We start from the raw sequence: 49231 nt of genomic DNA on the forward strand, positions 1-49231 counted from the left end.
AGCTTAATTTGCTCAGGGCACTGCAATGTGAATACGGACAGGGATATTTTTTCTCTAAACCTGTAGACAGCAATACAGCAACCATGTTAGTCGCGAGTAAGCCAAAATGGTAATTAGTTTGTTGACCGTTGACTGTCAACCGTCAACCGTCAACTAACTTAAACCTTCGCTTCCAAAGACTTGAGAAACTCGGTATTTACTCCCGACTCCCGCGTCAGAGCAATTTTCCCAGTACGAGCAATTTCCTTGATGCCAAATCTATTGAGTACCTGGACGATCGCCACCATTTTACCTGGATCTCCGACTACTTCCAAAGTCAGGGTATCATCACCAATATCCACCACTCGCGCTCTAAAAATCTGAGCTAACTCAATTATTTCCGATCGCGTCCCGGTAGCAGCATTAACTTTCAACAACATCAATTCCCGTTCCACACAAGGAATTTCGGTTATATCTTGCACTTTGAGCACATTAATCAACTTGTACAGTTGCTTAGTCAACTGCTCAATAATTTGGTCATCTCCCGGTACCACCATCGTAATCCGAGACACTCCCACTTGCTCGGCCGGGCCAACGGCGAGACTTTCAATATTAAAACCCCGGCGGGCAAACAAACCAGCAATTCGGGTGAGGACACCCGCTTCATCTTCAACTAAAACCGAAAGAGTGTGTTTCATTTATCCAAAAAGACGCATTTCGTGCAATTCTACATATTATGTTGTACGGGGGGGTAAGAGCGTTCCCTGTCGGCACTCGCGACAACTGAAAATTTGTGTACGAACGTACACAATTCCTCGCTCGAATTAAAATTATTCAGGTCTTGTTCCTGACTGAAACTGGATTTTTGAGACCCATGGGTCTCAAAAATCCTTCAGAGAAAAACGCGATGTTGGAGTGAGGGCATTTGGCGGCGGACTTGTTCTAGTCGATCGCTACGCCTCTAATCGCTAATTCATTGGACGTTTGTGGAAAACGCATACATATACCCATCGTTGCGGTGGATTGATTCGCAGTATTTATGACGCACTGGACTTACCTTGCCTAGTGGCGTTCTCATCTCGAAAACTCCACTTTCTCTGACAGTCAACCTGCCGACGTGAGTACCTGCAAACTTCCCCGAAGGGAGAACTGCCCTCACCATATCGCCAGTCCCAAACCCAAAAAACGTCTTGCACCGCGTTCTGTGCCTCACCGGAAATCCATATTTATTAGTCGTAGACATCTGACGATTGCCCCATCCTTTAGCTGAAATTAGCAACGGCTTCTTAGCGTGAACTTGCAGCATTTCTACATTTCCTACGCAGGCGGCATCCAGCCAATGAGTTTTAGGTAGTTGCAGTCGAGTACGATTGAACTTTGTTCTACCTCCTGTTGAAACTTCTATTGGTGATCCTGTTTGTTTAAGTCGTTGAAATAATGCCCAACGGGTAGAATTTACCGCAGTTGCATCTTTCAAAGGTTGTGAGGCCTGCTTCAAAATACGGGACAATATCTCAGGCTTTTTGGATAAGAACTCCCGGATATCTTGATTGCCTTTCTTTTGGTTGCATCCATGACAGGCTATGGCGAGATTGGAAACTCTATCGCTTCCACCTTTTGATTTTGGGTGAATGTGTTCTACCTCAAAAGGTACGTTTTCCACCCCGCAGTAAGCGCACTTCCTCCCCCATTTCTCTAATAAGTATTCCCTGACTTCATAGCCCGCAAGTTCACCTTGCTGATACTCCTTGCCAGAAATTTCGGGATTCTGCATTGCCTGCGTGTCAAATTTAACCAATTCCTGCGATATGCCTGTAATTGGCACATATCGACGGACGCGGTTAACCCAAGTCATGATATTCTTCACCCTGGATTCTCTACTCGGTGGCAACCATCCGGGCGTTCTCTTGCGGTTCAGAAAGCGTGGTTTGCGGTAACGAGTTTTGCGGTTACGACGATTGCGACGAATGGCACGACGCGATTCTAAGTCGTTTTTAATTTGCTGCCCGCGATGGGTTAATTCCGCACCCCAGATAACTTGATCGCCCTGCACAATTGCTAGCCCAGTAGTCTTGGAACCTGGATCAATTTTTAATTGAGCAGGTTGCACTTGCGGGTCTGAAACTGCATATTTCAGGATGATCGTGAACGGGTAACGGCGATATACAGCCGCTTGTTGTAGGTTCAATAATCGTCTTGCCTGTCCTGGCGGTACTGGATCAAGCGGTTGTTTGTTGGTATCTAGAACGAACACAAAGTTAGACATAAAAGTCCTCTGATTACTCAGGTTATGTTTTCCTCGTCAATGTTAGCGAGGCTTGTCGTGCCGGAGACACTTCCTTAGCTAAATAAAGATGTTTAATCTCCGGCGACAGAGCTACAGGCTCGAAAGCACCCGTAGGTGTCGTGACCCTGCTAACGTAGCCTAATTAAAGGCTTAGACTGGCTACCTTGTTCACTTTTGTCCAGTGATTAGCGGATAGCGATTAATTTCGGCAATTTTGAGACCCATGGGTCTCAAAAATCCTTCAGAGAAAAACGCGATGTTGGAGTGAGGGCATTTGGCGGCGGACTTGTTCTAGTCGATCGGGATTAATTTCGGCGATCGCCACACCCGGTTCATCCCCGGCATCGGCCAAAACCACACCCCAAGGGTCGATAATCATCGCGTGACCGTGAGTTTGACGGCGGCCGTAGTGGTGTCCAGTCTGTGCCGGGGCGATCGTGTAACAAGTATTTTCGATCGCCCTAGCTTGTAACAAAACCTTCCAATGATCCTTGCCAGTATAAGCCGTAAAAGCCGCCGGCACAAACAAGACATCCGCCCCCTGCTGGGACAAATGCCTGTACAATTCCGGGAAGCGCACATCATAGCACACCGAAAGCCCCAGGGTCCCCAATTTCGGTGACACATAAATCGGCGGCAAATCTGCACCCGCCTTCACAGTGTTCGATTCCCGATAAGTAATGCCATCGGGCACATTCACATCAAACAAATGTACTTTTTCATACCTTGCCACCTCAGTACCGTTGGGATCGACTAGCAAGCAAGTATTGTATACCTTACCCCCCGTCGTCGGCACCGGAAATCCGCCGCCCAGAATCATTACCTGGAAACGCTGAGCCATAGTTTTGAGAAATTTTTCACTTTGTTGCCCGATGGCTTCGGAAGAAGCAATTTTTTCCTCTTCTTCTCCCATAAAGGAAAAATTTTCTGGTAAAGAAACTAACTCCGCACCCTGACGCACGGCTAGGTCGATTAATTCCTCTGCCTGGATCAAATTTTTTTCCAGGTCAGGCAAGCTAGTCATTTGAATTGCTGCGGCGAGATAAGACTTCATTGATATCAGTAGTCAGTAGTCAGTAGTTATTAGTCAGTAGTCAGTAGTTAGTAGTTATTAGTCAGTAGTCATTAGTCATTATAGAGGTGATCAAGAAAGTAAGGTATGCCCGATGCCCTGATTTTGAGAGTTTTGATATTTGAGCCTTGAAATAACTTGATAAATCACAGCTCAAAATTCAAAACTCTCAACTTTTTTTACCTAGGTTTGGGAACCTAAATTCGCTGAAACTTTAGCGCAGCGGATGGAAAAGCAAGTCAGGAAAAAAGCGATTGAACTCAATCAAAATTCCCGCCGTTACCACCATCCAAGCTGCTGCCAAGACTGGCGCGGTCGAAAGATACTTCAGAAAGTATTGCATAAATACTGCTCCTCGAAAGTTTAGACAACTTAAAAAAAAAAGCCAGAACTGATTTTAGATTGAGGATTTGATAATTGGCATTTGCTTTCCCAAGTAAAATCTCAAATCTAAAATCCCAAATTACTAGCGCGGCGAAACGGTAATTTCGTCGTCTTTAGCAAACATTTCACCACTGGTGATTTCCTTGAGAGCCGCCAGAGGCCACAAAAAGCCACCCAGCATAAATTTGACTGCCATTGGAACATCGATAATAATCTCTTTTTCCTCTGGACTGTCAGATTTCTTAGCTGCTTGCAGATAAGCACGGCCTACCCAACCAATCCAGCCAGCGATATACAAAAACAGCACGCTAGGAATCAAAAAGTCGCCGGCGTAGCTCAAATTGCCATCCACAATTAAGTGAGGATATCCTTCCGGGCCACACAAAGCTTCGGAATAACGGTCAAATCTGGCTTTGGCAGATGCCGGGTCGCCATTGGTAGAACGGGCATCTTGAGCCAGTTCCTTGAATGCGGGAGAGTCCTTGCACGGCACTAAATTGTAAGCCGAGGCAACAGGAGCAAAACTAATCCAAAGACTCACCACTAAAATCGCAGCAAACAATCGTCGCATGAAATTGTTTCCTTTTGTTACAAAACAATAAGTTTTTTTACAAGCATTTCAACTTGCCGATCGGTCATCAACATTACTGCCGTATTAACAGTTTAAGCTAGCAGTAGACAACCTATCAAATAAAATTACCAGTTAATGGCAACCGTTTTCGCGATCGAAACAAGTTGTGACGAAACTGCCGCAGCAATTGTTAAGAATCGTCAAGTTTGCAGCAATGTTGTAGCATCACAAATTAAAATCCACCAGCAGTTCGGCGGGGTGGTTCCAGAAGTGGCTTCGCGGAGTCACTTAGAAATGATCAATCAGGTAATTGTCCAGTGTCTTGCTGAAGCAAACCTCACTTGGTCAGAAATTGACGGGATTGCAGCGACTTGCGCCCCCGGTTTAGTGGGTGCATTGTTAGTCGGGCTGACGGCGGCCAAAACCTTGGCAATTGTCCACCAAAAACCCTTTTTAGGGGTACACCACCTGGAAGGGCACATTTATGCTTCTTACCTTACTGAACCAGACTTGCAGCCACCATTTTTGTGTCTGTTAGTTTCTGGGGGACACACTAGCTTAATTCACGTCAAAGATTGTGGAGTTTACGAAACCGTAGGACACACTCGCGATGACGCAGCGGGGGAAGCTTTTGATAAAGTCGCAAGACTATTGCAGCTAGGCTATCCGGGCGGGCCGCTAATTGACAAATTGGCAGCGGTGGGGAATCCTACAGCTTTTAAGTTGCCAGAAGGCAGAATTTCTCTACCAGAAGGTGGTTTTCATCCCTATGACAGTAGTTTTAGTGGCTTGAAAACTGCTGTTTTGCAATTAGTGCAGAAACTCAAGAAAGAAAATAATCATTTTGGTAGCGAGGGCATCTTGCCAGAATCTGTAATTAATGATATTGCGGCTAGTTTTCAAGAGAGTGTAGCTAAGAGTTTAACAAAAAGGACGATCGCCTGTGCAGTCAATCTGGGACTCAATACTATTGCGATCGGTGGCGGAGTCGCCGCTAACAGTGGATTGCGACAGCACTTACAAGCCGCAGCAGCTAAACACAATTTGCGAGTATTGTTTCCACCTTTAAAGTATTGTACTGATAATGCAGCAATGATCGCCTGTGCAGCGGCAGAACACTTGCAGCAGGGACACGCATCACCATTAACTTTAGGAGCACATTCGAGAATGGCGATTAGCGATGTGATGCAACTGTACAATTTGAATATTGATTAAGCTGACTTCAAAATAACACGAATATTTTGGCGATTCGTGAGGTTGGAGTAAGGTTTTTGAATCTCGACGCGCCTAGTCCAAGAAACCGGGTTTCTGCGTAGCGCGCTTAGTCCAAGAAACCGGGTTTCTACGACAATTTAGGCATCCTCACCGAGATTTGGGTAAGAAACCCGGTTTCTGAGTCCCACGATGCAAGAAACCGGGTTTCTGCGACAATTTAGGCATCATAACGAAGATTTGGGTAAGAAACCCGGTTTCTGAGTCCCACGATGCAAGAAACCGGGTTTCTGCGACAATTTAGGCATCATAACGAAGATTTGGGTAAGAAACCCGGTTTCTCAACGCCGCGCGATCGCGCCAAACACGGGCGGAAAACAGATAACCTTGCTAAAATACAAACTATATTTCCCTCCTTTAGCAGCAGGCTATGAATAATCCCTCTGACCCCAACTCTGACAGTAGCAGTCATTCTCCCTTGGATGACTTTATACAGTCTTTAAGTTCAGACTCCCATAGTTCAGACTCGCACCACCACAGCAACCATCACCCCTCAGATCCTCTTGATTTATCTCACCTTCACTTGAATTTGGGTGAGGTTCACCATCCCCATGATTTAAACCATGTTGGTGCTTTAGATGGGGTCGATCGTTCCCACCATTCATTAATGACTCCGGCGGTTGCTTTGGATGCTGCATATCGAGAGAGTTTGGCTGAGTTCAAAACGGATCTTTATTCAGAAAATTATGCCCAAGGTTTAGTCTCTAATTCAACTATATCGCATACTGATAATAACCATTCTCAGGATAGTTTTTCATCGGATAATCACTCGGAAAAATTTGTTGAATTTTCGGCAAAAAGTTCATCTACACATTCAGGGGCGATTACTAAAACTGATGACAATTCCATTGATTTTATTGACGATAAAATTTGGTTTCATAAATATGGTACAAGTCAAATTGGGACTGTAGATGGACAAAAATTTTATCGCGACGGTCATTATATCGGGCGTTTAGGTGCAGATATGAATGTGTATGATGCTGATGCACATAAAATTGGTTATGTCACCCCTTCTGGCAAAGCTTATACAACTGATGATCAGCTATTTGCTACAGGCGGAACTGCTCGTTGGGCTGCCGCGACTTTAGTTTTTAATACTTGTAGTCTTAGTTAATCCTAGAAACCCGGTTTCTTTAAGAAACCGGGTTTCTATTAACACAAATTCACATAATGCTGGTGGGTGAGATTGTTTCCAGTTATCAAAGTCTCTATCAGTCTATTGAGGGGAAACGCCCTAATGCGATTCCTTATTTGTTGTTGGATTTGGCGTTGAGTTTGAGTGGTTTGTCGGATAAATCTTGGGCGAAAAAGCAGGTTGAGTTTTCGATTAAAGCTTGGTTGAAGCTGAGAAATGGGGTTTCTGAAGAGAAACTGGGTTTGTTGAATTTGGAGAATTTATTGGAGGTGTTTAAATCGACTTTGACGGTGGCGGATATAGAATATGCGGAAAAGCTGACTGGGTGTTTGGCTGCGATCGGGGAAAGTCGTTATCGGGAGATGATTCTGGAGGAGATCAAGCGCAAAGAAGCAGAACGCCAACACAAATGCAAGCTAGAAAATGTATCAGTTGTTTGCACCCTCACCGGGCATTCTAACTTTGTTCATTCCCTAGCCATCAGCCCGGATGGGCAGACCCTTGTCAGTGGTAGTGCTGACAACACGATTAAGATTTGGCAGTTGAGTACAGGGCAGGAACTTCACACCCTGACTGGGCATTCTAAGGTGGTTTATTCCGTCGCCATCAGCCCGGATGGGCAGACACTTGTTAGTGGCAGTTCGGGCGGTACGATAAAGATTTGGCAGTTAAGTACGGGGCTGGAACTTCGCACCCTCACCGGGCATTCTGTGGAGGTTATGTGCCTAGCCATCAGCCCGGATGGGCAGACGCTTGTCAGTGGTTGTTTCGACACGATTAAGATTTGGGAGTTGAGTACGGGGCGAGAACTTCGCACCCTCACTGGGCATTCTGCACCGGTTAGTTCCGTTGCCATCAGCCCGGATGGACAAACCCTTGTCAGTGGCCGTTGGGACAACACGATTAAGATTTGGGAGTTGAGTACGGGGCTGGAACTTCGCACCCTCACTGGGCATTCTGCATCGGTTTTTTCCGTCGCCATCAGCCCGGATGGGCAGACGCTTGTCAGTGGCAATGATAACGGTACGATTAAGATTTGGGAGTTGAGTACGGGGCGGGAACTTCGCACCCTCACTGGGCATTCCTGGCGGGTTTATTCCGTCGCCATCAGCCCGGATGGGCAGACGCTTGTCAGTGGCAGTGGTGACAACACGATTAAGATTTGGCGGGTGGAGTGACTCAGAAACTTAGAAACCGGGTTTCTCTGATAATTTTTCCTAGAAAGAAACCGGGTTTCTGCGATAATTTTGGCATCCTCACCGAGATTTGGGTAAGAAACCCGGTTTCTGAGCCCCACGCGACTATATCTAGTTGTTAGAATAGAAAAACCTGAGCATGAAAATCGCAAATGTATGACAGCCAAAATACACATCAGCAACTTGGGTAATTCCTTAGCTTTGCCAATACCGGACTATATTGTAAAATTTTTCAATCTGAAAGCAGATGATTCAGTAATTTGCAGTATAGAAAATGGAAAAATGGTCATAGAACCTGTAAATCAGAAAGTTTCAAAATATACCCTAGATGAATTATTAGCAGGCGAAATAGAACCCAGCGAAGAAATCTCTTGGGGAAAACCAGAAGGAGAGGAATTTTGGTAAATTATATCCCCGAACGAGGTCATTTCATTCGCCTCAATTTCGATCCTCAAGCAGGGCACGAACAAATGGGTATTCGACCTGCACTGGTTGTGAGTAAAACTAAATTTAACCAAAAAATGGGGTTTGTGTTTGTCTGTCCAATTAGTACCACACAACGCAAAAATCCGTTTTATGTTCCCATTCCAGAAGGTGAATTGGTGACAGGTGTAATTATGACAGATCAACTGCGTTCTTTAGATTATCGATCAAGGCAAGCAAGTTTGATTGGTGAATGTCCAGAAGATTTAGTTAGGGAAGTATTGAAGCGAATTGAACCTATCTTGTTTGAAAATATGACCTCCTAGAAACCGGGTTTCTGCGATAATTTTGGCATCCTCACCGAAATGTGGGTAAGAAACCCGGTTTCTGAGGCCCCCACGCGCCTGATCCAAGAAACCGGGTTTCTACGATAATTTTGGCATCCTAACGAAGATTTGGATAAGAAACCCGGTTTCTGAACCCCACGCGATCGCAACCTCAGCTACTTTCAATATAACGCCGCAACACCGAATTAATTGTAGTTTTGTACTCGGCACTTTGCTCTCGAAACCATGCTATCACCTCAGCATCTAACTGAATCAAATTACGAGCTTGGGCGGCTGGTATTCTTAGCGTAGCATTCTCAAAAAATTCATCCGTCAAAGGTGGAATATCAGAGTAATCAATATCCTCATCATTCATCGCCTCTAACGCCGCCCAATTAGTACGAGAGATATTGCTCAAATCGTTGACGCTCATATCGGTTTGCCTTTCGTGCTGATATGATTCTAATTATATCATCCTGCCTTTCTGTCCAGACAACAACCGCGACTCCGTTTTGCAAAAACCCGATCCCAATCCAACGATCCTCCCCATAGTCAGTACGCCGATCGAGCTCAGTTAGCATAGGAAGATCGAACATCTCAGAAACATCTGCAAAATCAATCCGATGTTTGGCAATATTTTCCGCTCTCTTGGCTTCGTCCCATTCAAACTGCATGAAAAATAAATCAACTTTAAGTAGGATCTAAATTTATGATACGTTATTTTGCACTCACAGAAACCGGGTTTCTGCGATAATTTTGGCATCCTTACCGAGATTTTACGAAGAAACCCGGTTTCTGAGTCCCCGCGCGCCTGATCCAAGAAACCGGGTTTCTGCGACAATTTTGGTATCCTCACCGAGATTTTACGAAGAAACCCGGTTTCTGAGTTCTCGTGCGATCGCTGTTATCATAAAATCACTTCAAAGCAGAAGGGCACGACTATGCAAACCCAAGAAAAACCAGCAATCGCCAAGCAACCACCAACCGAAAAACGGTACTACACGCCGGAGGAATATCTCGCATTAGAAGAAAGTGCGATCGATAAAAGTGAATACCACGATGGAGAGATAGTACCAATGACAGGCGGAACCGCAAACCACAACAAAATCGCTGGGAACTTTTACAAAAAATTCCCCTCGACTGTGAATGGTCAAGATTACGAGACATTTATCAATGATGTGCGCCTGTGGATACCCCTAACTCGCCGCTACGTCTATCCCGATATCATGGTCATTCAAGGAGAACCAAAATATCAAGGAAGTAACAAAACAATTGTTACAAATTCTTTGATAATCGTCGAGGTTTTATCCAATTCAACCAAAGATTACGATCGCGGTGGCAAATTTCTCGCCTATCGCTCAATCCCGGAATTTCGAGAATACATTTTAATTGACCAATATAGCTATCATATCGAGCAATTTGCTAAAAACTCTAATGGCAAATGGGTATTAACAGAGTATGATTCAGAGGAATCGGTATTAACCTTGGAATCAGTAGAATTCCAAATGCCACTCAGAGAGATTTATGAACGAATTAATTTTGATGTTAAAGACGAAGAAGTGAACGAGTCAATAACTGAAATTCAAGCATAAAATCGAGTCCGCGTTTAGCATTACAATAATTCATGAAAATCCGCGACGCAAGTGAAAGCGACTTACCAGCAATAGTTCAAATATACAATGCAGCCATACCAGGGCGATCGGCTACAGCAGATTTAGAACCAATCTCCGTCGAAAGTCGCCTCCCCTGGTACAGACAACACTCCCCCGATTCCTTACCCATTTGGGTAATGGAATCAGAACAAACCATCATTGGCTGGCTTAGCTTGCAGCGTTTCTACGGACGCGCCGCCTATCAGCATACAGCAGAAGTTAGCATTTACATCACGCCCGATCGCCAATGCTGCGGAGTCGGGCAAAAATTATTACAACAAGCAATTTGGCGCTGTCCCGAATTAGGAATTAAAACCTTAATCGGCATAATTTTTGCCCACAATCAACCAAGCTTAAAATTGTTCAATAAATTTGGATTTCAGACTTGGGGACATCTACCACAAGTCGCCGAACTTGATGGAGTTGAAAGAGATGTAGTAATTATCGGTTTGCGTTTAAACAAACCATAAACTAGACCGAAAGAAACCGAAATGGACAGCCCGGAACACCGATCGAGTTTTGGCTGAATGCAAAATTTATTTAAGAGAATTGGAAACTCCCTAAATAATTTGCTATAATTATGAATAGCAGCACCCAAGTGGTATTGCTAACCCCACAGAAAAGGTTAGAGGAGTTAAGTCAAATGCCAAACAAACTCCAAGTTAAAACACAATCAGTCGGATATAGCGACTTTTACTGGAACCGCTTTAGTCCGAGAGTTGCTACTATCAGCAGCATCCGTAACGCCAATCACTGGGAGGGTGGATTTATCACTTATATTGCCTATCCCAGAAAAGTTGAAGCTATAGCAGCAATGAAATATTTACTGTTGCATCAACAAGTTACGGATGTAGATATGCGAAAAGCCAAACGGATGAAAGCAAAAGGTATTCGTTGGGAGCTAAAAATACGGGGTTTAGCTTTTAATCAAGTGCTGAAATTTGCCACTATGGACATAACTAGCGAGCTAGTTATACCCCCAGCATTTGAAACCGCTTCTACACGCAGGAAGTCCGCGCCACGCGAGAGTGAAGGATAATATCAATTCCGGTTGCATCAGCGAAATGACTGTTGACTGCTGAGTGTTTAAACAATACCGATTCCAGCGTCAACGATATCAGTACCTGGGAGTGCAAGCTAAAAATTGCCACTCCAAGGTACTGATATTAAATCGTAAAAATTGACTTGACGCAACCGCTCCAATTCCTCTATCCATTCTTGTTCAGCGAGGACTTGTTGGTGATATTCTACAGCTTCTTCACAATTACTCGCCACATTCGTATTTTCCCACATATTCAGTGCAATGCGACGGCGTTTCATGCTGATAATTTGCTCGATGCACGCCAGAGCCGACCGAATTACTAAAGGTGCGCGATAAACATTTTTTTCCGACAACTCATTTAGATGAAATAAATGGGAAATTTGATTGAGTTGATTGGGATATTCTATCAAACTATCTTGCAATTTTAATATTAACTCAGAAGGCGCTATTTGTAAATAGCTTTTATGCAATATTTCGGCATTCAAAATCTGATGCCACAAAAATCTATGGTGAGAAAGGCTAAACTGCACTTCTCTAGCTTCTATGGATTCTCTGACATCTTGCCGATATTCGGGACAATGCAAGTAAATCTGCAACAATTGCGCTTCTGCTTCTTCTAAAAGACTTCTGGCTACGGCGGAAAAAGTTTCTTGGGAGCGATTTTTGAGGCTGCTTGTAGTCTGACTTTTGTATTGTTTATTTGGCTTGAGTTTTTTTCTAATTAACAGTGGCATTGTCAAGGATTCATCTTGAATCAGCCTTTTACCCCAATCGCTAACTACTTGGTTGAGCAAGCTTTCTGCTAGCATTTTGGTCAATTTAAACTCTCCTTTGCTGAGAATTTCGGCGGATTTTTGGAGGTAATGTGCCAGTTGATTGTCATCAGTGATTTTTGTTAATAAATGCACAATCTTTTTAGTAATTTGTTGATAAACATCAGCTTGTTTTAAATCTTGGTTGACCAACATTTGTTCTAGTTGCCAGTCCAGCCATAAAGGAGCTGTTTTTAGCAATTGGCGATATTGTTCAGCAGAGTATGTTTTGAGGAATTCATCGGCATCTTTGCCGTCGGGAATGTTGAGAACTCTTAGTTGTACTTCTCCTTGATAGGCGAGTTTTTCTATTTCTCCAATCGCCCTTTCTGCTGCTTGAGTTCCGGCTTTATCGGCATCGAAATTGAGGATAATTTGTTTGGAGTCTGTGTAGCGCAATAACTGTCGTACTTGGTTTAAACTGAGTGCTGTACCGAGGGAGGCGACGGCGTTGCCAATGCCCGCTGCATGAAGGGCGATCGCATCAAAGTACCCCTCTACGACGACGGCGGCATCTGCTTTGCTAATGGCGATTTTAGCTGTATCTAGGGCAAATAAAGTTTTGCCTTTGTCGAATAGTTCTGTTTCGGGGGAATTGAGATATTTCGGTTGTTCATCGCCGAGAGCTCTGCCACCAAAACCGATGACTCTGCCTTGGGTATCGCGGATGGGAATCATCACACGATTTCGGAAACGGTCGTAATAGCCACTGCCTCCTGATTTGCGTGGTACAATTAATCCGGCTTGTTCTACTAATTGGGCTGGATAGTGTTTTTGTTCTACCAGATAGCTGTAGAGTGTTTCCCAACCTTGGGGTGCATAACCTAACTGAAATTGTTGGATAGTTTCTTCGCTAAGCTGACGATTTGATTTGAGATAAGCTAGGGTTTCTTGTCCTTGGGGTTGTCTTAAAGCGTGTTCGTAAAACTTGGCGGTGAGGGCGGAAATTTCATAGAGTTGTTCTCGCAGAGAAATTTGGCGCTGTAATTCTTGTCGATGTTCTGGTTCGACTGTTTTGACTTGTACTTGATAGGTTTTAGCTAAGTCTAATACTACTTCGCTAAAAGAGCGTTTCTCTAATTCCATGAGAAACTTAAAGGCATTTCCGCCAGCGCCACAGCCGAAACAATAGTACATTTGCTTGGCTTGGTTGACGGTAAAACTGGGAGATTTTTCGTCGTGAAATGGACACAAACCTACGAATTCTTTGCCTCGTTTGCGCAATACGACGCGGCCGGAAATGACATCTACTATGTCTGCTCTTTGTTTGACTTCTTCGATGGTTTCGGGATGTAGCCGTGGAACTTGCATAGGGATTTTTGAGTAAAGCTAAGCAGTAATTTTATTGTAAGATGTTGACACTAACTGTAAGGAGTCTGGAAAATAATGCGAATTTTAATGATGGGCGGTACTCGATTTATCGGGGTTTATCTGACTAAGATTTTAGCAGCACAAGGGCATGAGGTGGTACTGTTTAATCGTGGCAATAAGCCAGTACCAGTTTCAGGAGTGCAGCAGATTCAGGGCGATCGCACTAATGTCGATGGACTAAAAGAACAGTTATCGACTCTTGAGTTTGATGCCGTTTTTGACAATAACGGTCGGGAACTGAGCGATACAAAGCCTTTAGCTGAAATATTTAAAGGGAGGGTGCAGCACTTTATTTATATGAGTTCTGCGGGGGTTTATTTGAAATCCGATCAAATGCCTCATATTGAAGGGGACGCTACCGATCCCAAAAGCCGTCATTTGGGCAAATTTGAAACCGAAAGTTACTTGGCAGAGTCCGGTTTACCTTGGACTTCAATTCGCCCGACTTACATTTATGGCCCCCAAAATTATAACGATTTAGAGGCTTGGTTTTTCGATCGCATTGCGCGAGATCGCCCGATTCCGATTCCTGGTAATGGAATGCACTTCACGCAGTTAGGGCACTGTCAGGATTTGGCTAGGGCGATGGCGGCGGTTTTGGGGAATCAAAGGGCGATCGGGCAAATTTACAACGTTTCGGGCGATCGATTTGTCACCTTTGATGGCTTAGCCCGCGCCTGCATTTTAGCCGCCGGCAAATCAGCAGATGCTATTAAGATTGTACACTACGATCCAAAACAATTTGACTTCGGCAAAAAGAAAGCTTTCCCCATGCGATTACAGCACTTTTTTGCCTCAGTGAACAAAGCTGTTACCGAGCTTAACTGGCAGCCGGAATTTGACCTAGTTTCTGGGTTAAAAGATTCTTTTCAGAATGATTATTTAGTTTCGGGAAGAGACAAAGCGGAGATTGATTTTTCTGTAGACGATCAAATTTTGAAAGCGATTTAAACAGTCCTGGACGCATGGGGAATCAAAAACCCGGTTTCTGCATGAATATTTGTCGAAAAAAACGACGATTTTTGGAAGAAACCGAGTTTTTTGCATCCTGGATTATTAAACCGATCTCAAATCCGGCTGATTCAAATTATGACTTGGTGGCATATTTGATCGGCCGGAAGTCTTGGGTGGTTGCTGATTCGCGGGAATCCCACAATCCTGCTGAGGGAAAATGGCACCCTGATGCTGTTGCGATGGGAGCATCCCATTTTTGCAAATATACCCGTAGGGGCGAAGCATTGCGGTAGTAAATCTCTGCTTTTAACTCATAAATTATCTGCCGGAATGCTTCGCCCCTGCAAAATTGGGATGCTCCCGTTGCGATCGCCCTTGGAGTTTCTTTATCCCCAGAATCGAGGGGGCTGCTAACCCAGATTTGGGAGCGAGGAGATATCTACCTTACCGAAAATTTGGGTCTAAAGATGGATGGCAATCAATCCGAATTATGAAACCATAATAGCGATACCGTTAAAAATTTAGGAAAAAGTGCCTAAATCAAAAACACCTTGACAGGGCCACTGCTAAGCGGACGGTAGAGCACTGATACTGAGCCTATTTGTGCTTGTAGAAATGTTAAAAAAGAGGGAGATTTCATGGAAAATACATTATTCGATCGAACATTCCGGGATAGCGAAGGCAAAATTACGATCGCTCAACCACCAAATTTACCACTAATTGTCTGGATTATAGCTAGTTTATTAAAGCTGATTCTTACCACGGGAAAAGTTAATTTAGGGTTGGAAATACTAGCTTTTGGTTCCTTGTTTACTTGGGCTTGGGAAGAATTATTTCAAGGCGTTAATTACTTTCGGAGAGCATTAGGTCTAATTGTGCTTGTGGGTCTGATGGCATCGAAAATGCAATAACTAGGTTAGCGGACATAAACTCCCCAGCCAGATAAATCTAAGTTAATATCCACAAATTATATCTAGATAATAGCATATTTATTTAATGAAAACTCAGGTATCAAAAAATGAATCAACAGTCTACATTTTGGAGCTTATCCACGGATACAGTGCTTCAACAGACGCACTCTACAGCAGCAGGATTAAGCCATGCTGATGCGCAACAACGCCTGAGCCAGTACGGCGCAAACAGCCTCAAACAAATACACAAATCGAGCGCATTCATGATGTTGCTCAATCAGTTCAAAAGTCCGATTATCTTGATTTTGATTTTGGCGGCGGTGCTCTCGATTTTTCTCAAAGATGCGGCAGATGCGATTATTATCATAGCGATCGTCCTGATTAGTGGGCTGTTAGGATTTTGGCAAGAGCGAGGAGCATCGAATGCAGTCGAAAAATTATTAGCTTTAGTGCAAGTTAAAGCAACTGTGTTGAGGGATGGTCAATCTCAAGAAATCCCTAATGAGGAAGTAGTTCCGGGCGATATTGTGGTGCTTGGGGCGGGTAAAACTATTCCCGGCGACTGTCTAGTTTTAGAGTCAAAAGATTTATCAGTGAATGAAGCAGCACTAACAGGAGAAACCTATCCAGTTGACAAACAAAATGGTGTATTGCCAGCGGCAACTGGACTAAATCAACGCACCAACTCCCTCTATATGGGAACTAATGTGATTAGTGGAACTGCGAAAGCAGTAGTTGTTCATACTGGAAAAGAAACTGAATTCGGCAAAGTATCGCAACGCTTGAAACTGAGACCTCCTGAAACGGAATTTGAACATGGGTTGAGCAAGTTTGGCTACTTTTTGATGGAAGTAACTCTAGTTTTGGTAGCTCTAATTTTTGCGGCCAATGTCTACCTGCATCGCCCTGTGCTGGAATCTTTTATGTTTTCCCTAGCGTTGGCTGTGGGTTTGACCCCTCAACTGCTACCTGCGATCGTCAGTGTTAACTTGGCTCGCGGTGCTGCGACAATGGCGAAAAAGCGGGTGATCGTGAAGCATTTACCCGCGATCGAAAACTTTGGCAGTATGAATGTGTTTTGCACCGATAAGACGGGTACGCTCACGGAAGGAGAGGTGAAAATTCACTCTGCGGTTGATGTCGAGGGGAAAGATAGCGATCGCGTTTTACTTTACGCTTATTTGAATGCTATCTCTGAGTCTGGTTATGTGAATCCGATCGACAAAGCGATTCGCGAATACAAAACCTTCGACATTTCGGGTTATCAAAAATTAGATGAAGTAGCCTATGATTTTAACCGCAAACGTCTCAGCATCCTGTTCAAAAAAGATAGTAGGAATCTAATTGTCACCAAAGGCGCACTGAAAAATATTCTGGATGTTTGCTCAACCGTTGAAACTGCCGAAGGGAAAACCATCGACATTGCAGACGGACGACAAAAACTGCACCAACAAGCGGAAGATTTGGGCAGTAAAGGATTTAGAGCCTTGGGTGTGGCTTATCGCGATTTCGAGCGAGATTCCTTCAGCAAAGATGATGAAACAAACATGACATTTATGGGCTACCTTGCGCTCTTCGATCCGCCAAAAGCGGGCATCGCTGACACCATAAAAGAGTTGGAACTGCTGGGAATCACTCCGAAGATGATTACCGGAGATAGCAAGGCGGTGGCAATGAGTATTATTCAGCAGATAGGACTGCCTGAACCAAAGGCAATGACTGGCTCGGAACTAGAAAAGCTCAGTGATGAAGCCTTGATGCACCGAGTACAAGATACAAATGTTTTTGCTGAGGTAGAGCCGAACCAAAAAGAGCGGATTATTATCGCTCTCAAAAAAGCGGGGAATGTAGTTGGATATCTGGGAGATGGGATTAATGATGCCTCGGCGCTTCATGCTGCTGATGTCGGCATCTCAGTCGAGAGTGCAGTTGATGTTGCCAAAGAAGCGGCTGATATTGTGTTGATGGAAAAGGATTTGAATGTCCTGATCGAAGGTGTCAAGGAAGGACGGGTGACATTTGCTAACACTTTAAAATATGTCTTTATGGCAACGAGTGCCAATTTTGGGAATATGTTTAGCATGGCGGGAATTTCTCTGTTTCTCCCCTTTTTGCCACTGCTACCTAGTCAGATTTTGCTGACCAACCTCTTAACGGATTTTCCAGAATTGACGATCGCCACCGATCGCGTAGACAAGGAGTTAGTCAGCAAACCTCGCCGGATGGATATCAAGTTTATCCGCAACTTCATGATCGTGTTTGGTTTGTTGAGTTCCATCTTTGATTACCTGACGTTTGGGGCGTTGCTGCTGCTGCTGCACGCGCAACCACAACAGTTTAGAACAGGCTGGTTTTTGGAGTCTGTAATCTCTGCTTCGCTGGTGGTGCTAGTCGTTCGTACCCGCAAATCTATTTTCGACAGTAAACCCGGAAAATACTTGTTGATGGCAACGCTGGCTACCGTAGGAGTGACGATCTTCATGCCCTGGACACCTTTAGGAACCCTGTTCGGATTTCAACCGTTGCCGTTGAGTTTTGTGTTGGTGCTGGGGGCGATCGTCTTGTTCTACGTTACGGCGGCGGAGAATGTGAAACGAGTGTTTTACAGTCGCGTGAAATTTTAGTTGTCAATTCGCAGCACTTATGGGTTAAAGCATTAGATATCAAATGGGTTTTAGCAATGGCATTTTGGGCAGAATAAAAATTAGGTATTATATCAATTCCCGTTGTATCGGAATGATTTAACCGCGAAGGCGCGTTCGGCGAAGCCGTTCCCGTAGGGTAGGACGCGAAGGAAGAGAAGAGAGAGTTTAATACAGGACGATGAAGACAGGATTTGGTATTACCTCCTCTACCTGATTTTTAGTCTGATGTTACTTGGGACGTTTAACCCCACCTTTCCGTTTAACTTGAAATCCATATAAATAGATTTCAGGCATATTAATTCGTCCATCAAGACGACCTTCTATAATTCCAAGTTGAAGTAGATATTGCAAAATTCCTTCGGGGTTAGTAACAGGTGGTTGTTTTTCAGGAATCCATGTAGTTGATTTTACCCTCTCTAAAAATACTTCCTTTGGCATGGGAGCGCTCAGATTTACTAAGCTCATTTTGAGAGATTCTAGCCAAGGATACTCTTCCTGTAATTCCAGAATTCTATCATCTGAAGTATTCATTAAAGCCCCTTGTAAATCAGAGGGTTGCAAGAGTAGCGTATTTTGTTCAACGGTCGAGTGCTGTTGTATTCGACTTTGTGCAGAAGCGGCAAATAACTTGAGAAAAGAACGTGGCGCAATTCGACCACCAGCATCCTGAAGGTGATTGGGAATCCAGCGATAGGTAATTCCTTTTTTAGCATTAGCCCCCATATACTTACCAATCATCATTTGAATTAGTTCTTCAAACAATTTTTCATTTGATGTTGCAGTCCAGCCCAAGCCAGTTTTGTTTTCAATAATCAACTCTGGGATATTTTGCAAATATTCTGTCATTTCAGTACCAGAGTTAGCAAGTCGTTTGACCAAAAGTTGGTAAAGCCATGAATGTTTCCATTCCAATCGAATTTGATGGGCTTGCAGTTTGGAAGCATCAGGAAAACTGAAAACATCCTCTCGAAATAGATCGGTACGCAAAAATATTTTGGGTCGTATTCTATCCCAACGTCCCCATCGATTGAGCCACAAAGCTAAAAGTTCACGAATTGGACTTGCTAAGGCAGTATAGGAAGCAACCAATCGATCTAATTCATCATAAGTGACAAATAACCAATCATCTGCTTCAATCAGTTTTTGATCTAATTTATCTAAGACAGAATTTAAATTTTCAAGATTTTGATTGACAATAGGTTGCCAAATTGATAGACGAGGTAAGTCATCTCTGAGAATGTTCACTATCTCTGTCCCTATTTGTTCAATAAGAAAATCTTTGAACTTAAAATCTTCTTGCTGTAATAACCCGCCTAAAATTAAACCAATCCAGAAGCTTCGCCATTCAATATTTGTAGCCTTATCCATTTGCATTTCAACACTCTCTGGCGTTGGAAATCGCTTTTCTGCTGTGCGAGTCCTTCCAAAGCCAGCTATCCACGTCGTTTTGCTCAAAGTAGGTAAGGATCTGATTCCCAAGCTTTCAACCAAAGATTCTCGTCCTGAAGGGATTGCGAGTAAACGGAATAATTCTGTTTTTCCTACTCCACGACCTCCTAGTATTAATAGTGTATTGGGTTCTAAAGCATAACGATAATCTGGTATGGGTAAAAAGTTTTTTAAGAATTTATCCTGATCATTACTTTCCTGTTCAGCAGTTCCCAGACCAGGAGCGATATTCGTTATTAATTCTAGTAATCTCTGTTTATTAATTTCAGACATAGTTTTAATTTAATTATTTTTTTGAAATTCACGCCCAAAAAGGTCACATAACTTTTCTGCAATCTCCTGATAAGGAGAATTAGTCATTATCTCTACGAGGCCTGATAGTCGATTTGATTGTGAGTTGCGAGAAAATAGAGCTATGTCGCCGCGTAGACTCTCCTGATACGGCACAACCACAGGAAAAAATGGTTCTTCTCTATTGTTAGGATCAGGGACTGTTTCATCTTCAGAGTAATAGTTTTCTTTAAAAACAATGTAGGCTTGTTCTTGAAATTCCGTGAGTTCTGTTTCTCGTCCTGGTATTCCGTTCGCTGGAGCCATCGAATGTACAAGAATCAATGGTAAACGCTCATCAACTCCAGAACTTGCTAAATGGCGAATAACATGGGTTAGTCCTGCCCAACTTTGGCGTGATTGAGTCCCAAATATGACTACTCCATGTGAAAGATTTGTGATTGCCAAGCCACCAATATCATGAAAACCAGCCCGCGCATCCATCAGAATGAAATCTAAAGGTCTTACTGCACTTTCTAATTCTTTTAACATATCTACCATTGTACTTTGCAGTTCACCATAGACAAGGTTCTGAAAGTCCAATCGGGCTAACTTCTCCAAATAATTATCATCTACTGTTCCTGCGGGAAGTAATTGCAAGGGTTGTCCATAATCACCTAGTAACGTCTGCTCATTAATAGGTATGATGTGAGTGCGAAGTTTCCAATCTTGATTTTGAATCTTCTTTTCCAATAAATAATCAATTACACCTAGATTATTGGAGTTATCTGGTGAAAAAATTGTAGCCAAGCCTGGTGCTTCCAAATCGAGGTCAACAACGGCAACTCGATGACCGTTACGAGCTAAAGTCAATGCAGTAGCAACGAGGGCACTGGTTCGTCCTACACCTCCTTTGAAAGAGAAAAAAGATATGATAGCAGGTTTATGTTTTTGATAAACTAATTCCTCTTTCCAAGGTGGTGTAGCTACTTGATTATTTGTCCATGCCTGTTTAGCAATGTGGCGTTCAAGAATATACCAGCGCGGCAAAACTGATTCATCATCCCAAGGTGCTAAAACTCTTTCAGCCTTAATAGTATCAATTAAAGCTTTATAACCATCTTTTTCTCCTGCTGGCAACCAAATATCATTGCCATAGTAATTGCCAAGTTTGCTAGATAAAAAGCTCTTAATGTCAGCAATTTCTGCTTCTTCAATGCTACGATCGTTCAATTGTTCAATAAACAGCCTAATTTTTCCTTTAATGTCACGAATAATTGTGACTGACTCAAGCTTAGGTACGAGTAAATTTATAATGCTTTGCTCATTAAAGCATTCCCGCACTCGCTCGAATGTTTCACCAAAACTGATTGTCATTCTTTAAATATCCTGGCTAGAAAATGAGCCATTTAGCACTAACTTGGGGATAATTTCTCGGTAAATTTCTTCTGCACGTTGAACGGCTGTTTGTGCGTCAGCTTCAGCCCAAAGTCCAGATTTGGAATATCTCCTCTCTGGATGATTTTGAGCTAGAACAGTACCAGCTATTCGTGAAGCAGGAAGTTGCCTATCCAGAATAGGATAGAGAACCCGCAAGCGTTCCATTGCCCTTCCTTCAAGTTCAGTGAGGTCATGTCCATATTTTCTTACCGCGCCTCGATCGTGCTTAAAGTGTTGCTCGACAAGCACTTTAAAGGAACATTCTACAACATAACCTGCTAGATAAACGGCGTTGTCCCACCGCTGCTCTCCCAAAAGAAGTTGGGCATCATGTAAATGCCTGCCTGCTGAGTTGGAAAAGGACTCTTGCATTTTTCACTTGATCCAGATAATTGAAAGTAAAGTTATAGTATAGGGAAAAGGGCTAGCGATCAATCTCAAGCGCCACACTTTAGCAGTAAAACTGATTATGAGATGGTGCGAGAAATGATGCAACGCGGGGCAAACTGTATGCGAATTAACTGCGCCCACGATACGATCGCAGTTTGGCAAGACACGATCGACCATATCCGTCGGGCCCAGCAGGAAACCGGAACGCCTTGTAAAATCATCATGGACTTAGCTGGTCTCAAAATCCGTACAGGAGTGGTACTTGCCCCCCATCATAAAAAACGGGTATTTAAAGGCGATCGCATCCTGCTGTTGCGTTGTGAGCCTAAAATTGCCACTAAAGCAGCGGCAAGAAAAGTAGAAGCAGGTGATGCTATCCCATCCCATGTCAAGCATTTCCAAACTTCCTGCACAGTTCCCGAAATTCTCGATTTATTAATAGTTGATAACCCTGTGTATATCGACGATGGCAAGATTCAGACTCGCGTGATTGATACCCAGCACCCAGTACACAAAGGACAGGGGATTTTACTAGAGGTGACAAATGCCAGCCCCAAAGGAGTCAAACTCCGCCCCCAAAAGGGGTTAAATTTCCCAGATACAGTCTTGCCGCTCAGTCCCCTGACTGAAAAAGATTTATCCGACCTAGATTTTGTCGCCACCCACGCAGATATTATTGGCTACTCTTTTGTGCAACGTCCTGCTGATATTGAGTTGCTTCAACAAGAGTTAGATCGGCGTTTGGTCAAAGGGCAGTCCCGACCTGCGATCGTGGCAAAGATTGAAACCGCGATCGCAGTTTCCAATCTGCCAGAATTAATTATCTATGCAGCAGGTAAACAATCCTTTGGGGTCATGATTGCTAGAGGCGATTTAGCTGTTGAAATTGGATATCAGCGTTTAACAGAGATTCAGGAAGAAATTCTCTGGCTTTGCGAAGCGGCGCATATTCCTGTGATTTGGGCAACTCAAGTTTTAGAGAGTTTGGTGATTTAACGAAACCTTGAGGTCAAAGGATGATTATGAACAGAATAAAATTTATCGGTAATGCGGTTGGGACAATACTTGCAGCCGGGACAACAGCTTATTTGTTGAGTGATAAAAGTAATCTTTCAAGGGCGGATCTCAAACCGTCAGGCGATCGCAACCAAACTCTCAAGCCGGACGAAAAAGAGATTTTGTTTCTCGCCTCCCTTGCGCCCAGCGGCCACAATACACAGCCGTGGTTTGTCCAATATCTCGCACCTTATCACTGGATTATCGGCAACGATCGCACTAAATGGCTACCGGCTGTTGACCCCACTCAGAGAGAAACGATGTTATCGATCGGCACTTTCCTTCAAAATCTGGAATATGCCGCTGGTGCTTTTGGCTACCTCTGCGATTGGAATTTACTCGCTAAGACCAATCAGGACGATCGGGTGATGGAAGTAAAACTACTCAAACAAACATCAAATAATCCCTTTGACACCGCAAAAATCAAAAATCGCCGCACAGTTCGTTCCGACTTTTTAAGTGATGTGCTGAAGAAAGAAGACCTCAAATATCTGGTCAATTCAGAACCAGAATTTATTCATTATCTACCTAACACCAGCAAAGAAAGTCAATTTATCGACGAACAAACAATCGTTGCTAACCGCCTGCAAGCCTATCGTAACCCAGCGCAGCAAGAATTAGCCGACTGGATCAGATTTTCTAGTAAGAATGCCGAGAAATATCGCGACGGGCTGACAACGGGAAGTATGGAAATAGAAGGAATTTCCGGCTGGGTGGTGCGGAATTTTTACGACAAAGACAATGTGATGAAAAACGATTTTAGAGAGGTCGGCATCGATCAAGTTAAAAAGCAAGTGTCGGAATCAGCAGGTTGGATTTTAATTACCAGCAAGGACTCGGTGGCGGCACTGCTCGAAACTGGTAGAAGAATGCAACGACTTTTCCTGAAAGTGCGGGAAAAAGGTATCGCCATCCATCCGATGACACAGATATTGGAAGAATCATCAACGCGGCAACAATTAAATCAATCAATTGCGATCGGCGAAAATATTCAATTTATCTTGCGATCGGGGTATTTGAAAAATTATCCGCCGTCAGTTTCACTACGCCGACCTGTTGACTGGTTTCTGCGGAAATGATGGGAAATTCATCATGAGTAATTCATACCTTCCTCATAGTTTCTTCATCTTTGTTGAATATCATGAGATATAGTCGATATTCTTCTTATTGATGAGGACAAACCATATGAAATGGCAACAATTAATTCTAGCTTTTCTAGCCACGATTTGCTTAATATTTGCAGGCAATGCCTTGGCGCAGACTGATATCAATATCAACAATACCAACCTCATCCGCTTTGGTGGAAGCATCATCGTAGCAGAGAACCAAGTAGTCGAAAATGCCCTTGCTTTTGGCGGGAATGTTACAGTATCCTCGAAGGGCAAAGTTTTGGATACTGCGATCGCGTTTGGCGGGGATGTCATTATGAAACAAGGAGCGCGAGTAGAGGGTGATGCTTACTCCTTTGGTGGCAAAATTCTACAGGAACCAGGTGCGATAGTTGGTGGTGAACGCGCTACATTCAGCGATCGACATGGCATGATGTATGGGTCCGATCGAGGCAAAAGTAGCTTTTTCGTGCACTATTTCTTCAGTGCCATTTTTAGAGCTTGTTCCGCAGTAGTAGCAGCTATTCTGGGACTAATTATTTTGCATACCAGTCCCCAGTTCCTACCTTCTTTGGCAACAAAATTGCGTCAACACCCCGGTTTGACTGCTCTATGGGGGATTGGGGCGATCGTTTCCTTTGTCTTTGTAACAGTCTTTCTCGCGATTACGCTCATTGGTATTCCCCTGATTCCACTAATAAGTGTGACGGCGGTTGTCACGGCTCTAGTCGGATCGTTAGGTGTGGCGCTGTTTGTGGGTCAACGTGTAGTTGGTAAGGGCGATCGATCTTTACAGCAGCAGTTCTTGGTCGGTTTGGCGATCGTGACAGTTCTGACACTAATTCCATTTTTTGGAGGGTTAGCAGTTTTGCTAGTCAATCTATTCGGATTGGGTGCGATCTTGCTGCGGCAATTTGGTAGAGAAAAACCGCAAATAGCTACTCAGTGAATAGGGCGGCATAAATGTTCAGAATTCAATCTCAGGAGAAATTTATGATATTTGGAAAGTCGATTCAGACCATATCGATCGGACTTGCGATCTGGTTTTGCATCTTAGTTGGAGTTGGGCAAAACCCGACCATTGCCGCCATTCGCCAACTAGAGGAAGCACCAGGACAAATGGTTTATCAATCGCGGCAAACCCTCACAGATCAGCATGGCAATAACTGGCAAGCGATCGCCTTTAAACGCATCAGTGCAGATAACCAGACGAGTTTTTATCTGCGATTGGTGAGTTTTCCTGGAGTGGCGAAGATCGATCGCAGCCAACCCCTCACTCTGACTGATTCGCTAGGAAAAACACTCACAGCTACCGAAGCTTCTAGTGATATTTTCACCGAGGGGGCCGTTCCCGAACCCAACGTCGGACAGTATGACCTCCAGCCATTATTACTGCAATTGCAAGCAGAGATTCCTCTGAAATTATCATTGCCAACTATCGGTGGTGAATCTGTTAGCTTGTCAGTCCCACCATCTTTAGTCGAAGAATGGCAGGCTGTTGGCAGCTATAAATACCATAAAATAACCCACAATCGAGTTGAGTGAAATTAGCGATGCCATTTACCACAGAACAATTTCTTCGAGTTTTCGATAAATACAATCAAACTATATTTCCGATGCAGTTTGTACTAACTTTAGTGGGGATTGCGGCGGTTGGACTGGCAGTAAGTCGAAAACCATTTGCAAACAAAACCATTTCGGGATTACTCGTTTTTCTCTGGCTGTGGGCAGGCATTATTTACCATTTGATTTTTTTTACGAAAATCAGTCCACCCGCTTATGTTTTTGGCGCGCTGTTCGTTTTTCAAGGCTGGTTGTTTTTATACGAAGGTGTGGTGAAAAATAGTTTGAGTTTTCGCGCTAGCCAGAGATTTTACGGCATCCTTGGAGCGATTTTTATCACTTATGCGCTGGTGATTTATCCGTTACTCGGCTACGCGCTGGGGCGAACTTTCCCAGCATCGCCGACGTTCGGCACACCTTGTCAGACAACCATTTTCACATTCGGTTTGCTACTCTGGACAGACAAAAAAGTTTCGTTAAGTTTATTGATTGTTCCAATTTTATGGTCGATCGTCGGAACTTCGGCGGCGTTAACTTTCGGGATTAAAGAAGATTTCGGATTGCTCATCGCAGGAACGATCGGAACGGCTTCTATCATTTGGCGTAATTTAACGCCGAAAATGGATAAATTATCATATGGAAAATGAAACCAAATTAACGCTGATTAAAATCATTCACACTGCGATCTGGATCTTCTTCAACTTCGTGATTTTCTATATGCTGTATGCCGCGATCGCCAATAAACTCGATATCTGGCTCTGGAGTGGTTATGGATTTGTATCTCTAGAAGGGCTAACCCTACTAACCTTTAGATTCGTCTGCCCATTAACTTTGATTGCACGGAAGTATTCAAATTCAATACAGGACAATTTTGCGATTTATCTTCCTAATTGGCTATCGAAGTACACGTTTTTAATCTATACGACTATTTGTGTACTCGTTTTAATTATCACCATCTATCAAATTCTAAATCAACAAACATAGGTAAGTATCATGTGGATTAAGTGGATGGCAATTATTGGTATTTTAATCATAGTCAGCTTGGGAATTGCTGCTATTTATGGTAGCTATCGCTGGCAGTCAGACACTGATAAATTACGCGCTAAATTAACAAGTGGGCAGCGAACAATTAAGCCCAAAATCTACGACCAAAAAGAGCTTGAAGGCTTGCCAGCCCCCGTACAGCGATTTTTTCGAGCTGTGTTACAGGACGGACAAGCGATCGTCTCTGCGGTCAAACTCTCTCAACAAGGACTGTTCAATCTGAATGAAACTGAAGATAAGTGGAGTCCGTTTACTGCAACTCAACTTGCGATCGCTCAACGTCCCGGTTTTGATTGGGATGCACGCATTCAGATGGCTCCCGGAGTTAATGCCTTTGTTCATGATACCTATCTGTTAGGATTCGGCAGCTTACACGCATCATTACTCGGTCTTTTCACCGTTGCCAAAATGCACGGTGCGCCTGAAAACAATCAAGGTGAATTATTGCGATTCTTTGCTGAGGCTACTTGGTATCCCACTGCATTATTACCCAGTCAGGGTGTACTCTGGGAGGCGATCGATGATACCTCAGCACGCGGCACTCTGACGGATGGTACAACAACTGTGTCCCTGGTGTTTACTTTTAATGCTGAAGGGGCGATCGCTACTATTCGGGCCCAGGCTCGTTATCGCGACAAGGTGACTGCGATGCCTTGGTGCGGTCGATTCTGGGAATATTCAGTTCGGAATGGGATGCTGATTCCCTTACAAGGCGAAGTGGGATGGGAGCATCCAGAAGGCACTAGGCTCTATTTTAAAGGAAGAATTACAGAGATTAATTATGAGTTTGCATCGTGAGGGATGGCGATCGCCAGAAATATCAAAATCAAAATACTGGAGGCAATTATGAGTAAACAAATTTATATCAACATGACGTTTCAAGGACAAGGTGACTGCGATGCCTTGTTGGGTTCGATTGTGGGAATATTCTGTTCGGAACGGGATGCAGATTAATAGCCAACTAATTCATAGATTCTTCACAGGTTCTTCATGTTTGTTCAATATTATGAGAAATACTCCATGTTGTTCTCATTTTTAAGGATGAAGTCTATGAAATGGCAACAATTAATTTTGGCTTTTATTGCCACTATTTGCTTAATATTTGCAGGCAATGCTCTGGCGCAGACTGATATCAATCTCAACAATACTAACCTGATTCGCTTTGGTGGCAGCGTCACCGTACCAGAGAACCAAGTAGTCGAAAATGCCATTGCTTTTGGCGGGAGTGTTACAGTATCCTCGAAGGCCAAAGTTTTGGATACTGCGATCGCGTTTGGCGGGGATGTCATTATGAAACAAGGAGCGCGGGTAGAGGGTGATGCTTACTCCTTTGGTGGCAAAATTCTACAGGAACCAGGTGCGATAGTTGGTGGTGAACGCGCTACATTCAGCGATCGACATGGCATGATGTATGGGTCCGATCGAGGCAAAAGTAGCTTTTTCGTGCACTATTTCTTCAGTGCCATTTTTAGAGCTTGTTCCGCAGTAGTAGCAGCTATTCTGGGACTAATTATTTTGCATACCAGTCCCCAGTTCCTACCTTCTTTGGCAACAAAATTGCGTCAACACCCCGGTTTGACTGCTCTATGGGGGATTGGGGCGATCGTCTCCTTTGTCTTTGCCGGTGTATTTTTAGCACTAACGCTCATTGGTATTCCTCTGATTCCCATCCTGAGTCTGACTGCGGTGATGACGGCTCTAGTTGGATCGTTAGGTGTGACACTTTTTGTCGGTCAAGCCCTAGTCAGTAAAGGCGATCGATCGTTACAGCAGCAGTTCTTGATAGGTTTGGCAATCTTGACAGTTCTGACACTAATTCCATTTTTCGGAGGGTTAGTAGTTTGCCTAGTCAATCTATTCGGCTTGGGTGCGCTCTTGCTGTGGCAATTTGGTAGAGAAAAACCCCAAATAGCTACTGAGTGAATAGGATGGCATAAATGTTCATAATTCGCTTTTAGTTTCGGGATTAAAGAAGATTTCCGATTGCTCATCATAACGCCTTTATGTAGTAAAAAATTATGGACGCTCTACCTCTCAAGATATTCTAATCTTAAACCTAAGATAGATGGTGAAAAAAACAAATTGTGAAACAATTAATGTATCAAATATCTATTTGATATTTCACCCATCGAGTAGATGAGGTAATTAACAACAAAGAGTTTGATGACTGGAAAGCAATTTAATAAGACTATCAACAATTCACCTAAACTCTACATAGTAGAGAAAACATCATGAGTACGACAATTGACAACTTCACTCAACAACTTCATGACAATTTAGAAGCAGTTGAAAACAGGGCTAAATCGCTAAAAGAAAGCGTGGAATCTGCGACTAAAAACACTCAAGCTGAGCTTCAAGCGAAAATCGACGAAATGAAGACAAATCTCGAAGCTAAGAAACAAGAATTTGATGAGTATCGGGCAAAGCTTAAAACTCAATTTGACGAAAAAGAATCTGAGGTGAAGTCGAACGTCGAGGAATGGAAAGCGAGTCGGGAAGTCAAGAAACTCGAACATCGAGCGGATAAAGCTGAGGACTATGCCACTACAGCAATCTTATTCGCAATGGCGACCCTAGAAGAAGCTCAAGAAGCAACTTTGAAAGCAATTTGCACGAGACTAGACGCAACAACTGCTGCGGGAAATACGGAGAAGTAAGACAGGATTAAACAATTAAAGCAAGCTAGTCGGGAAGTAGATTGACCTGAGATGTTGCAGCATTCTCAGTCAGCCTGTGATGCACAGGTCTTCCAAAGCATCAAAAACAACTCAAAAAATCAAAAATTTCATCGATCATGTGGACAAATAATCAAGGGAAAAAAACTCATGTCATACACACATACGATTGTTGCTGATTTTCCCTCCCATGCAGAAGCAGAAAGGGTTGTATTGGATCTGCAAAAAGAAGGCTTCGATGTGCAAAAGCTCTCGATAATTGGCAAAGACTACCACACTACTGAACAGGTGCGCGGATTTCTCACCTGGAAAGATACAGCCAAAGCTGGAGCCATAGGAGGTGGTTATTGGGGTAGCTTCGTAGGAGGTTTATTTGGCATTTTAGCAGGGGCTGGAGTCCTGTTTATTCCCGGAATGACCCCACTCATCATTGCAGGCCCGATTGCTGGAGTGTTGGCGGGTTGGTTGGAAGGAACGCTGGTTGGCGGGGCTGGTGCTGCTGCTGTAGGAGGGCTGGCGGGTGCCTTGGGAGGATTGGGAATCCCGAAGCACGAGGTACTGAAGTACGAGACTCAAATCCAAGCAGGCAAGTTCATCATTCTGGTGACAGGTAGCGACGAGGATGTCAGTCAAGCGAAGCGGATGCTAGATAGAATCAGTCATGAAATGAGTATGTCGATCGCTGTCTAAGGTGTTGAACTAACAGCAATAGCCTAGAAGATAGCTGTATGGACGATGCCAACCATACAGCTATCTTCTATAGCAATCCTAAATCATTTGTGAATTTCTTACTCCCTCCCCTTCATAAGGGGAGGGTTGGGGTGGGGTAAAAAACTTTACGACTCCTGCAAGGACTGCTATATTTAATTCCAGGTTGGTAATTACTAACTATTAAGATTAAAATACCAAATTTTCACCAATCCGATCGTAAAAATGGGTGGAAACCCCCTTCCTAAAAGGACGGATTTAATTGTAAAAGATTGTTGCAATACCAGCTATTTGGGGAAAAACAAGTTACCCTAAAATAGGAGGTAAATTCCTATGATTAGCTTGGGATGGTGGAATTTAGTTATTATCATTACAGTTGCTTGGTTTCTCAAATATAATTGGCGATTAGACCGCGACCAAACAGCATGGCAAGATTCTTTATTTTTAAAAGCTCCCGCTCTCCAAAAGTTTAGTCAGTTTTGTTCTCGACCTATAGTTAACTGGATTTTCCAAGCTGTCATTATATTAGCTGTCACCAGATTCCTGTGTTATACAATTTGGTTAGTTTACGATTTGACCAATCGACCAGAGCCTCCTTACTGGGATTTCAAGTGGTTTTATGTAGCAAGTAAATTAGCCCACGAGCACTTGAGTCCTTTTAATGTCGAATTGTTTAACCAAGGTTTTTGTCGAATCACAAAGGTGTGTGGGCTGATTCCATCTTTTGTTTATCCACCTAATATCATTCCTCCGATCTGGTTTCTTGGTTATTTTCCGATGAAGACTGCATTCACAATCTGGACTGTGCTGCATCCGATCGCCACAGGTTTTGTTTTATGGGGAGCGAATATCCTGTTGGAGTCGCAGTCACGAGCTTTGAGGACTATTTGCAGTATATCAGTGGTATTGCTCTATGGTTTCATCTTCGATTTGCAAGTTGGGAATCTGGCAACTTTTATTGCTGTGCTGCTGTTGTGGATGTTTATCTTAGCTCAAAACAATCGGGATTTACCCGCAGGAGTTTTATTGGGAATTGCCCTTTTCAAACCAACCTTAGTTATATTATTTATTCCTTATTTTTTCATCAAAAAACGGTTTTATCTAGTTTTTGTCTCGATAATTACGGCAATTTCTCTAGCACTGTTCGGTTTAGCAATATCCGGTAATTCCTTGACAGGGTTTCTAGAGGATGCTATTCGTGGATTTCCACTCTGGCTGAACGATCCATCGAATAATCCTTATATTTCGATGAGTCGCATCGATTTAAGGGTTGTGGGACCGAGATTTTTCCCCGATAGTCCATTTGTGGCTAAGCTATTCTCTGACTTAATTATTCTGGTGTTGGTTGGTTTAGTGAGTTGGTATTTTTACCAAAAACAATCTCGCACTGGTTGGTCAAACAATATTGATTTACCGGAAATGGTGTTAGTTTCTTGTTTAAGTATTGCGATTAACTATTCTCAGCCCACCAGTTCGGTGATGTTAGCACCGGCGGTAGTTTTTTTGCTGAACGATTTGTATTTTCAGATTAAATATTGTGTCTTTTCTGGCAAAAGAATGTCTATTTGGTTATTGGGAATTGGCTGTCTCCTGATGCAAACTGCGGTGATTCATGCTGGGTTGTTGGTGTTTCTGGGAAAGCGGTGGAACTGGAAGGGTGGGGAATTGCCTTATTTGTTGAAAGTAACTGTTTTTTCACTTCCGAGTTATGCGGTTTTAGGGATTACTTTGAGTGTTTTGGTTTTGGCTATGACATCGCCTAGTCAAAAACAGGTTGTTGAATTTGACCGATCGCCCTAAAGCACTAATTAGACATTCATCTAAAATCGTGCAACAATCTTTGACCCCCCCTAACCCCCCCTTATCAAGGGGAGGGACAAGAGTATTGTTGCATTCTTTAAAATTGGTATTAGACATTCATCTGGCGAAGAGTAAGTAATAGGTAGCGCGTTCGTGATGTCATTTTTAGCGATCGGGCTCGTCCTCCTCATAAACCATTAAATCCCCCGGCTGACATTTCAGTGCTCTGCACAAAGCGCTGAGAGTGGCTTCGTCGATTCGGGTGAGTCGGCGGCGGGTTTTGATTTTTGACACGGAAGTGGGGTGCATCCCCATTAAAGCAGCCAATTCTTTATTGCTGATATTGCGATCGGCCATGACAACTGCCAATTTCCAACGGATCACTGCTGATGCTCAACTGCTAGTCATAACTTTGCAAGCTGATGTTAGCATTCTGCAACCTTAACTATCCCTTAAGTTGTCTTTGGATTCATTGAACTTACCTTCCTTCTGCGCTCTTTCGAGCCCTTCCTCCACCAAAAGTAGTGCCATTTGGGAAATCGAACGACGCTCAATACTCGCCAGTTTCTCTAACTTCTCCTTAACTTCAGGCGGGGGGTAAAAAGCAACTCTAGGAGATTTTGCAGGACTCACATTGTTTGGGGGTAGCGTGTTCATCATGTCATTTTAGCTGACTGCAAATTTTTTAGATTTTTTTGAGCTAAAGTAGCACACCGCAATCTAGCTTATGCTATACTAATCTAACAAACAAAAACCAAGCCCCCACCGCTCAGACTGACGATCGTTCGGTGGGGGCTTTAACTCCCATATTCAGGAGGAATACTCATGATATCACAACCAAAATCTGTTCCCGAACTGCTCCGGGAAGAAGTTCCTGGCGTACCCGCTGGTAAACAACCCATTCGTTTGCTGATTTGCGGGGTTCCCAAAGCGGTAGAAAGCATTGTTAATCTGCTGCACGTTTTGGGTTTTGCACAAGTTGGTGAATGGAGTCCGCCTGTACCATCGCCTCTAGCGGGTGAGGTGATTCGGATTTTAACTCGTTACTGGAAAGAATAGTCTTTAAGGGCGATCGCATGAACTGGAAAAGTGCGATCGACCTTTCTGTCTCATTGAGGACTTACGCATAAATACCTTTGCGAATATTGTCACTATTCAACTCACAGCCAGAAGCTCATTCAGCTTATTTTTCAACTCTGGGGATGCCATTAATGGATTATAAACTTCCCCCTCGTATGGTTGCCAAACATAACTAGGACTAAACTCTCGAAAAACTGGTAATATTTCTAGCCCATGAGTAAGTTCCTTTGCTAAAACTAATCCAGGAATAGATAAATTAGATAAATCCTCCATAAGTTCACTATAGGTTCTGAATTCATCAACTTCAACCCCAACCAAAGCATAGCGAAACCAAGGAGCAAACCGTAGAGTTAGATAAAATAAAATACCTAACTCTGTCATCATATAAGCACTTTCAGGGCTATCTATTCCCACTTCACTAACATTATTGGGATAAACCCGACACCACCAGTTTCGATCCATATCTTGAAAAGTATCTGTTCGACATAGACATTGGCGATTATTTGACAGCATCCATTCTATGCCCTCAAAGTGTTCAGCAAATTTATTGACATTGCTTTCATCAGAGCCACACTCTGCCGATAAACTGAATATCCACGCCATTGTTAGAGACTCCTATAATATAGGATGTCAATATTATACCAAACCTGGTTTAAATACACCATTTACCTCTTAGTCTGCGGAGGCAGACTTCGCTTGTGTAGAAGCGGTTTCAACCGCCGAATAATACAGGCCATAAATACCCCCGATTTACTATTCTGATGACATTCGGTAGCGCATCCAAAAACCATAAAATATAACCAACACCAACCATCCCGACACATAGCAAAACCCAGGAAGCGCAACATCAATATTGGGTAAAGACTGAGCGTTGACTTCAATCAATTGATTAATATATGGCTCAACAAAATTACCATGAGCATCTTCTAATGCTTCGCGTTGTTTGATTCTATCTTCCTGGGTAGCCATAATTCACCTCGTTTTGTGCTTATGAGGTAAATTATTTTTTTGGGCTTTTTCCCAATCAAGCAAAAACCAAAAATTCTGAAACCCTTGTATAATCGGGGTTAAGCGCTTGGGCAAACCAACTGGTTTGGGCAAACTTGCCCAAGCGACGATAAATTTTACTCAAAAGGTAGCGATGGCACGAAAATACGGGAAAAACGCCACCACAAAAAACAACGTCTTCAAACTGGTTGAGGCGTTACTCGCCCTCGCGGATGGGGAAATTGCCGTGCCGGGGGATAAACTGAAAGCTACCTTCAACGTGGAATGGGTAAAGGAAAATGAGTTGCTGGTATCCGGGAAAATTCAGCAAAAACGCAACAACAGAACCCAAACTGTTGACAAAGGGATCACTAAGGATGATTTATGGGCATTGGTGGAATGTTTGGGAGAGGCGTTAGAACTCTCTCAACCCAAGGATGAAAAGAATGTCGATAACGCCCAGAGAAGAGGAGAGGCAATCCAAGATGTTTTGGACTGTCTGAAAGACTTAGATATACTTGTCCTTAAACCTAGTGCAAAAACTCAGGGGTTTTGGAAATTTCACCTCAAGCTAAAGCATCAAACTGCTGAGAAAAAAGATAATTTAAAAGTAATTGAAGAACGGTGGAAGATTAAAATTGGGTCAGTCACATTAGAGATATCCCATGAAACCCCTAAACCTCAAGAAGAACCCATAAACTGGCAAGAAATCTGCCGCCAAAACCTCGCGCTACAAAAAGAACTCACCACCAACCTCTTCACCAACGCCAACGGGATGACTCCGCAACTGGATGGCGTTTATGTTCCCTTAGCCATTGTCGAACGCCAAAAACCCAAACCTCAGCCAAGGAATCAGCAGGAAGAAAAGGAAAAAGAAACAGAAAAACTGATTCCCATTGCAGAAGAACGCTTTTTTGAGGATGTGTTGCGACAAGGGAAAAGCGACATCAGTCAAGGGCGAAAAATTGCGATTATTGGCGAACCGGGTGCGGGGAAAACTACGCGGTTGCAGAAGATTGCGGATTGGATTTTAGAGCAAGATTTGGGGTTGCCGATTTGGATAGATTTAGCTGAATTAGGCGAGCAAGATATCTGTCAGTATTTGGAAAAAGTGTGGTTGCCTCGGTGTCCAGGAGAAGTGACGCGCGGTGATTTAGAAGCACAAATGAGTCGGGTTTGGTTGTTGCTGGATGGTGTGGATGAAATGACACACACTCAAGGAATGCAGAAGTTGGGGAAAGACTTATTAAGGTCATGGGTGCAGGCGGCGCGGGTGGTGGTGACTTGTCGGGTGAATGTTTGGGAGGCGGATCAGAATGCTTTTTCGGGGTTTGATGTGTTTCGCAATTTGGAGTTTAATGCGGAACAAGTGAGCGAGTATATTCGCCGTTGGTTTGCGGGGATGGGGGATGCTGCGACGGGGGAGAGTTTGGAGTTGGAGTTAGCAGAGTCGGAGAATTCCCGTCTCAAGGAGTTGATTCAAAATCCGTTGCGGTTGTGGATGTTGTGTCAAATTTGGAGTTCGAGAGACGGAACTTTACCGGATACTCAGGCAAAATTATATGCAAGTTTTATTAAGTATATCTATCGCTGGAAAGAGCAATTTATCAAAACCTACGAAAAGCTATGCGGAAAAACTCATAGTGAGTGTCAGAAACTTTTACATGAAGGGTTAGGAGAATTAGCAAAAGCTGCAATTGATGGCAAATCGAGTCGTTTTCGCTTGTCCTATCGGTTAGTTAGTGAGTATTTAGGAGAACGCAGCGATGAAACGTCTTTATTATCATTGGCGTTATCTCTGGGATGGTTGAATCGGGTAGGCATCGATTTTGATGAACCGGAAGAATCTGTTTATGGGTTTTATCATGCGACGTTTCAGGAGTATTTTGCGGCGTTGGCGGTGGATGATTGGGATTATTTTTTACCTCGGAATCATGTTAATTTTCCGGTGGTGGGGAAGGAATATCGGATTTTTGAAGCGCAGTGGAAGCAGGTGATTTTGCTGTGGTTGGGGCGGGAGGGTGTAGGGAAGGAGGATAAGGAGGAGTTTATTGGTAGGTTAGCTATATTTAGTGATGGGTGTGGAGATGATTTATATCTTTATAAATATCGTGCATTTTTTCTGATTGCACTTGGAATTGTTGAATTTAAAAAACATTTTTTATCGAGCCAAACAGTAGAAGTATTGATTGCCATTTATTTTAAAAATAATTTAAAATCTTATTTCTCTGATTCAATTATAGAAACAATTAAGAATACTGACATAGTTGATTCTGTTAATTACATTATTAAGTTTATTGAACAGCATGATTCTATTGAAACGTACAGAAAAACCTTAAATATTTTAGAAATAATTGGAGTCAGCAATCAATTAGCTATTAATTTCTTGATTGAAAGAATTAAATTAATTAATGCAACCCAAGAAAGTGAAATCTTATTTTCGACATTAGATACTTTACAGAAAATTAGCATAAATAGTCCAGAAACGCTATTTGATTTGATTGATTTAATGTATTCCAACCCTAATTATAGTTGGGCTTATGCTGTGGCATTTATAGGAATTTACAGTCGAAATAGTGAATTCAATAACCTATTGAAAAACAAAATTTTTAATTCTTTAAATAATACCACTAATGAAATGTTGATTTGTAGCTTTGCTTATAGCTTGCTTCAAATCGATCAAAATAATGAAACCGCTATTCAATTATTAGATTCAATGCTCACATCTACTGATGAAGACATTTGCAGAAAGGCAGCTTACATTTTGGGAGAAATGAATATCAATAAAGAAAAGTCAATAATGGTATTGAATTCATTAATAAAATCTGCCGATGAAGATATTCGGAGAAAATCTGCCTACAGTTTATGTAAGATTGATCCCGGTAATTCGACAGCAATAACTACTTTAATTTTGTTGATACAACTTAATAAAGACGTGCGTAAAAAAACTGCGACAAACCTAATTCAAATTATGCGAATTATTAAAAATATAGATTCGGAGGTGATAGAGCTTTTATTAGAGATATTTATTAATACTCAAGATGAGTATATACGAGATAGAATTACAGATATTTTCATTGTTATCAAGGCAAATCTAAACAATCACCCATTAATGATGAATTTACTTGAGCAAATTTTAAAACCTCATAATAATAATCTCCTAATTCGTCGAAGGTCTGCTGAAATATTGAGCCAAATAGCAATAAATAATGAAGAAGTTATAAATTATTTAATAATGACTATTGAGTCCATCCAGGATGAAGATTTATGGAGAAGTTGTGCTTATGTGTTGGGTCACATATCTCAAAATAATGAACGAGCAAAAGAATGTTTATTAAATAGACTAGATGGTTCGATAGAAGATAAAAATTGCTTGAGAAGTATATATCTTAATTTATACAGGATCGATCGTAAAAATCCTCATGATTATATTGATCTACTTACTTCTATGATTCTAAATAATAAGTCTGATTTTGTTTCGCACAGAATTATGAACGATGATTTAAAAACAATTATTGCTCAAGAATCTCATAGTCAAATTTCTATCAAAATACTAGGATTATTAAATAAATATTCATATAATGATTTTTTGGAGACTAATTATTCTTATCAGACTTTATATGATATCCTGTGGAACTGCGCCCAAAATCTGCCTTACCCAACTTTCTATCAAGCATGGCACCATCAACTCACCACACCCCATCCAGAAGTCCCAGAAACAACAGGAGTCGGTTCTACCCCCTTCACCCAAAGCCTCAATTTAGCAGATTTACCCAAAATCCTTGATGCCAGACTTGTAGAAACACAATTAATCGATTCCCTACAGCTAATTTGCATCGACACCAGCAAATTCATCGACTCCCATAACCCAGCCCTCGAAATCTACGGACAATTCCTCGACCAAAACTGTCCCCAACGCCCCAACGGCGAACCCGAAACCCTCCCCCAACTCAAATCCTACTGGAATCAACTCCGCCGCCACAGCGACAAACACCCCATCCTCATCTTCTACCAAGACCCCACATCCCCCGCCGCCCAAGGTTTGAGCCCTACTTTCCTCGAAGCCCTTACCCGTTTCGACGGTACAATCTGTCTCATCACCGACACGCCTCACCCACCCCTGCAAACCTTCTCGCCCCATGACTCGGATTTAGTTCAAAGTGTCGTAAATTGGCTCAAAAGAGTTCATTTTGAGTCTTAAAGAAACCGGGTTTTTGGCTACTTCTAGGAAGCGCAGCGAATAATTCTCGAAAAAACCCGGTTTCTGGCCCCGCGAGAAGCAGAGAAACCGGGTTTTTGGGAGATTCTACGATGTGTGACGAAGTATTCTCGAAAAAACCCGGTTTCTGGGCACCCCACAAATCTAAGAAACCGGGTTTTTCGCAGATTCTACGATGTGTGACGAGTATTCTGGAAAAAACCCGGTTTCTGGGCACCCCGCACATCTAAGAAACCGGGTTTTTCGCAGTTTTTACGAGGTGTGGCGAAGTATTTTGGAAAAAACCCGGTTTCTGGGCACTCGCGAACTGAAGTTGGCTAAATTTCCCCCGTTTTGTGATATAATTAAGACCTTAAAAAAATAGCAGAGAAAAAAGCTATGTCTGAAATTACTCTAGACGAAACCAAACTTAAAGAATTGCTCAAAGCAGCTATTTTTGAGTTATTAAAAGAACAAAAAGAAGTATTTTCGGAAATTTTAACAGAAGCCCTAGAAGACATAGGCATGGAAAATGCTATCAAAGAAGGCGAAAATACTGAAACAGTCAGCCGCGAGCAAATTAATCTTTAATTATTGTCAGGTCGGAAGCGCAAGCAATTGACCGATCGCACTCTCTGAATTGTTGCAAAATCGCGATCGTTATGAACTAGAATGAGTTGGTGTTCGATCGCAAGTTGGGCAATGCAGCAGTCGATACTACTTCTAACCGTTAACCCAAGGCGCTTGCAAATCATAGTAAATCCGAGCAGCCGCTACCCAAGTATTAGGCGTAGACTCGATGTAGTCTTGTTCTTGGAGATAAGTTTCTAATAGTGTCCACTCCCTTTCATCTCGACAACCTTGCAAAAGTTCCATCTGAGTAAATCTGTTTAAAAAAATACTTTCATCCTTGATTATTGCTTCCAGGGATTGCCGTACTGCACCTGTCCTGTCGCGGAAAACGCCGATCCAGACGGAGGTATCAATCAGAAACATTTCGGTTTTCCCGCAAGGCTTTGTAATCGTAGTCGGTCGAAAATTGAATTTGTCCGCTTAAATCCAGTAGGTTTCGCTTTTTTCGGGTGCGAATTAATTCTTGCAAAGCAAAGTCAATCAGTTCTTTTTCTGTCTTGAAATTGGTTAAGCGAAAGGCTTCTTTAACCAACTCTTCGTTAAGTTCAACGGGGGTTTTCATGGTTAATCTTTCATCTCATTATAATGATACTTACAAGCCGCGATCGCAATTTCGACCTCCGTAACTTGGGAAACTAATAATTTTTACCTATTTTTGATTATGATAATTATAGCGTTTTTAGTTTAATGACAACGAAGTATTCTCGGAAAAAAATCAGTTTCTGATGACCCACAAATCAAAGAAACCGGGTTTTTGGCAGTTTCTGGGAGGTGTGACGAGTATTCTGGAAAAAACCCGGTTTCTCGCCACCCATCCACTATTCATTGAAGCTGTTTCACATACCTATGTTTTGGCTACATAAGTCGATCGCACTTGCAACTCCTTCAACTGCTTCTCATCCACACCAGACGGCGCATTTGTCAACAAACACCCGGCTTGCTGCGTCTTCGGAAAAGCCATGACGTCGCGAATCGACTCCTCGCCAGCCAACAGCATCACCAACCGATCCAAACCGTAAGCAATTCCGCCGTGGGGAGGGGTTCCGTACTCAAACGCATCCAACAAAAAGCCGAACTTATTGTAAGCTTCCTCAGTGGATAAGCCGATCGCCTCAAACACCTTTTCCTGAACTTCCCGCTGATAAATCCGCAGGGAACCGCCACCGATTTCTGTACCGTTTAATACCAAATCGTAAGCTTGAGCTCTAGCAGTTTTCAAGTCGCCAATATCATCGGGATGCGGGGCTGTAAACGGGTGATGCAATGCTTCCAAACGCTTCTCATCAGCGTTCCATTCAAACATTGGGAAATCAGTCACCCATAGCAGATTCATCTTGTCTTTGTCAATCAATCCCAATTCGTTACCAACACACAAACGCAATCTATCCAAAGTCTTATTGACAGTCGTCACATCAGCGGCTGCAAATAACAACAAATGACCTGGTTTCGCGCCAGTGCGATCGAGCAATTCCTGTTTTTGTGCTTCAGTCAAATTATCCTTAATTGCGCCGATCGTATCAATTTCACCATTCTCCCGCACCCGGATATAAGCTAATCCTTTGGCCCCGGCTTCGCTGGCTTCCTTAAACAAATCACCACCAGGCTTAATCCGCACGTTAGAAATCGCATCATTCCCGCCCGGAATCGGCAAAATTTTCACAATTCCGCCCGCAGCAATTGCACCGGAAAATACCTTAAATCCCGAATCTTTCATCAAATCGGAAACATCGACTAATTCCATACCGAAGCGAGTATCGGGTTTGTCGCTACCGTAGCGATCCATCGCTTCTGCGTAAGTCAAACGCGGGAAAGGATGAGGCAATTCCACGCCTTTCACAGTTTGGAAAATATTGCAGACTAAACCTTCATTTAAGGCAATTACTTCTTCCACAGACATAAAACTCATTTCCATGTCCAATTGTGTAAATTCCGGCTGTCTGTCAGCGCGCAAATCTTCATCGCGGAAGCAGCGGGCAATCTGATAATATCTATCAAAACCAGACACCATTAACAATTGTTTGAACAACTGCGGCGACTGCGGCAAAGCATACCATTCACCGGGATTGACGCGGCTGGGAACTAAATAATCTCTCGCACCTTCGGGAGTGGCGCGAGTTAAAATCGGTGTTTCAATTTCCATGAAACCTTCCACATCTTCGAGGTGGCGACGCATGGCTTTGACTACTTGGTGGCGAAGCTGTAAATTGCGACTCATACGATCGCGCCGCAAGTCCAAATAGCGATATTTCAAGCGCAAATCTTCCCGCACGCTTTCATTATCCGCCGTCGAAAGTTGAAACGGTAACTGTTTCCGCACCGCATTCAACAATTCAATCTCATCAGCATAAATTTCTACTTCACCCGTAGGCAATTTAGGGTTGAGGGAATCGGCGGGACGACTGGTGACTCGCCCGGTAATTTTCACCACGTATTCGCCGCGCAAAGCCTCAGCCCCGTGATAGGAATCTGGCGTGCGTTGGGGATCGCTGACAATTTGCACTAAGCCCGATCGATCGCGCAAATCCAGAAAAATCACCCCGCCATGATCGCGGCGGCGATCCACCCATCCGTAGAGGGTGACAGTTTGTCCGATGTGTTCGCTTCGCAGTTCGCCGCAGTAGTAAGTTCTCATGGTTGGGGGTTTGTGGACTAAAAATAAGGCTTTCTGATTATAGCGCTGTAGGGACACGGCACTGCCATGTCCTGATTTCGGGTAATATTCAGCAAATTCGGACACGGCAATGCCGTTTCCCTACCCCAAAATAACATTGTAGGGACACGGCACTGCCGTCTCCTGATTTCGGGTAATATTAATTACGATGTAACCGGAATTGATATTACCTGTTAAGCGAGAATAATCCCATATCTGAGTTTAATGTTTCTTGTCAAAAAACTTGGTTAACGCCTGGAATGCAGACTTCGACGCCTCCGTCAAGCGACTGCCGATCGACTCAATTTCCCCAACCACAACGTGCCAATTTTTTTCAGATTCCTTCTGAATTTGGTCCACAGCTTGTTCAATGCGATCGCGTTCGATCAACTTATTTTGTTCTACGGCTTCTCGCGCTTGGCGAACCGCTTTCAAATAGGCCTCGCGACTGACAACGCCAGCACCTTGCACCTGTGATTGCGCGCGAGTTTTGATCGCATCAACCACCAGCCAATTTTTCTCTGCTTCTTTTTGAATCAGCCCCACTGCATCTGTCATTCTTTCTTTGGCGATGGTCTTATTTTTGGCTAGGGCTAACTGGGCTTTCTGCACAGCTTTTAAGTAAGCCTCACGGGTGAGATCGCCGGCTGCTTGTACCTCTGCGGCTGCACGTTTTTTAATTGCTTCAAATAATACAGCAGTTTCTGCGATCGTTTCTTCTGTAGCATTTGGCATCTCCTTTTTGACGATCGCAGTCGTTTCGGGAGTTACATCTATGATTGTTTCTTCGTTCATATTTGGATCTGTCATAGGAATTCTCTCCTCCTTAGCAAACGTTTTATAAAAAATCCACAACCCGCAGGTAGATTTTGGATATGTAGCGCCTGAATCAATGCTCGCCCTAAATTTGGATATGTAGCGCCTGAATTCATTGTAACATCTAATCAGAATATTGATATCTATTATTGAATTGATTGGTGATTTGTACTCAGTCCCCAGTCAACTGTCCCCAGTCAACTGTCCACTATCATTTATTTTTATGTGGCAAGACCCCAATTTCCGAGTTCCGATCGCCATTAGTTTCGGTGCAGTCGCAGGCGCTTTGAGCCGATATTATATCACATTATGGTTTGCCAGCCGTTTTGGTACTGCTTTTCCCTACGCAACTTTTTTGATTAACATTACTGGTTGCTTGGCTATGGGATTTTTTATTACCCTCGCATCTCAACGAGGGGCGATGATTCCTCTAGAAGTTCGGTTAATGGTAACAACGGGCTTTTTGGGTGCTTATACTACTTTTTCTACTTACGGTTTAGAGACAAATATCTTGTGGCGCGATCGATCTTACAGTGTGGCCACTTTTTACTGGGCCGGCAGTGCCATACTAGGAGTAATTGCCGTTCAGTTAGGTGTCATTCTAGCGCGATCGGGCAAATAGATAAAATCAGAGTGAAAATCCAGTTTTTTGATAAAATCGGGTTTGTGCGATTTTAAATATTTCCGGTACCAGGTCTTGCTAAAAATGACTTTATGCGGTATAGCTATGGGAACCCAATAATAAATTGTAAGACTCCCCGACGCGGACTCGTGCCTGCGGACAAATATCTATTGTCATTTTTCGGGAGTTTTGGCTACTGACAACTGACAATTGACAACTAACAACTGATTAATTTAAACAAAACAGAGGAGGTCTAGTTGTGGTAGCTAAAATAGCAACAGAAAGCCTCATTACCTTAGAAGGCGTTAGCAAGGTTTACCAGCAGCCCAACGGTCAAACAATCTCTATTTTAGAGCCAATAAATTTAGAATTGCGATCGGGTGAAATAGTAGCTCTTCTCGGCCCATCAGGTTCTGGGAAATCAACATTAATGCGGATGATTGCCGGACTAATCCCGCCCAGCGACGGTCAACTTCTCTACCACAATCGTCCTTTGGTCGGCTTAAATCCTGGGGTGGCAATTGTATTTCAAAACTTTGCGCTTTATCCCTGGCTGACGGTACTAGAAAATGTAGAATTAGGCTTAAAAGCTAAAGGAGAATTGCCCGAACCGCGCCGACAAAAAGCTTTGCGAATGATTGATATTATCGGTTTAGACGGATTTGAAAATGCTTATCCGAAAGAACTTTCTGGCGGGATGCGCCAGCGGGTTGGATTTGCTAGAGCTTTGGCGGTGGAACCCGAATTGCTTTGTATGGATGAACCGTTTTCAGCTTTAGACGTACTTACCGCAGAAAACTTGCGGTTTGAATTGTTAGACTTGTGGCTGGAAAAGAAGATTCCGACTCAAGCTGTGTTAATCGTGACTCACGGGATTGAGGAAGCAGTAATTTTAGCGGATCGGATTGTAGTTTTGGGTCGCAATCCGGGGCGAATTCGGGCCGAAATGACGGTGACTTTGCCACACTATCGCGATCGCAAAACACCGCAATTTCAAGCCATCGTAGACCAGGTTTACAAAATTCTTACCAATCCCGATTTGAGTTGCGAAACAGTGCCGCCACCGGACTCTACCTTATCTCAACCTCAACCCGCTCAAAGCGCTAAATACCAATCCTTACCACAAGTACGAATTGGCGCAGTTGCAGGTCTTTTAGAACTATTAGAAGACCGCAAGGAAAAAGACCTCTATCGGCTTGGTCAGGAATTAATGTTAGAGGTTGACGACATTTTGCCGATCGTTGAAGCCGCAAAATTAATGGATTTTCTGGCAATTCAAGAAGGCGACCTCCTCCTCACTGCTGTTGGGAATCAGTTTATTGCTGGTGGCATTGATGAGAGAAAACAAATTGTTCGCACCCAAATTCTGGGTAATATTCGCTTAGTACAGCAGATTTCTCGAATGCTTCAGTCCAAGCGCAATCACCGCATTTCTGAAGAATTGATCCTGGATATTCTGGAAGCTCACTTTAGCCCCCAAGAAGCAATGCGGCAATTGAAAACTGCTATTGATTGGGGTCGCTATGCAGAGTTGTATAGTTATGATGAACCGGGTGGCGAAATGTTCTTAGAATCCGAAGATAAAGGTGAGTAGTTATTGGTTATTGGTTATTGGTTATTGGTTATTGGTTATTGGTTATTTGACTGACTGTTAACTGTTGACTGTTACCAATGCCCAATGCCCAATTCCCCATTCCCAATTCCCCATTATTATGACAAGACCTCTAACACCCGCCAATAGTTGTAGGGTGCGTCGCTACCAACCATCCCAAACAAAAATCGACCATCTTATAGCGACGCACCTTACATTTGACCTGTGACATTAACCAATTCGCCATTCCCAATTCCCCATTCGATTTTCGATTAAGATTAAAATCAATTCTTCAATCCAAAATCCAAAATCGTTTATTCCCCATTCCCCATTCCCCATTTTTATGACAAGACCTCTAACACCCGCTAATAGAACTCTAGAAAGGTCAACTTGGACTTGGCAAGATGGCTTACTAATTCTAGCAATCTTCTCTCTAATTTTAGTAATTGTTCAAACAGCATCTCAATTCACTGGTGACTATAACCCTACTTACAAAATTGAGACAACGCTAAGTGTCTTGCCAATATATACAGCCCAGACTCTTTTACGAATGGCAATAGCTTATTTTTTATCCCTATTTTTTACCCTAGTTTATGCTTATTCTGCTTACCGATCTCCCCTCGCAGCTAAAATTTTAATTCCATTATTAGATATTTTGCAGTCAATTCCGGTTTTATCTTTTTTGCCGGGAGTTGTTTTAGCGCTAGTTACTTTATTTCCCGGTCAAAGAATCGGCGTAGAAATAGCATCAATCATCCTGATATTTACAGGGATGACTTGGAATCTGACCTTTAGTTTTTATCAGTCTCTCTCCGGCATTCCCCAAGAACTTAAGGAAGCTGCTAAAGTTTACCGACTCAATGCTTGGCAGCAGTTTTGGACTTTAGAGTTGCCTGCGGGCGCGATCGGGCTTGTGTGGAACAGCGTGATGTCCGTGGCTGGCGGCTGGTTCTTTTTGATTGCCATTGAATCTTTTACATTGGGAGACAAAAACTTTCAGTTGCCGGGACTTGGTTCCTATTTGGGTAAAGCGGCTAATGAAGGCAATTTTGGTGCGATCGGCTGGGGTTTAGCAGTCTTAATCGGTGTAATTATAGCCATTGATTTTTTTGTATGGCAGCCTTTGATTGCTTGGGCAGAAAAGTTTAAGTATCAAGCTGTGGAAGCGGCCAATGTACCTCAGTCTAATGTCTTGGATTTTTTCAGGCGATCGGCAACTCTGCGGATGTTGAAGTCTCGCATTTCGCCGATCGGGGACAGTTTCGATCGCGGTTTAGCCAGAGCTTTTGCACCCGCTAATTTGCCAACAAATCCCAGAGAGAAAAGTCGCATCGGAAATTTGATTAATTGGATATTTGTCAGCGGGTTTGCCGTCATTGTACTTTGGGGAACTTGGGAAGCTGTACTGTTGCTGCGAGTGCTGAGTTTGTCCGACTGGCAAAAGGTGATCGGAGGTGCAATTTTCACGGCTTTGCGAGTCGTATGCGCCCTATTTTTATCGCTGTTGTGGACAGTACCAGTCGGAGTGGCGATCGGGCGAAATCCGCGTTTGGCTCAGATTTTGCAGCCATTGGTACAAATAGCCGCTTCTGTACCAGCAACTGCTTTATTCCCAGTATTATTGTTAGCTTTAATTCAGGCGGGAGGTGGCTTGCAAATAGGTTCAGTGGCTTTGATGATGTTGGGTACTATGTGGTATTTGCTGTTTAATGTGATTGCCGGCGCTCAAGCAATACCTTCGGAGCTATTTGAGGCTGCACAAGTTTATAAACTTTCTCTGATTCAGCGGTGGACTAATTTAATATTACCTGGAATATTCCCCTATTTGATTACAGGGATTATTACGGCGGTTGGCGGTGCTTGGAATGCCAGTATTGTCAGCGAATACGTGCAGTTTAAAGGTGAAATTATTACTACAGATGGTTTGGGAGAAACTATTTCTCAGGCCACGGCATCTGGAAATTTTCCTTTGCTTTTAGCGGCCACTTCTGTGATGTCGCTGTTGGTTGTATTGACTAATCGTTTGGTGTGGCGGCCTCTGTATCGTTTGGCACAAGAAAAATATCAATTGTTGGTTTAAGTAGAGCCATCAAAAAATATAGCTTGGTTGTGGTGCTAAAGCATCACAAAATCAACTGGGTTTCTCGTCCCAGATCGCAATTCCGATCACTGTAACTATTGGTGTCAATAGGCTATAGACTGGATTCAGGAACGCGCGCAGCACAGGTTTAGGAGGGTCGTCAGTGACAGAAAGCAATTATCAATTATCTTCGCTACCGACCTACGCGCGAAAAGAATTGCGGGAATTAGTCCGATCGCAATTAAAGGCCCTACTGGAACAAGCAGACTTTAAAGGAGCAAAAGCGATTTTGCAGCCGGTGCAGGAAGCCGATATCGCTGAAGCCATTGAAGGGCTACCAGAAACCATGCAGGTAATAGCCTTTCGCTTACTTGCCAAAGACGAAGCGATCGCAGTTTATGAATATCTCGACTCCAGCGTCCAGCAGTCTCTGTGTGAAAAATTCAAACGCCAAGAAGTCATTGACATTGTAGACAAAATGTCCCCGGACGATCGCGCTAAACTGTTTGACGAACTGCCGGCAATTTTAGTCCGCCGCCTCTTGGGTGAATTGAGCCCAACGGAACGCGAAGCTACGGCTCAACTATTGGGTTATGAAGCCAGTACCGCGGGCCGGATTATGACCCCAGAATATATTTCTCTCAAAGAAAGCTTTACTGTTGCTCAAGCTTTAGACAGAATCCGCTCTTTGGCTAAGACTACTGAAACAATTTATTCCCTTTACGTCACCGATGCCGCCCGCAGCTTAACTGGCATTTTATCCTTGCGGGATTTAGTCACTTCCCCCCTCGACAAAACTGTCGGCGAAATTATGACCCGCGAGGTAATTTCAGTTCAAACTGGTACTGACCAAGAAGAAGTCGCTAGGCTGATCCAGCGTTATGATTTTTTGGCAGTGCCGGTAGTAGACCGGGAACAGCGTCTCGTCGGTATTATTACAGTGGATGATGCGATCGACATTTTGGAACAAGAAGCAGCCAAAGATATTTATACCCTCGGCGGTGTTCAGTCCGGCGGTGACAATTATTTTCAGACCGATTTAATCACCGTTGCTCGCAAAAGGGTAGTTTGGCTATTTGTGTTGCTCTTAACTAATACTGTTACGGGGGCAATTATTCGAGCTCAAGAAGATATTTTGCAGCAAGTTGTAGCTCTAGCAGCCTTTATTCCATTGCTGACAGGTACGGGAGGTAATGTGGGAGCCCAGTCCTCAACGGTGGTAATTCGCGGTTTGAACACCGATGAAATTACAGCCATGGGGCCGTTGAAAATAATTGTCCGCGAGGGGATGGCGGGAGCGCTGCTAGGAGCTATATTGGGGACGGTGGCCACTGTTTGGGCTTATATTCTGCAAGGGAATTTAGCAGTGGCGATCGCAGTAGGGATCAGTTTGTTGGCGATCGCAATGTTAGCTTCGATTGCAGGTTCAGCTTTGCCCTTTTTATTTCGTTCTTTGGGTTTAGACCCGGCTTTGATGTCCGCACCCTTTATAACTACCGCAGTTGATGTCCTCGGTGTCTTAATTTATTTTTCTTTAGCTCGATTAATTTTGCAGGTTTAATATATTTAAGTAGATTTAGATACATCAAAAACCGATAGTAATTTTAAATTAGGTAATGTAGAGCCTACCAAGTATCAATTACTAATTTCTAATTCGCAATTCCCAATTCGCAATTCCCATTTAACATATGTCCTCATCGAATTCAAAAACCAAAATCCCAAATCCCAAATTGACCAATTTGTCAGAAACTGCTGAATTGTTTTTTTTGGCGGTCTCTGCCGTTGGATTAGCGGCTAGTTTGGTTTTCCAGCAGAGCATTTATGCCCAGGTGCCGATCGCCATTGCGCTACTGTTGAATTTTGTGAATCGACAGAAGTTGCAGCAGCAAATTAGGATGAGTACGGCTTCAACGTTCGATCGGGTAGATCGACACGCGACAACAACCGATCGCGCGATCGAACAATTACAAATTGCCGTAAAATCCTTAGATCAAGCTCTCCCGCAAACAGCCAACGAAAATATCAATGCTCAACCGGGAGAGAACGTACATTCTTTAATTTCAGCCGTTGAAAATATGCGTCAGCGGTTAATAATTTTAGAAAAAACCATGAAAATGATTCAAACCGAGATCGAAATTACCAGCCGCCAATTCAAACAGCGGCCAGAGTTACAACAAGTCGAAACTTTAACAACAATCATTCTCGATTTGCAGCAATTTATCAACGAACTGCCGCAGTGGGGAAATTTGCAACAACGACAGCTAACAGAACTTCAGCAACAAGTAGAAAAGGCTTTGGGTGAGCTATCCCAAGAAATTGCTACTATTCCTAACCAGGTACAGGAGGCGGTAGAGCGTCACGGCGGGGAAATCAACCGAAATTTGGATTCCGGCTTAAAAGGCGATCGACCTAAAACCTACGATGTTGAAAAAATTAGACAGAAGTATCCCAGAGCTTATGTCAAGTGGAGTCGAGAAGAAGATGAGAAGTTGAAGAATGAATATGCTAGCGGTCAAAAAATTGGCGAATTAGCCAAGAAATTTCAGAGACAATCTGGGGCGATTCGTTCGCGATTGCGAAAATTAGGATTAATGGAATAATGGTAATAGGGCATGGGGCACTTGTGTCCAGGGTAGTCGAAGTATCGGGCATCGGGCTATGTTATAACCTCCAGAATGGCAGGCTCTTTATGCAACAATTTATCACAAAAGTTATTCTCATTTTTACCCACCAACTTTAGGGTAAGCGGTTGGTTGGATTGCTAAATTGGGAGGTTTTTTGGGCAGAAAAGATGATGGTTTTCCGGGAGTTAAAACCTTGTGGCGTGGATTGAGAAGATTGGTAGTTACTTTTGTCAACTTTATTGTTAAGAAAGATGTTTATAAAGCATAGCCTTACTAAGGGGAGGGAGTAACCCACATTCCGCACCCCCAACTGGCACATAGGCGGATTGAGGGGGTAAAAGTGAATCATCCGAGACCAAGCGTGAGTAAAAACACCCAAAAATCTCTGCAACGATCGCATCACGAGCGTTAGGA

Annotated in this window: 50 protein-coding genes and 1 pseudogene; 31 read left to right on the forward strand and 20 right to left on the reverse strand. The window is 43.2% G+C overall.

From position 1 onward, the window contains the following. Positions 1-158: 158 nt before the first annotated feature. From ilvN to AAFP11_RS19730, 5 genes are all read right to left on the reverse strand, one after another. The gene (ilvN, locus tag AAFP11_RS19710; RefSeq protein WP_333253232.1) at positions 159-677 is read right to left on the reverse strand and encodes an acetolactate synthase small subunit; all 519 of its coding nucleotides are present in this window, start codon (positions 675-677) and stop codon (positions 159-161) included. Between the two features lie 275 nt (positions 678-952). Beyond that, on the reverse strand, positions 953-2245 hold the full coding sequence (iscB, locus tag AAFP11_RS19715; RefSeq protein WP_340551173.1) for an RNA-guided endonuclease IscB: 1293 nt from the start codon (positions 2243-2245) through the stop codon (positions 953-955). 262 nt (positions 2246-2507) lie between these two features. Next, a complete protein-coding gene (locus AAFP11_RS19720; RefSeq protein ID WP_341738589.1) occupies positions 2508-3320 on the reverse strand; it encodes a carbon-nitrogen hydrolase family protein in 813 nt (270 codons plus the stop codon). A gap of 232 nt (positions 3321-3552) precedes the next feature. Then, the gene (gene psaJ / locus AAFP11_RS19725; protein WP_096829860.1) at positions 3553-3681 is read right to left on the reverse strand and encodes a photosystem I reaction center subunit IX; all 129 of its coding nucleotides are present in this window, start codon (positions 3679-3681) and stop codon (positions 3553-3555) included. A 123-nt stretch (positions 3682-3804) separates the two neighbouring features. After that, positions 3805-4293: a Photosystem I reaction center subunit III gene (locus tag AAFP11_RS19730; RefSeq protein ID WP_341738590.1), complete on the reverse strand. Its 489-nt coding sequence runs from the start codon at positions 4291-4293 to the stop codon at positions 3805-3807. Between the two features lie 135 nt (positions 4294-4428). On the opposite strand from AAFP11_RS19730, the gene tsaD reads away from it, so the two are divergent. The 5 genes from tsaD to AAFP11_RS19755 all read left to right on the forward strand — a co-directional run bounded on the left by tsaD (position 4429) and on the right by AAFP11_RS19755 (position 8645). Then, entirely contained in the window at positions 4429-5508 is a 1080-nt protein-coding gene (tsaD, locus tag AAFP11_RS19735; RefSeq protein WP_341738591.1) for a tRNA (adenosine(37)-N6)-threonylcarbamoyltransferase complex transferase subunit TsaD, read from the forward strand. A 427-nt stretch (positions 5509-5935) separates the two neighbouring features. Then, the gene (locus AAFP11_RS19740; RefSeq protein WP_341738592.1) at positions 5936-6679 is read left to right on the forward strand and encodes a hypothetical protein; all 744 of its coding nucleotides are present in this window, start codon (positions 5936-5938) and stop codon (positions 6677-6679) included. 56 nt (positions 6680-6735) lie between these two features. Further along, positions 6736-7878, forward strand: a complete 1143-nt coding sequence (locus AAFP11_RS19745; RefSeq protein ID WP_341738593.1) for a WD40 repeat domain-containing protein — start codon at positions 6736-6738, stop codon at positions 7876-7878. Between the two features lie 174 nt (positions 7879-8052). Further along, a complete protein-coding gene (locus AAFP11_RS19750; protein WP_096829855.1) occupies positions 8053-8301 on the forward strand; it encodes an AbrB/MazE/SpoVT family DNA-binding domain-containing protein in 249 nt (82 codons plus the stop codon). After that, complete coding sequence (locus tag AAFP11_RS19755) at positions 8295-8645, forward strand: type II toxin-antitoxin system PemK/MazF family toxin (protein ID WP_341738594.1); 351 nt, start codon at positions 8295-8297, stop codon at positions 8643-8645. Before AAFP11_RS19750 ends, AAFP11_RS19755 begins: the two co-directional genes overlap by 7 nt. Before the next feature lie 172 nt (positions 8646-8817). Here AAFP11_RS19755 and AAFP11_RS19760 read toward each other — a convergent pair whose 3' ends face one another. Both AAFP11_RS19760 and AAFP11_RS19765 read right to left on the reverse strand, forming a co-directional pair. After that, entirely contained in the window at positions 8818-9078 is a 261-nt protein-coding gene (locus tag AAFP11_RS19760; protein ID WP_341738595.1) for a BrnA antitoxin family protein, read from the reverse strand. Then, on the reverse strand, positions 9041-9319 hold the full coding sequence (locus AAFP11_RS19765; RefSeq protein WP_341738596.1) for a BrnT family toxin: 279 nt from the start codon (positions 9317-9319) through the stop codon (positions 9041-9043). The genes AAFP11_RS19760 and AAFP11_RS19765 overlap by 38 nt, the downstream gene beginning before the upstream one ends. A 267-nt stretch (positions 9320-9586) precedes the next feature. Here AAFP11_RS19765 and AAFP11_RS19770 point away from each other — a divergent pair, with 267 nt between their 5' ends. The 3 genes from AAFP11_RS19770 (at position 9587) to AAFP11_RS19780 (ending at position 11336) form a co-directional block, all read left to right on the forward strand. Beyond that, entirely contained in the window at positions 9587-10237 is a 651-nt protein-coding gene (locus AAFP11_RS19770; RefSeq protein ID WP_341738597.1) for a Uma2 family endonuclease, read from the forward strand. Between the two features lie 32 nt (positions 10238-10269). Further along, positions 10270-10767: an N-acetyltransferase family protein gene (locus AAFP11_RS19775; RefSeq protein WP_341738598.1), complete on the forward strand. Its 498-nt coding sequence runs from the start codon at positions 10270-10272 to the stop codon at positions 10765-10767. A gap of 173 nt (positions 10768-10940) precedes the next feature. Beyond that, positions 10941-11336: a hypothetical protein gene (locus tag AAFP11_RS19780; protein WP_341738599.1), complete on the forward strand. Its 396-nt coding sequence runs from the start codon at positions 10941-10943 to the stop codon at positions 11334-11336. Between the two features lie 98 nt (positions 11337-11434). Here AAFP11_RS19780 and dnaG read toward each other — a convergent pair whose 3' ends face one another. Continuing rightward, positions 11435-13462 carry a DNA primase gene (dnaG, locus tag AAFP11_RS19785; RefSeq protein WP_341738600.1) on the reverse strand — a complete coding sequence of 676 codons (2028 nt, stop codon included), beginning with the start codon at positions 13460-13462 and terminating at the stop codon, positions 11435-11437. A gap of 75 nt (positions 13463-13537) precedes the next feature. Here dnaG and AAFP11_RS19790 point away from each other — a divergent pair, with 75 nt between their 5' ends. From AAFP11_RS19790 to mgtA, 4 genes are all read left to right on the forward strand, one after another. After that, positions 13538-14473 (forward strand): NAD-dependent epimerase/dehydratase family protein, encoded by a 936-nt coding sequence (locus AAFP11_RS19790; RefSeq protein ID WP_341738601.1) that lies wholly within the window; start codon positions 13538-13540, stop codon positions 14471-14473. Between the two features lie 14 nt (positions 14474-14487). Then, on the forward strand, positions 14488-14769 hold the full coding sequence (locus AAFP11_RS19795) for a hypothetical protein (RefSeq protein WP_341738602.1): 282 nt from the start codon (positions 14488-14490) through the stop codon (positions 14767-14769). A 345-nt stretch (positions 14770-15114) separates the two neighbouring features. Continuing rightward, entirely contained in the window at positions 15115-15387 is a 273-nt protein-coding gene (locus tag AAFP11_RS19800) for a hypothetical protein (protein ID WP_341738603.1), read from the forward strand. Positions 15388-15494: 107 nt separating this feature from the next. Further along, a complete protein-coding gene (gene mgtA / locus AAFP11_RS19805; RefSeq protein ID WP_341738604.1) occupies positions 15495-18011 on the forward strand; it encodes a magnesium-translocating P-type ATPase in 2517 nt (838 codons plus the stop codon). A 249-nt stretch (positions 18012-18260) separates the two neighbouring features. On the opposite strand, the gene AAFP11_RS19810 is transcribed toward mgtA, so the two are convergent. Genes AAFP11_RS19810 through AAFP11_RS19820 form a run of 3 tightly spaced genes read right to left on the reverse strand, consistent with a single transcriptional unit; the run spans position 18261 to position 21563 of the window. Next, positions 18261-19754: a hypothetical protein gene (locus AAFP11_RS19810; protein ID WP_341738605.1), complete on the reverse strand. Its 1494-nt coding sequence runs from the start codon at positions 19752-19754 to the stop codon at positions 18261-18263. Between the two features lie 9 nt (positions 19755-19763). Beyond that, the gene (locus AAFP11_RS19815; protein ID WP_341738606.1) at positions 19764-21128 is read right to left on the reverse strand and encodes an AAA family ATPase; all 1365 of its coding nucleotides are present in this window, start codon (positions 21126-21128) and stop codon (positions 19764-19766) included. A 3-nt stretch (positions 21129-21131) separates the two neighbouring features. Beyond that, a complete protein-coding gene (locus AAFP11_RS19820; protein WP_341738607.1) occupies positions 21132-21563 on the reverse strand; it encodes a HEPN domain-containing protein in 432 nt (143 codons plus the stop codon). Positions 21564-21665: 102 nt separating this feature from the next. Between AAFP11_RS19820 and AAFP11_RS19825 the strand changes: the two genes are divergently transcribed. The 10 genes from AAFP11_RS19825 (at position 21666) to AAFP11_RS19870 (ending at position 31536) form a co-directional block, all read left to right on the forward strand. Further along, positions 21666-22577: a pyruvate kinase gene (locus tag AAFP11_RS19825; RefSeq protein WP_341738608.1), complete on the forward strand. Its 912-nt coding sequence runs from the start codon at positions 21666-21668 to the stop codon at positions 22575-22577. Between the two features lie 26 nt (positions 22578-22603). Next, positions 22604-23716, forward strand: a complete 1113-nt coding sequence (locus tag AAFP11_RS19830) for a hypothetical protein (RefSeq protein ID WP_341738609.1) — start codon at positions 22604-22606, stop codon at positions 23714-23716. Between the two features lie 106 nt (positions 23717-23822). Next, positions 23823-24695 carry a hypothetical protein gene (locus AAFP11_RS19835; protein WP_341738610.1) on the forward strand — a complete coding sequence of 291 codons (873 nt, stop codon included), beginning with the start codon at positions 23823-23825 and terminating at the stop codon, positions 24693-24695. A gap of 44 nt (positions 24696-24739) precedes the next feature. Then, positions 24740-25291 (forward strand): DUF3122 domain-containing protein, encoded by a 552-nt coding sequence (locus AAFP11_RS19840; RefSeq protein ID WP_341738611.1) that lies wholly within the window; start codon positions 24740-24742, stop codon positions 25289-25291. Next, positions 25288-25956 (forward strand): DUF6064 family protein, encoded by a 669-nt coding sequence (locus tag AAFP11_RS19845; RefSeq protein WP_341738612.1) that lies wholly within the window; start codon positions 25288-25290, stop codon positions 25954-25956. The genes AAFP11_RS19840 and AAFP11_RS19845 overlap by 4 nt, the downstream gene beginning before the upstream one ends. A 346-nt stretch (positions 25957-26302) precedes the next feature. Further along, complete coding sequence (locus tag AAFP11_RS19850; RefSeq protein WP_341738613.1) at positions 26303-27151, forward strand: DUF6544 family protein; 849 nt, start codon at positions 26303-26305, stop codon at positions 27149-27151. Between the two features lie 252 nt (positions 27152-27403). Beyond that, the gene (locus AAFP11_RS19855; protein WP_341738614.1) at positions 27404-28276 is read left to right on the forward strand and encodes a hypothetical protein; all 873 of its coding nucleotides are present in this window, start codon (positions 27404-27406) and stop codon (positions 28274-28276) included. A 308-nt stretch (positions 28277-28584) separates the two neighbouring features. After that, complete coding sequence (locus AAFP11_RS19860; RefSeq protein WP_340520136.1) at positions 28585-29010, forward strand: hypothetical protein; 426 nt, start codon at positions 28585-28587, stop codon at positions 29008-29010. A 168-nt stretch (positions 29011-29178) separates the two neighbouring features. Beyond that, complete coding sequence (locus AAFP11_RS19865) at positions 29179-29718, forward strand: general stress protein (RefSeq protein WP_341738615.1); 540 nt, start codon at positions 29179-29181, stop codon at positions 29716-29718. A gap of 351 nt (positions 29719-30069) precedes the next feature. Then, positions 30070-31536: a glycosyltransferase family 87 protein gene (locus tag AAFP11_RS19870; RefSeq protein ID WP_341738616.1), complete on the forward strand. Its 1467-nt coding sequence runs from the start codon at positions 30070-30072 to the stop codon at positions 31534-31536. Positions 31537-31701: 165 nt separating this feature from the next. Here the strand turns inward: AAFP11_RS19870 and AAFP11_RS19875 are convergent, their stop codons facing one another. Both AAFP11_RS19875 and AAFP11_RS19880 read right to left on the reverse strand, forming a co-directional pair. Beyond that, the gene (locus tag AAFP11_RS19875; protein ID WP_341738617.1) at positions 31702-31920 is read right to left on the reverse strand and encodes a helix-turn-helix transcriptional regulator; all 219 of its coding nucleotides are present in this window, start codon (positions 31918-31920) and stop codon (positions 31702-31704) included. Between the two features lie 57 nt (positions 31921-31977). Continuing rightward, complete coding sequence (locus tag AAFP11_RS19880) at positions 31978-32196, reverse strand: hypothetical protein (RefSeq protein WP_341738618.1); 219 nt, start codon at positions 32194-32196, stop codon at positions 31978-31980. 165 nt (positions 32197-32361) lie between these two features. Between AAFP11_RS19880 and AAFP11_RS19885 the strand changes: the two genes are divergently transcribed. Then, a complete protein-coding gene (locus tag AAFP11_RS19885) occupies positions 32362-32595 on the forward strand; it encodes a hypothetical protein (protein WP_341738619.1) in 234 nt (77 codons plus the stop codon). Between the two features lie 96 nt (positions 32596-32691). On the opposite strand, the gene AAFP11_RS19890 is transcribed toward AAFP11_RS19885, so the two are convergent. Both AAFP11_RS19890 and AAFP11_RS19895 read right to left on the reverse strand, forming a co-directional pair. Beyond that, a complete protein-coding gene (locus AAFP11_RS19890) occupies positions 32692-33219 on the reverse strand; it encodes a hypothetical protein (protein ID WP_341738620.1) in 528 nt (175 codons plus the stop codon). 150 nt (positions 33220-33369) lie between these two features. Further along, positions 33370-33585 carry a hypothetical protein gene (locus tag AAFP11_RS19895; RefSeq protein WP_341738621.1) on the reverse strand — a complete coding sequence of 72 codons (216 nt, stop codon included), beginning with the start codon at positions 33583-33585 and terminating at the stop codon, positions 33370-33372. A 106-nt stretch (positions 33586-33691) separates the two neighbouring features. On the opposite strand from AAFP11_RS19895, the gene AAFP11_RS19900 reads away from it, so the two are divergent. Together AAFP11_RS19900 and AAFP11_RS19905 are read left to right on the forward strand one after the other, a co-directional pair. Beyond that, complete coding sequence (locus AAFP11_RS19900) at positions 33692-37804, forward strand: NACHT domain-containing protein (RefSeq protein ID WP_341738622.1); 4113 nt, start codon at positions 33692-33694, stop codon at positions 37802-37804. Positions 37805-38200: 396 nt separating this feature from the next. Further along, complete coding sequence (locus AAFP11_RS19905) at positions 38201-38392, forward strand: hypothetical protein (RefSeq protein WP_341738623.1); 192 nt, start codon at positions 38201-38203, stop codon at positions 38390-38392. Here the strand turns inward: AAFP11_RS19905 and AAFP11_RS19910 are convergent. The 5 genes from AAFP11_RS19910 to AAFP11_RS19930 all read right to left on the reverse strand — a co-directional run bounded on the left by AAFP11_RS19910 (position 38389) and on the right by AAFP11_RS19930 (position 41894). Then, on the reverse strand, positions 38389-38556 hold the full coding sequence (locus AAFP11_RS19910; RefSeq protein WP_341738624.1) for a PIN domain-containing protein: 168 nt from the start codon (positions 38554-38556) through the stop codon (positions 38389-38391). The genes AAFP11_RS19905 and AAFP11_RS19910 overlap by 4 nt on opposite strands. Continuing rightward, positions 38525-38797: a PIN domain-containing protein gene (locus AAFP11_RS19915; protein WP_341738625.1), complete on the reverse strand. Its 273-nt coding sequence runs from the start codon at positions 38795-38797 to the stop codon at positions 38525-38527. Before AAFP11_RS19915 ends, AAFP11_RS19910 begins: the two co-directional genes overlap by 32 nt. Then, the gene (locus AAFP11_RS19920; protein WP_096829519.1) at positions 38784-38996 is read right to left on the reverse strand and encodes a type II toxin-antitoxin system VapB family antitoxin; all 213 of its coding nucleotides are present in this window, start codon (positions 38994-38996) and stop codon (positions 38784-38786) included. Before AAFP11_RS19920 ends, AAFP11_RS19915 begins: the two co-directional genes overlap by 14 nt. Before the next feature lie 282 nt (positions 38997-39278). Further along, a complete protein-coding gene (gene aspS / locus AAFP11_RS19925) occupies positions 39279-41066 on the reverse strand; it encodes an aspartate--tRNA ligase (protein ID WP_341738632.1) in 1788 nt (595 codons plus the stop codon). A gap of 240 nt (positions 41067-41306) precedes the next feature. Further along, entirely contained in the window at positions 41307-41894 is a 588-nt protein-coding gene (locus AAFP11_RS19930) for a hypothetical protein (protein WP_341738626.1), read from the reverse strand. Positions 41895-42123: 229 nt separating this feature from the next. Here AAFP11_RS19930 and crcB point away from each other — a divergent pair, with 229 nt between their 5' ends. The 6 genes and pseudogenes from crcB to AAFP11_RS19960 form a co-directional block, all read left to right on the forward strand. Continuing rightward, positions 42124-42522, forward strand: a complete 399-nt coding sequence (gene crcB / locus AAFP11_RS19935) for a fluoride efflux transporter CrcB (RefSeq protein WP_341738627.1) — start codon at positions 42124-42126, stop codon at positions 42520-42522. Positions 42523-42781: 259 nt separating this feature from the next. Continuing rightward, on the forward strand, positions 42782-44116 hold the full coding sequence (locus AAFP11_RS19940; RefSeq protein ID WP_341738628.1) for a nitrate/sulfonate/bicarbonate ABC transporter ATP-binding protein: 1335 nt from the start codon (positions 42782-42784) through the stop codon (positions 44114-44116). A gap of 340 nt (positions 44117-44456) precedes the next feature. Further along, positions 44457-46193 carry an ABC transporter permease subunit gene (locus AAFP11_RS19945; RefSeq protein WP_341738629.1) on the forward strand — a complete coding sequence of 579 codons (1737 nt, stop codon included), beginning with the start codon at positions 44457-44459 and terminating at the stop codon, positions 46191-46193. Between the two features lie 163 nt (positions 46194-46356). After that, positions 46357-47754 carry a magnesium transporter gene (gene mgtE / locus AAFP11_RS19950; protein WP_341738630.1) on the forward strand — a complete coding sequence of 466 codons (1398 nt, stop codon included), beginning with the start codon at positions 46357-46359 and terminating at the stop codon, positions 47752-47754. A gap of 169 nt (positions 47755-47923) precedes the next feature. Continuing rightward, the gene (locus AAFP11_RS19955; protein WP_341738631.1) at positions 47924-48793 is read left to right on the forward strand and encodes a hypothetical protein; all 870 of its coding nucleotides are present in this window, start codon (positions 47924-47926) and stop codon (positions 48791-48793) included. A gap of 127 nt (positions 48794-48920) precedes the next feature. Continuing rightward, positions 48921-49085 (forward strand): annotated as a pseudogene (locus AAFP11_RS19960) (IS4 family transposase); the annotation flags it as partial. Positions 49086-49231 lie beyond the last annotated feature (146 nt).

It is taken from the genome of Microcoleus sp. CAWBG640 (assembly GCF_020883015.1).
GTDB classification, from domain to species: Bacteria; Cyanobacteriota; Cyanobacteriia; order Cyanobacteriales; family Microcoleaceae; genus Microcoleus; species Microcoleus anatoxicus.

What these genes read in the sequence shown, in the direction of transcription:
- ilvN (WP_333253232.1), bottom strand. Translation starts at nt 677, where the DNA reads ATGAAACACACTCTTTCGGTTTTAGTTGAAGATGAAGCGGGTGTCCTC.
- iscB (WP_340551173.1), bottom strand. Translation starts at nt 2,245, where the DNA reads ATGTCTAACTTTGTGTTCGTTCTAGATACCAACAAACAACCGCTTGAT.
- AAFP11_RS19720 (WP_341738589.1), bottom strand. Translation starts at nt 3,320, where the DNA reads ATGAAGTCTTATCTCGCCGCAGCAATTCAAATGACTAGCTTGCCTGAC.
- psaJ (WP_096829860.1), bottom strand. Translation starts at nt 3,681, where the DNA reads ATGCAATACTTTCTGAAGTATCTTTCGACCGCGCCAGTCTTGGCAGCA.
- AAFP11_RS19730 (WP_341738590.1), bottom strand. Translation starts at nt 4,293, where the DNA reads ATGCGACGATTGTTTGCTGCGATTTTAGTGGTGAGTCTTTGGATTAGT.
- tsaD (WP_341738591.1), top strand. Translation starts at nt 4,429, where the DNA reads ATGGCAACCGTTTTCGCGATCGAAACAAGTTGTGACGAAACTGCCGCA.
- AAFP11_RS19740 (WP_341738592.1), top strand. Translation starts at nt 5,936, where the DNA reads ATGAATAATCCCTCTGACCCCAACTCTGACAGTAGCAGTCATTCTCCC.
- AAFP11_RS19745 (WP_341738593.1), top strand. Translation starts at nt 6,736, where the DNA reads ATGCTGGTGGGTGAGATTGTTTCCAGTTATCAAAGTCTCTATCAGTCT.
- AAFP11_RS19750 (WP_096829855.1), top strand. Translation starts at nt 8,053, where the DNA reads ATGACAGCCAAAATACACATCAGCAACTTGGGTAATTCCTTAGCTTTG.
- AAFP11_RS19760 (WP_341738595.1), bottom strand. Translation starts at nt 9,078, where the DNA reads ATGAGCGTCAACGATTTGAGCAATATCTCTCGTACTAATTGGGCGGCG.
- AAFP11_RS19765 (WP_341738596.1), bottom strand. Translation starts at nt 9,319, where the DNA reads ATGCAGTTTGAATGGGACGAAGCCAAGAGAGCGGAAAATATTGCCAAA.
- AAFP11_RS19770 (WP_341738597.1), top strand. Translation starts at nt 9,587, where the DNA reads ATGCAAACCCAAGAAAAACCAGCAATCGCCAAGCAACCACCAACCGAA.
- AAFP11_RS19775 (WP_341738598.1), top strand. Translation starts at nt 10,270, where the DNA reads ATGAAAATCCGCGACGCAAGTGAAAGCGACTTACCAGCAATAGTTCAA.
- AAFP11_RS19780 (WP_341738599.1), top strand. Translation starts at nt 10,941, where the DNA reads ATGCCAAACAAACTCCAAGTTAAAACACAATCAGTCGGATATAGCGAC.
- dnaG (WP_341738600.1), bottom strand. Translation starts at nt 13,462, where the DNA reads ATGCAAGTTCCACGGCTACATCCCGAAACCATCGAAGAAGTCAAACAA.
- AAFP11_RS19790 (WP_341738601.1), top strand. Translation starts at nt 13,538, where the DNA reads ATGCGAATTTTAATGATGGGCGGTACTCGATTTATCGGGGTTTATCTG.
- AAFP11_RS19795 (WP_341738602.1), top strand. Translation starts at nt 14,488, where the DNA reads ATGGGGAATCAAAAACCCGGTTTCTGCATGAATATTTGTCGAAAAAAA.
- AAFP11_RS19800 (WP_341738603.1), top strand. Translation starts at nt 15,115, where the DNA reads ATGGAAAATACATTATTCGATCGAACATTCCGGGATAGCGAAGGCAAA.
- mgtA (WP_341738604.1), top strand. Translation starts at nt 15,495, where the DNA reads ATGAATCAACAGTCTACATTTTGGAGCTTATCCACGGATACAGTGCTT.
- AAFP11_RS19810 (WP_341738605.1), bottom strand. Translation starts at nt 19,754, where the DNA reads ATGTCTGAAATTAATAAACAGAGATTACTAGAATTAATAACGAATATC.
- AAFP11_RS19815 (WP_341738606.1), bottom strand. Translation starts at nt 21,128, where the DNA reads ATGACAATCAGTTTTGGTGAAACATTCGAGCGAGTGCGGGAATGCTTT.
- AAFP11_RS19820 (WP_341738607.1), bottom strand. Translation starts at nt 21,563, where the DNA reads ATGCAAGAGTCCTTTTCCAACTCAGCAGGCAGGCATTTACATGATGCC.
- AAFP11_RS19825 (WP_341738608.1), top strand. Translation starts at nt 21,666, where the DNA reads ATGGTGCGAGAAATGATGCAACGCGGGGCAAACTGTATGCGAATTAAC.
- AAFP11_RS19830 (WP_341738609.1), top strand. Translation starts at nt 22,604, where the DNA reads ATGAACAGAATAAAATTTATCGGTAATGCGGTTGGGACAATACTTGCA.
- AAFP11_RS19835 (WP_341738610.1), top strand. Translation starts at nt 23,823, where the DNA reads ATGAAATGGCAACAATTAATTCTAGCTTTTCTAGCCACGATTTGCTTA.
- AAFP11_RS19840 (WP_341738611.1), top strand. Translation starts at nt 24,740, where the DNA reads ATGATATTTGGAAAGTCGATTCAGACCATATCGATCGGACTTGCGATC.
- AAFP11_RS19850 (WP_341738613.1), top strand. Translation starts at nt 26,303, where the DNA reads ATGTGGATTAAGTGGATGGCAATTATTGGTATTTTAATCATAGTCAGC.
- AAFP11_RS19855 (WP_341738614.1), top strand. Translation starts at nt 27,404, where the DNA reads ATGAAATGGCAACAATTAATTTTGGCTTTTATTGCCACTATTTGCTTA.
- AAFP11_RS19860 (WP_340520136.1), top strand. Translation starts at nt 28,585, where the DNA reads ATGAGTACGACAATTGACAACTTCACTCAACAACTTCATGACAATTTA.
- AAFP11_RS19865 (WP_341738615.1), top strand. Translation starts at nt 29,179, where the DNA reads ATGTCATACACACATACGATTGTTGCTGATTTTCCCTCCCATGCAGAA.
- AAFP11_RS19870 (WP_341738616.1), top strand. Translation starts at nt 30,070, where the DNA reads ATGATTAGCTTGGGATGGTGGAATTTAGTTATTATCATTACAGTTGCT.
- AAFP11_RS19880 (WP_341738618.1), bottom strand. Translation starts at nt 32,196, where the DNA reads ATGATGAACACGCTACCCCCAAACAATGTGAGTCCTGCAAAATCTCCT.
- AAFP11_RS19885 (WP_341738619.1), top strand. Translation starts at nt 32,362, where the DNA reads ATGATATCACAACCAAAATCTGTTCCCGAACTGCTCCGGGAAGAAGTT.
- AAFP11_RS19890 (WP_341738620.1), bottom strand. Translation starts at nt 33,219, where the DNA reads ATGGCGTGGATATTCAGTTTATCGGCAGAGTGTGGCTCTGATGAAAGC.
- AAFP11_RS19895 (WP_341738621.1), bottom strand. Translation starts at nt 33,585, where the DNA reads ATGGCTACCCAGGAAGATAGAATCAAACAACGCGAAGCATTAGAAGAT.
- AAFP11_RS19905 (WP_341738623.1), top strand. Translation starts at nt 38,201, where the DNA reads ATGTCTGAAATTACTCTAGACGAAACCAAACTTAAAGAATTGCTCAAA.
- AAFP11_RS19910 (WP_341738624.1), bottom strand. Translation starts at nt 38,556, where the DNA reads ATGATTTGCAAGCGCCTTGGGTTAACGGTTAGAAGTAGTATCGACTGC.
- AAFP11_RS19915 (WP_341738625.1), bottom strand. Translation starts at nt 38,797, where the DNA reads ATGTTTCTGATTGATACCTCCGTCTGGATCGGCGTTTTCCGCGACAGG.
- AAFP11_RS19920 (WP_096829519.1), bottom strand. Translation starts at nt 38,996, where the DNA reads ATGAAAACCCCCGTTGAACTTAACGAAGAGTTGGTTAAAGAAGCCTTT.
- aspS (WP_341738632.1), bottom strand. Translation starts at nt 41,066, where the DNA reads ATGAGAACTTACTACTGCGGCGAACTGCGAAGCGAACACATCGGACAA.
- AAFP11_RS19930 (WP_341738626.1), bottom strand. Translation starts at nt 41,894, where the DNA reads ATGACAGATCCAAATATGAACGAAGAAACAATCATAGATGTAACTCCC.
- crcB (WP_341738627.1), top strand. Translation starts at nt 42,124, where the DNA reads ATGTGGCAAGACCCCAATTTCCGAGTTCCGATCGCCATTAGTTTCGGT.
- AAFP11_RS19945 (WP_341738629.1), top strand. Translation starts at nt 44,457, where the DNA reads ATGACAAGACCTCTAACACCCGCTAATAGAACTCTAGAAAGGTCAACT.